The organism is Actinoplanes philippinensis (assembly GCF_900113015.1).
Taxonomy (GTDB): domain Bacteria; phylum Actinomycetota; class Actinomycetes; order Mycobacteriales; family Micromonosporaceae; genus Actinoplanes; species Actinoplanes philippinensis.
This window is the reverse complement of sequence record NZ_FONV01000012.1, coordinates 57,672-114,001: the sequence shown is the minus strand read 5'-3', so window position 1 is coordinate 114,001 and position 56,330 is coordinate 57,672. Positions and strand designations below refer to the sequence as shown.

General features: G+C 71.3%; 55 protein-coding genes (2 of these 55 cut by a window edge). 20 read left to right on the top strand and 35 right to left on the bottom strand.

Translation table 11 applies throughout. From position 1 onward, the window contains the following. Both BM290_RS30965 and BM290_RS30960 read right to left on the bottom strand, forming a co-directional pair. Positions 1–192, bottom strand: partial view of an acyl-CoA dehydrogenase family protein gene (locus BM290_RS30965; protein WP_093619677.1) — the 5' end (the start) only. Its footprint begins 963 nt before the window's first position; 192 of the gene's 1,155 nt are visible here — the first part of the coding sequence; the start codon lies at positions 190–192; the stop codon falls past the left edge of the window. Further along, on the bottom strand, positions 185–916 hold the full coding sequence (locus tag BM290_RS30960; RefSeq protein WP_093619455.1) for a methyltransferase domain-containing protein: 732 nt from the start codon (positions 914–916) through the stop codon (positions 185–187). Before BM290_RS30960 ends, BM290_RS30965 begins: the two co-directional genes overlap by 8 nt. Positions 917–964: 48 nt before the next feature. On the opposite strand from BM290_RS30960, the gene BM290_RS30955 reads away from it, so the two are divergent. The 4 genes from BM290_RS30955 (at position 965) to disA (ending at position 5,302) form a co-directional block, all read left to right on the top strand. Continuing rightward, positions 965–1,792 (top strand): UbiA family prenyltransferase, encoded by an 828-nt coding sequence (locus BM290_RS30955; protein WP_093619454.1) that lies wholly within the window; start codon positions 965–967, stop codon positions 1,790–1,792. Between the two features lie 79 nt (positions 1,793–1,871). Next, positions 1,872–2,561 carry a hypothetical protein gene (locus tag BM290_RS30950; RefSeq protein WP_143134010.1) on the top strand — a complete coding sequence of 230 codons (690 nt, stop codon included), beginning with the start codon at positions 1,872–1,874 and terminating at the stop codon, positions 2,559–2,561. Between the two features lie 54 nt (positions 2,562–2,615). Beyond that, positions 2,616–4,037: a DNA repair protein RadA gene (radA, locus tag BM290_RS30945; protein ID WP_093619452.1), complete on the top strand. Its 1,422-nt coding sequence runs from the start codon at positions 2,616–2,618 to the stop codon at positions 4,035–4,037. Between the two features lie 83 nt (positions 4,038–4,120). Then, a complete protein-coding gene (disA, locus tag BM290_RS30940) occupies positions 4,121–5,302 on the top strand; it encodes a DNA integrity scanning diadenylate cyclase DisA (protein ID WP_093619451.1) in 1,182 nt (393 codons plus the stop codon). Positions 5,303–5,610: 308 nt separating this feature from the next. Here disA and BM290_RS30935 read toward each other — a convergent pair whose 3' ends face one another. Both BM290_RS30935 and BM290_RS48680 read right to left on the bottom strand, forming a co-directional pair. After that, positions 5,611–6,120 carry a 2'-5' RNA ligase family protein gene (locus tag BM290_RS30935; protein ID WP_093619450.1) on the bottom strand — a complete coding sequence of 170 codons (510 nt, stop codon included), beginning with the start codon at positions 6,118–6,120 and terminating at the stop codon, positions 5,611–5,613. A 2-nt stretch (positions 6,121–6,122) separates the two neighbouring features. Continuing rightward, entirely contained in the window at positions 6,123–6,857 is a 735-nt protein-coding gene (locus BM290_RS48680; RefSeq protein ID WP_093619676.1) for a flagellar basal body-associated FliL family protein, read from the bottom strand. Positions 6,858–6,983: 126 nt separating this feature from the next. Here BM290_RS48680 and BM290_RS30925 point away from each other — a divergent pair, with 126 nt between their 5' ends. Then, positions 6,984–7,880: an HhH-GPD family protein gene (locus tag BM290_RS30925; protein WP_093619449.1), complete on the top strand. Its 897-nt coding sequence runs from the start codon at positions 6,984–6,986 to the stop codon at positions 7,878–7,880. Between the two features lie 105 nt (positions 7,881–7,985). Here the strand turns inward: BM290_RS30925 and BM290_RS30920 are convergent, their stop codons facing one another. The 11 genes from BM290_RS30920 to BM290_RS30870 all read right to left on the bottom strand — a co-directional run bounded on the left by BM290_RS30920 (position 7,986) and on the right by BM290_RS30870 (position 20,224). After that, positions 7,986–8,573, bottom strand: coding sequence for a DUF4291 domain-containing protein (locus BM290_RS30920; RefSeq protein WP_093619675.1), 588 nt, complete (start codon positions 8,571–8,573; stop codon positions 7,986–7,988). Between the two features lie 86 nt (positions 8,574–8,659). Continuing rightward, positions 8,660–11,185: an ATP-dependent Clp protease ATP-binding subunit gene (locus tag BM290_RS30915; RefSeq protein ID WP_093619448.1), complete on the bottom strand. Its 2,526-nt coding sequence runs from the start codon at positions 11,183–11,185 to the stop codon at positions 8,660–8,662. 349 nt (positions 11,186–11,534) lie between these two features. Continuing rightward, on the bottom strand, positions 11,535–11,891 hold the full coding sequence (locus tag BM290_RS30910) for a histone-like nucleoid-structuring protein Lsr2 (RefSeq protein WP_093619447.1): 357 nt from the start codon (positions 11,889–11,891) through the stop codon (positions 11,535–11,537). A gap of 95 nt (positions 11,892–11,986) precedes the next feature. Next, positions 11,987–13,495: a lysine--tRNA ligase gene (gene lysS, locus BM290_RS30905; RefSeq protein WP_093619446.1), complete on the bottom strand. Its 1,509-nt coding sequence runs from the start codon at positions 13,493–13,495 to the stop codon at positions 11,987–11,989. Positions 13,496–13,546: 51 nt separating this feature from the next. Then, complete coding sequence (locus BM290_RS30900) at positions 13,547–14,305, bottom strand: type III pantothenate kinase (RefSeq protein WP_093619445.1); 759 nt, start codon at positions 14,303–14,305, stop codon at positions 13,547–13,549. Between the two features lie 90 nt (positions 14,306–14,395). After that, a complete protein-coding gene (gene nadC / locus BM290_RS30895; protein ID WP_093619674.1) occupies positions 14,396–15,259 on the bottom strand; it encodes a carboxylating nicotinate-nucleotide diphosphorylase in 864 nt (287 codons plus the stop codon). A 136-nt stretch (positions 15,260–15,395) separates the two neighbouring features. Next, a complete protein-coding gene (locus tag BM290_RS30890) occupies positions 15,396–17,045 on the bottom strand; it encodes an L-aspartate oxidase (protein WP_093619444.1) in 1,650 nt (549 codons plus the stop codon). A 62-nt stretch (positions 17,046–17,107) separates the two neighbouring features. After that, the gene (locus tag BM290_RS30885; protein WP_093619443.1) at positions 17,108–18,013 is read right to left on the bottom strand and encodes a septum formation family protein; all 906 of its coding nucleotides are present in this window, start codon (positions 18,011–18,013) and stop codon (positions 17,108–17,110) included. 86 nt (positions 18,014–18,099) lie between these two features. Next, complete coding sequence (gene panD / locus BM290_RS30880; protein ID WP_093619442.1) at positions 18,100–18,531, bottom strand: aspartate 1-decarboxylase; 432 nt, start codon at positions 18,529–18,531, stop codon at positions 18,100–18,102. After that, a complete protein-coding gene (panC, locus tag BM290_RS30875; RefSeq protein ID WP_093619441.1) occupies positions 18,531–19,364 on the bottom strand; it encodes a pantoate--beta-alanine ligase in 834 nt (277 codons plus the stop codon). The genes panD and panC overlap by 1 nt, the downstream gene beginning before the upstream one ends. Then, complete coding sequence (locus tag BM290_RS30870; RefSeq protein WP_093619673.1) at positions 19,361–20,224, bottom strand: Rossmann-like and DUF2520 domain-containing protein; 864 nt, start codon at positions 20,222–20,224, stop codon at positions 19,361–19,363. Before BM290_RS30870 ends, panC begins: the two co-directional genes overlap by 4 nt. A gap of 283 nt (positions 20,225–20,507) precedes the next feature. Between BM290_RS30870 and BM290_RS30865 the strand changes: the two genes are divergently transcribed. Together BM290_RS30865 and BM290_RS30860 are read left to right on the top strand one after the other, a co-directional pair. Then, the gene (locus BM290_RS30865; RefSeq protein ID WP_093619440.1) at positions 20,508–21,488 is read left to right on the top strand and encodes an SAM-dependent methyltransferase; all 981 of its coding nucleotides are present in this window, start codon (positions 20,508–20,510) and stop codon (positions 21,486–21,488) included. Positions 21,489–21,520: 32 nt separating this feature from the next. Continuing rightward, complete coding sequence (locus BM290_RS30860) at positions 21,521–22,645, top strand: NADH-quinone oxidoreductase subunit D (protein WP_093619672.1); 1,125 nt, start codon at positions 21,521–21,523, stop codon at positions 22,643–22,645. Between the two features lie 4 nt (positions 22,646–22,649). On the opposite strand, the gene BM290_RS48675 is transcribed toward BM290_RS30860, so the two are convergent. From BM290_RS48675 to folP, 8 genes are all read right to left on the bottom strand, one after another. Continuing rightward, on the bottom strand, positions 22,650–24,311 hold the full coding sequence (locus tag BM290_RS48675) for a hypothetical protein (protein ID WP_177319975.1): 1,662 nt from the start codon (positions 24,309–24,311) through the stop codon (positions 22,650–22,652). Between the two features lie 383 nt (positions 24,312–24,694). Then, positions 24,695–25,186, bottom strand: a complete 492-nt coding sequence (locus BM290_RS30850; RefSeq protein ID WP_093619439.1) for a hypothetical protein — start codon at positions 25,184–25,186, stop codon at positions 24,695–24,697. Positions 25,187–25,233: 47 nt separating this feature from the next. Continuing rightward, the gene (locus BM290_RS30845) at positions 25,234–25,515 is read right to left on the bottom strand and encodes a hypothetical protein (protein WP_239143783.1); all 282 of its coding nucleotides are present in this window, start codon (positions 25,513–25,515) and stop codon (positions 25,234–25,236) included. Between the two features lie 16 nt (positions 25,516–25,531). Further along, positions 25,532–26,767, bottom strand: a complete 1,236-nt coding sequence (locus BM290_RS30840; RefSeq protein ID WP_093619437.1) for an ABC transporter permease — start codon at positions 26,765–26,767, stop codon at positions 25,532–25,534. Positions 26,768–26,943: 176 nt separating this feature from the next. Next, positions 26,944–27,474, bottom strand: a complete 531-nt coding sequence (locus BM290_RS30835) for a DUF3180 domain-containing protein (RefSeq protein ID WP_239143782.1) — start codon at positions 27,472–27,474, stop codon at positions 26,944–26,946. Next, positions 27,471–27,998 carry a 2-amino-4-hydroxy-6-hydroxymethyldihydropteridine diphosphokinase gene (gene folK / locus BM290_RS30830; protein WP_093619436.1) on the bottom strand — a complete coding sequence of 176 codons (528 nt, stop codon included), beginning with the start codon at positions 27,996–27,998 and terminating at the stop codon, positions 27,471–27,473. The genes BM290_RS30835 and folK overlap by 4 nt, the downstream gene beginning before the upstream one ends. Continuing rightward, positions 27,995–28,357: a dihydroneopterin aldolase gene (gene folB, locus BM290_RS30825; protein ID WP_093619435.1), complete on the bottom strand. Its 363-nt coding sequence runs from the start codon at positions 28,355–28,357 to the stop codon at positions 27,995–27,997. The genes folK and folB overlap by 4 nt, the downstream gene beginning before the upstream one ends. Positions 28,358–28,454: 97 nt before the next feature. Next, positions 28,455–29,267 carry a dihydropteroate synthase gene (folP, locus tag BM290_RS30820; RefSeq protein WP_093619670.1) on the bottom strand — a complete coding sequence of 271 codons (813 nt, stop codon included), beginning with the start codon at positions 29,265–29,267 and terminating at the stop codon, positions 28,455–28,457. Positions 29,268–29,629: 362 nt separating this feature from the next. Between folP and BM290_RS30815 the strand changes: the two genes are divergently transcribed. The 7 genes from BM290_RS30815 to BM290_RS30785 are packed head-to-tail and all read left to right on the top strand — an operon-like array spanning position 29,630 to position 37,691. Beyond that, the gene (locus tag BM290_RS30815) at positions 29,630–29,893 is read left to right on the top strand and encodes a hypothetical protein (protein ID WP_093619434.1); all 264 of its coding nucleotides are present in this window, start codon (positions 29,630–29,632) and stop codon (positions 29,891–29,893) included. A 1-nt stretch (position 29,894) separates the two neighbouring features. Beyond that, positions 29,895–30,257, top strand: a complete 363-nt coding sequence (locus BM290_RS30810) for a hypothetical protein (RefSeq protein ID WP_093619433.1) — start codon at positions 29,895–29,897, stop codon at positions 30,255–30,257. 37 nt (positions 30,258–30,294) lie between these two features. Then, on the top strand, positions 30,295–33,504 hold the full coding sequence (locus tag BM290_RS30805) for an ATP-binding protein (protein WP_093619432.1): 3,210 nt from the start codon (positions 30,295–30,297) through the stop codon (positions 33,502–33,504). Between the two features lies 1 nt (position 33,505). Continuing rightward, the gene (locus BM290_RS30800) at positions 33,506–35,389 is read left to right on the top strand and encodes an MFS transporter (protein ID WP_373871091.1); all 1,884 of its coding nucleotides are present in this window, start codon (positions 33,506–33,508) and stop codon (positions 35,387–35,389) included. Between the two features lie 45 nt (positions 35,390–35,434). Beyond that, positions 35,435–35,977 (top strand): hypothetical protein, encoded by a 543-nt coding sequence (locus tag BM290_RS30795; protein WP_093619431.1) that lies wholly within the window; start codon positions 35,435–35,437, stop codon positions 35,975–35,977. Next, positions 35,974–37,092 carry a M23 family metallopeptidase gene (locus BM290_RS30790; RefSeq protein WP_093619430.1) on the top strand — a complete coding sequence of 373 codons (1,119 nt, stop codon included), beginning with the start codon at positions 35,974–35,976 and terminating at the stop codon, positions 37,090–37,092. Before BM290_RS30795 ends, BM290_RS30790 begins: the two co-directional genes overlap by 4 nt. Then, positions 37,089–37,691 carry a hypothetical protein gene (locus BM290_RS30785; RefSeq protein ID WP_093619429.1) on the top strand — a complete coding sequence of 201 codons (603 nt, stop codon included), beginning with the start codon at positions 37,089–37,091 and terminating at the stop codon, positions 37,689–37,691. The genes BM290_RS30790 and BM290_RS30785 overlap by 4 nt, the downstream gene beginning before the upstream one ends. Before the next feature lie 3 nt (positions 37,692–37,694). Here the strand turns inward: BM290_RS30785 and BM290_RS30780 are convergent, their stop codons facing one another. The 5 genes from BM290_RS30780 to BM290_RS30760 all read right to left on the bottom strand — a co-directional run bounded on the left by BM290_RS30780 (position 37,695) and on the right by BM290_RS30760 (position 40,296). Continuing rightward, positions 37,695–38,129, bottom strand: a complete 435-nt coding sequence (locus BM290_RS30780; protein WP_239143781.1) for a hypothetical protein — start codon at positions 38,127–38,129, stop codon at positions 37,695–37,697. 174 nt (positions 38,130–38,303) lie between these two features. Continuing rightward, positions 38,304–38,585, bottom strand: coding sequence for a hypothetical protein (locus tag BM290_RS30775; RefSeq protein ID WP_143134007.1), 282 nt, complete (start codon positions 38,583–38,585; stop codon positions 38,304–38,306). Between the two features lie 19 nt (positions 38,586–38,604). After that, a complete protein-coding gene (locus BM290_RS30770) occupies positions 38,605–39,600 on the bottom strand; it encodes a WXG100-like domain-containing protein (protein WP_093619427.1) in 996 nt (331 codons plus the stop codon). A 37-nt stretch (positions 39,601–39,637) separates the two neighbouring features. Next, on the bottom strand, positions 39,638–39,955 hold the full coding sequence (locus tag BM290_RS30765; protein WP_093619426.1) for a hypothetical protein: 318 nt from the start codon (positions 39,953–39,955) through the stop codon (positions 39,638–39,640). A gap of 8 nt (positions 39,956–39,963) precedes the next feature. Further along, the gene (locus BM290_RS30760; RefSeq protein WP_093619425.1) at positions 39,964–40,296 is read right to left on the bottom strand and encodes a hypothetical protein; all 333 of its coding nucleotides are present in this window, start codon (positions 40,294–40,296) and stop codon (positions 39,964–39,966) included. Between the two features lie 191 nt (positions 40,297–40,487). Between BM290_RS30760 and BM290_RS30755 the strand changes: the two genes are divergently transcribed. The 3 genes from BM290_RS30755 (at position 40,488) to BM290_RS30745 (ending at position 44,158) form a co-directional block, all read left to right on the top strand. After that, positions 40,488–43,085 carry an FtsK/SpoIIIE domain-containing protein gene (locus tag BM290_RS30755; protein ID WP_093619424.1) on the top strand — a complete coding sequence of 866 codons (2,598 nt, stop codon included), beginning with the start codon at positions 40,488–40,490 and terminating at the stop codon, positions 43,083–43,085. Next, the gene (locus BM290_RS30750; protein WP_093619423.1) at positions 43,082–43,762 is read left to right on the top strand and encodes a hypothetical protein; all 681 of its coding nucleotides are present in this window, start codon (positions 43,082–43,084) and stop codon (positions 43,760–43,762) included. The genes BM290_RS30755 and BM290_RS30750 overlap by 4 nt, the downstream gene beginning before the upstream one ends. Before the next feature lie 135 nt (positions 43,763–43,897). Then, on the top strand, positions 43,898–44,158 hold the full coding sequence (locus BM290_RS30745; RefSeq protein WP_093619422.1) for a hypothetical protein: 261 nt from the start codon (positions 43,898–43,900) through the stop codon (positions 44,156–44,158). A gap of 6 nt (positions 44,159–44,164) precedes the next feature. Here BM290_RS30745 and folE read toward each other — a convergent pair whose 3' ends face one another. The 6 genes from folE to dacB all read right to left on the bottom strand — a co-directional run bounded on the left by folE (position 44,165) and on the right by dacB (position 51,212). Beyond that, positions 44,165–44,803, bottom strand: a complete 639-nt coding sequence (folE, locus tag BM290_RS30740; RefSeq protein WP_177319974.1) for a GTP cyclohydrolase I FolE — start codon at positions 44,801–44,803, stop codon at positions 44,165–44,167. A 5-nt stretch (positions 44,804–44,808) separates the two neighbouring features. Further along, complete coding sequence (gene ftsH / locus BM290_RS30735) at positions 44,809–46,824, bottom strand: ATP-dependent zinc metalloprotease FtsH (protein WP_093619420.1); 2,016 nt, start codon at positions 46,822–46,824, stop codon at positions 44,809–44,811. Between the two features lie 277 nt (positions 46,825–47,101). Next, positions 47,102–47,677 (bottom strand): hypoxanthine phosphoribosyltransferase, encoded by a 576-nt coding sequence (gene hpt / locus BM290_RS30730; RefSeq protein WP_093619419.1) that lies wholly within the window; start codon positions 47,675–47,677, stop codon positions 47,102–47,104. Between the two features lie 64 nt (positions 47,678–47,741). After that, entirely contained in the window at positions 47,742–48,716 is a 975-nt protein-coding gene (tilS, locus tag BM290_RS30725; RefSeq protein WP_093619418.1) for a tRNA lysidine(34) synthetase TilS, read from the bottom strand. A gap of 2 nt (positions 48,717–48,718) precedes the next feature. Beyond that, on the bottom strand, positions 48,719–49,759 hold the full coding sequence (locus BM290_RS30720) for a zinc-dependent metalloprotease (RefSeq protein ID WP_093619417.1): 1,041 nt from the start codon (positions 49,757–49,759) through the stop codon (positions 48,719–48,721). A 52-nt stretch (positions 49,760–49,811) separates the two neighbouring features. Continuing rightward, positions 49,812–51,212, bottom strand: coding sequence for a D-alanyl-D-alanine carboxypeptidase/D-alanyl-D-alanine endopeptidase (dacB, locus tag BM290_RS50145; RefSeq protein WP_093619416.1), 1,401 nt, complete (start codon positions 51,210–51,212; stop codon positions 49,812–49,814). 82 nt (positions 51,213–51,294) lie between these two features. Here dacB and BM290_RS50140 point away from each other — a divergent pair, with 82 nt between their 5' ends. Together BM290_RS50140 and BM290_RS30700 are read left to right on the top strand one after the other, a co-directional pair. Next, positions 51,295–51,852 (top strand): hypothetical protein, encoded by a 558-nt coding sequence (locus BM290_RS50140; RefSeq protein ID WP_093619415.1) that lies wholly within the window; start codon positions 51,295–51,297, stop codon positions 51,850–51,852. A gap of 2,202 nt (positions 51,853–54,054) precedes the next feature. Next, a complete protein-coding gene (locus BM290_RS30700) occupies positions 54,055–54,561 on the top strand; it encodes an inorganic diphosphatase (protein ID WP_093619413.1) in 507 nt (168 codons plus the stop codon). 95 nt (positions 54,562–54,656) lie between these two features. Here the strand turns inward: BM290_RS30700 and eccD are convergent, their stop codons facing one another. Next, positions 54,657–56,069, bottom strand: a complete 1,413-nt coding sequence (gene eccD, locus BM290_RS30695; RefSeq protein ID WP_093619412.1) for a type VII secretion integral membrane protein EccD — start codon at positions 56,067–56,069, stop codon at positions 54,657–54,659. Between the two features lie 154 nt (positions 56,070–56,223). Here eccD and eccCa point away from each other — a divergent pair, with 154 nt between their 5' ends. Beyond that, positions 56,224–56,330, top strand: partial view of a type VII secretion protein EccCa gene (gene eccCa, locus BM290_RS30690; RefSeq protein WP_093619411.1) — the beginning only. 3,841 nt of this gene lie beyond the right edge of the window; only the first 107 of its 3,948 coding nucleotides appear in the window; its start codon is at positions 56,224–56,226; the stop codon falls past the right edge of the window.

Sequence of the window (56,330 nt, the reverse complement as noted above, 5' to 3'; positions counted from 1 at the left end):
CAGCTCGTAGGCGACGTCCGCATACTCGGTGAAGCCCGCCCCGGCGCCGCCCAGCCGGGCCGGGACCATCAGGCCGAAGAACCCGGCGTCTCGCAGGTCGGCGAAGTCGTCCATCGGGAAGGCGCCGTCCCGGTCGGCGGCGGCCGCCCGGGCCGCGAACCTCGGTGCGAGCCGCCGCGCGTCATCAAGCATGGTCACGCCCCTCGATACCCCGGATTTTGGTGCCCACACCCTGGTACAGGACCGCGGTGGACGGGACCGGGACGATCCGTCGCCCGTGCGCCGGCCGCCGCAGCACCAGCCAGCGGAACAGGCCGGTCAGGCTGGGCCGCACCCCGCGGACCCGCAGCGTCACGCCGTGCCGGGCGAACTCGGCCACCAGCCGGCCCGGGCGCACGAACAGCGCCGGATCGTGCAGGCCCGGCGGGGCGAGGCCGAGCCGCTCGCCGAGGGTCACCGTGATCAGCCGGCTCAGCCCGGTGTCGTTGAGCGTGTCCAGCACCACGAGACCGCCCGGGCGCAGCACGCGGCACAGCTCGGCGACCGTGCCCGGCAGGTCGGGGACGTGCTCCAGGATCTCCCCGGCCACCACCACGTCGGCGCCGCCGGCCCGCAGCGGCAGCGCCGTCACGTCGCCGTTGATCGCGGTCACGCCGTGCGGGACGGCCTGCGCCAGGCCGGTCCGGCGCAGGTCGACGCCGATGTGCCGGTAACCCTTGCCGCGCAGGTGCGGGGCGAGGAGGCCACCGCCGCAGCCGGCGTCGACCAGGACCCGGCCGGGGGTGGCGGCGGGTGGGACGAGGGCGGCCCGGGCGGCGGCGAGCCAGTGCAGGAGGGCGAAGGTTCCGGCGGGGCGCCACCACTCGGCGGCAAGGTCGTCGTACTGACGTGGATCGTTGCGCGGCATCGATCGCATGTGATCGAGCCTGGCACGGGTTCGCAGCGGGGGCCACACTTGTCAGGCATGTCCCGTGTGCTCGCGCTGATCAGATCGGCCCATCCGGAACCGGGTGCCGCCGTCACCCTCGCCATCACCCTGCTCGCCGCCGGCGCCGGGCACCGCGGGTGGCGGCTCGCGTCGGTCGCGGCGGCGGTGGCGGCCTCCCAGCTCGCCGTCGGCTGGGTCAACGACCGGCTCGACCAGGAGCGCGACCGGCTGGCCGGGCGGCGTGACAAACCGCTGGTGGCAGGGGCGGTCTCCGGGCGTGCCGTCGCGGTCTCGGGTCTGCTCGCCGCCCTGGCGGTCCCGGTGCTGGCGCTGCCGCTCGGCGGTCCGGCCACGCTGGCGATCACGGTGGCCGCCGGGGTGGCGCTGCTCTACGACTGGCCGCTGAAGAGCACCGTGTTCTCGGTCCTGCCGTACCTGATCTCTTTCGGTCTCCTGCCCGCCTTCGTGGTCCTCGCGCTGCCCGGCGCCCCGGCGCCGCCGTGGTGGCTCGTCACGGCGGGCGCGCTGCTCGGCGGCGGGGCGCACTTCGCCAACGTGCTGCCGGACCTCGCCGACGACGCGGCCACCGGCGTGCGCGGCCTGCCGCACCGGATCGGCGCCGCCGGGTCGCAACTGGCCGCCGCGGCGCTCCTGCTGGGCGCGACGGCCGCCCTGGTCCTCGGACCACCCGGCCCGCCGTCGTGGTCCGGGCTGGCGGCGGGCGCGGCCGCCGTCGTGGTCCTGCCCCTCGGGTGGTACGCCGCCCGCCGCGCCGAAGGACGCCCGGTGGCCCTCTTCCGCGCGGTCATCGTGGTGGCTCTGATCGACGTCCTGCTGCTGGTTCTCAGTGGCCGCGTGACCTGATGGATGGGTCCCCGCACGCGCGCGAACGCCGCCCACTACGCTGATCTAACACCCTGGTGTCTCTATTTGGAGGATCGTGATGCGCTCCCTGGGAACCCGTCGCGCCGCTGTGGTCGCGGGTGCCGCCACGGTCGCCGCCCTGGCTCTGGGCGCGTGCTCGGCCGGCCAGGTCGCCGAGACCGCCATCCTGGACACGCCGATCGCAGGCGTCAACGCGGAGTCCGGTGACGGCAAGGTGCTGGTCCGCAACCTCCAGGTGGAATACAACGGCATCAAGGGCTACGAGGCCCACGAGAACGCGCCGCTCGAGGTGAGTCTCTTCAACGAGACCAACGAGACGGTCACCGTCACGATCAGCAGCCAGGCGGCAGCCAACCGGCCCGACGTCCTCAGCGCCACGCGGGTCGGGTTCGTCAGCACGGCGACCGTGACCACGCCCGGCGAGGTCGCGGGCGCGTCCGCCGGCGCCTCGGCTGAGCCCGGCGTCTCCGGGGCGCCGTCGCCGAGCACCGAGCCGGCCAGCACCGTCGCGCCGGCTCAGATCAAGATCGGCCCGCAGGGCTCGGCGGTCTTCAAGCCGGCCGACGCCGCTCAGTTGCAGGCCGTCGACCTGAGCGGCGAGCTGAAGCCGGGTATGACGCTCAACCTGGTCTTCGAGTTCAGCAACGACGCGACGCCGCTGATCCTGCAGGCGCCGGTCGCCTCGCCGCTGACCCCGGCCCCGCGCGGCTCCGCCGAGATCCACGAGGAGACCGAGGGCGGCCACTGAGCCGTGGCCGGCACCCGTCCGGGAAATGTCGGACCCCCGAGCTAGCGTGTCGGGGTGACGACCTCCCGTTCGGCAGCCAAGGCCCCCAAGGCCGCCTACGTCTGTGACGCGTGTGGCCACCAGCCGCCGAAATGGCTGGGGCGCTGCCCGGAGTGCGGCGAGTGGGGCTCGATCATCGAGTCCACGGTGACCGTTCCGGTCTCCGGGCGCGTGGTCAGCTCCCGCATGCCGTCCGAGCCGGCCCGGCCGATCGCGCAGATCAGCGCGGCCCCGGCCCGGGCGGTCGCCACCGGCGTGAGCGAGCTCGACCGGGTTCTCGGTGGTGGGCTGGTGCCCGGCGCGGTGGTGCTGCTCGCCGGTGAGCCGGGGGTCGGCAAATCCACCCTGCTGCTCGACGTCGCTCAGCAGTGGGCGGTCGGCGCGGGCACCCCGTCCCTGGTGGTCAGCGGCGAGGAGTCGGTCAGCCAGGTCCGGCTGCGGGCCGAGCGGCTCGGCGCCCTCCACGAGAAGCTCTATCTCGCTTCGGAAAACGACCTCGGCACCGTGATCGGTCACCTCGACGCGGTCCGGCCGGGCCTGCTGATCCTCGACTCGGTGCAGACCGTCGCGGCGCCCGGCACCGAGGGGGTGCCCGGCGGTGTCACCCAGGTCCGCGCGGTCACCGCCGCGCTCGTCGCGATCGCCAAGGAGCGGGGCATCGCCACCGTCCTGGTCGGTCACGTGACCAAGGACGGTCAGGTCGCCGGTCCCCGTGTCCTGGAGCACCTGGTCGACGTGGTGCTCCACTTCGAGGGCGACAAGCATTCGTCGCTGCGCCTGGTCCGCGGGGTGAAGAATCGGTTCGGCGCGGCCGACGAGGTGGGCTGCTTCGAGATGCACGAGGGCGGCATCACCAGCCTGCCCGATCCGTCCGGGCTGTTCTTGACGCGCTATGTCGAGCCGGTGCCCGGCACCTGCGTCACGGTGGCGATGGAGGGCCGGCGGGCGCTCGTCACCGAGGTGCAGGCGCTGATCGGGGCCGAGGTGCAGGGGTCGCCACGGCGCACCGTGTCCGGTCTCGATCATGCCCGGCTCGCCATGGTGCTGGCCGTGCTGGAGCGGCGCACCAAGCAGCTCAAGCTCTACAACCGTGAGGTGTTCGCGGCCACTGTGGGCGGCATCCGGCTGATCGAGCCGTCCGCCGACCTGGCGATGGCCCTGGCCGTCGCGTCCGGTGGGCTCGACCTGGCGATGGCGCCGACCCTGGTGGCGATCGGCGAGGTCGGCCTGACCGGGGAGATCCGCCGGGTCGGCGCGGTCGGCCGGCGGCTCGCCGAGGCGGCCCGGCTCGGCTTCACCGTCGCGCTGGTGCCACCCGGCTGCGGCCCCGACGCGACCTCCGGCGCGCCCAAGGGCATGCAGGTGATCGAGGTGAACAATCTGCAGTCGGCGTTGCAGAGCGCAGCGCGGGCCTCGGCCGAGCACAGCAGCCGATGACGCAGAGTCACGTTTCATCACGCTACGGAGCATTCATCAAACCACGGCTCGTTGGCCTGGATGACAGTCCGTAGAATGTCCGGGTGCCGCTCGACCGCGATGGTTCCAAGCCCGCTGCCAGTTCAACGCCGCGTCCCGGCGTCAACGGCGCGGGGCATCGCGCGATGACGCCGTCCGCAGGCGCCGGCCTGACCGGCGGCGCCAGCGATCCGCTCCGCGCCAACCTCGCCCTGATGGCCCCCGGCACCGCGCTGCGCGATGGTCTGGAGCGCATCCTCCGGGGCCGCACCGGCGCGCTCATCGTGCTCGGCTATGACGCCGTCGTCGAGACCATCTGCACCGGCGGGTTCCCGCTCGATGTGGAGTTCTCCGCGACCCGGCTGCGTGAGCTGTGCAAGATGGACGGCGCCGTCGTCCTGTCCAGTGACGGCACCCGGATCGTCCGGGCCGCCGTGCACCTGATGCCCGACCCGTCGATCCCGTCCGAGGAGTCCGGCACCCGCCACCGCACCGCCGAGCGGGTGGCCAAACAGTCCGGCTATCCGGTGATCTCGGTCAGCCAGTCGATGCACATCATCGGGCTGTATGTGAACGGGCAGCGCCACGTCCTCGACGACTCGGCCGCCATCCTGTCCCGTGCCAATCAGGCGCTGGCCACGCTGGAGCGCTACAAGCTGCGGCTCGACGAGGTGTCCGGCACACTGTCGGCGCTCGAGATCGAGGATCTGGTCACGGTCCGTGACGCGGTGGCCGTGGTGCAGCGCCTCGAGATGGTGCGCCGCATCGCCGACGAGATCTCGGGATATGTGGTCGAGCTCGGCACCGATGGCCGGCTCCTCGCCCTCCAGCTCGACGAGCTGATGGCCGGGGTCGACGCCGACCGCACCCTGGTGATCCGCGACTACCTGCCCACCGGCCGTAAGGCGCGCACCCTCGACGAGGCTCTCGTCGAGCTGGACCTGCTCACCGCCACCGAGATGATCGACCTGGTCGCCGTGGCCAAGGCGATCGGCTACGCGGGAGCGTCCGACGCTCTCGACGCGGCCGTCTCGCCGCGCGGGTTCCGGCTGCTCGCCAAGGTGCCGCGGCTGCCCGCCCAGATCGTCGACCGGCTCGTCGACCACTTCGGCAGCCTGCAGCGGCTCCTCGGCGCGACCGTCGAGGATCTGCAGGCCGTGGAGGGGGTGGGGGACGCCCGGGCTCGCGGGGTCCGGGAGGGGCTGTCCCGTCTCGCCGAGGCGTCCATCCTCGAGCGCTACGTCTGACCCGTCCCACAACCATCCTGAACCGAACGATCCAGCTGGACGCGGGAGCTGCCGACGGCACGGCCCGACAGCACTCACGACCAGCGGGACGCGGGAGCTGCCGAACGGCACGGCCCGACAGCACTCACGACCAGCGGGACGACGACCGAGCGGGCTGATGCCCGCAGCGCCCGCACGGTCGGCTGTGGAGGTCGGGGTAGCGGTGATGGGGGATCGCCGCCCGGCGGGCGCGGTGTCGGCCGGGACCCGGCAGCCACCTCGCGGTGTAGCCACGGTCGTCCTGGTCGGCCGTACCGAAAAGGGATTTTTTATAGCGGATGACTGATGTCGTTGGCGTGATCGGCTACCGCGGCCCCGACGATCGTGGCCTGTATCGGCAGGTATTCGAGGCAGCGCCGGACCGCCGGGGCCATCATCGGGTTGGGCACGCGCAGCGAGATGGTGCAGTGCGGCACCCAGCGGCCCGGCCGGTAGTGCTCCCAGATGTCGACGCCGCCGGCGGTGAGGCGTTCGTGGACGGCTCGATGGTGGGTGAGCAGTTCTTCGGTGACGGTGACGCCCAGCCAGAGGACCCGGCCCACGAACTGTCCGACGAAGTCGATGCCGACGGTGAGGCCGCGCCCGACCGGGAAACCGTCGAGAGCGTCGGCGACCGCGTGCGGGTCGATCCGGTGGGCGGCGGCGAGGGAGATGTGCGGACGGTGCTTCTGGTGCAGGGAGCCGAGGGACGGGATGCCGTCGTCCTCCAGGGCGCGCCACAGGGTACGCACCCGGCGTGTCGTGTCGACGTCCAGGTAGAGCTCGAGCGCAGCGACCAACGTCAGTTCACGACGGTCAGGACGACCGGGGTGCTGACGATCGTGTCGAGGCGGCCGAGCAGCTGGTAGGCGCCCGCGGCCGGGACCGGGCCGGACGCCGAGGCGCCGGTGCACTGGGTGGACTGCTTGCCGTTCCAGGTGACCTCGAAGGTCTTCTCGGCGCCGGCGGCGAGGGTCTGCACGTCGTTGCCCTTGACGGCGGCGCACTGGTCGGACGACCAGACACGCTGGGCGCCGAGCGCGATGTAGATCTCCTGAGCGCTGGCGCCGAGGTCACGGGTGCAGGTGCGGTTGCCGATGTTCTTGATCTTCAGCTGGATGTCGGTGGAGGCGCCCCGCTGGGGTGACGTGTCCGCCGGAACCGGGGTCAGCTGCATCTCGGCGTCGGTGCACGCGGCTCCCGCGGCCGGCGGGTTGTTGGCGGGCGCCGCCGAGTTCGCCGGGGCGGGCAGTGTCTCGCCGTCGTCGGGCTGCTGCGACAGGAGCTCGTTGGGGTCCGGGTAGGCCGGGCCGACGCCGGGGTCGGCGCTGTCCTCCAGGGACGGTGTCGGCGAGGCGCTCTTCGGGGCCGGCTCCGGATACTGCGAAGCCTCCGACGACGCCTTCTTCGGGTCCGAGTCGTCCCCACCGGAGCAGGACACGAACAGCACGATGACGCCGAGCAGCACCGCGCCCAGCACGACCAAACGCCGCCGCCAGTAGACCGCGGGTGGGAGGGGACCAACCGTCGCACGCATGATGCCGCCCACCGTAAACCCGGACGACCGTCACTATGTGCATGACGCGCCGGATGTACGACACCAACTCGCGGACGGTTCGTTAGAGATGGACCTTGCGCGTGTGCCGCCTACAGTTGACGGGCTATGACTCTCGCCGACGACGCCATCAGCTGGTATGCCGCCAATGCCCGTGACCTGCCCTGGCGGCAGCCCGACACCACACCCTGGGGAGTTCTGGTCAGCGAGGTGATGCTGCAGCAGACCCCGGTCGTCCGGGTGGAGCCCGCCTGGCGCTCCTGGATGACCCGCTGGCCCACTCCGGCCGCGCTCGCCGACGATCCGCCGTCGGAGGCGATCCGCATGTGGGGGCGGCTCGGATATCCGCGGCGGGCGATGCGGCTGCACGCCTGCGCGGTCGCGATCGTGGAGCGCCACGGCGGTCACGTGCCCAGTGACCTCGACGAGCTTCTCGCCCTGCCGGGGGTCGGGACCTACACCGGGCGGGCGGTGGCGACGTTCGCCTACGGCCGGCGGCATCCGGTCGTCGACACCAACGTGCGGCGGGTCGTCTGCCGCGCGGTGGAGGGCAAACCGGACGCGGGCCCGGCCACGACCGCCGCCGATCTGACCGCCATGGAGGCGTTGCTGCCGGCCGACGAGGCGACCGCTGCGAAGGCCAGCATCGCGTTCATGGAGCTCGGCGCGATCGTCTGCACGGCGCGGGCGCCGAAATGTGTCGACTGCCCGTTCCACGACGTCTGTGCCTGGCGGCTCACCGGGTTGCCGCTGCCGGAGGGGCCGAGCCGCAAACCGCAGCGTTACGCGGGCACCGACCGCCAGGTCCGCGGGCTGCTCCTGGAGGTGCTGCGGCACGCCACCGGGCCGGTTCCGCAGCAGCGCCTCGACGTGGTCTGGAACGACGAGGTGCAGCGGGCCCGGGCGCTCGCCGGCCTCGTCGAGGACGGGCTCGTCCAGGCGCTCGGCGCGGGCGATTTCGTCCTGGCAGGCGACGCACCGGCGGGCGACGTGCAAACCCTTTAGGGGGTACGGCCACCGCAGTCCCGTGGCCACCGCGCGACGTCTGGCGGTGGTCCGGGCCGAAACGCGGCCGCCGGGCCGAATGCGGTGGTCACCGGCCGGCCGGGTTCAGCCCGCGCCGAGGTGTGCGGCGATCGGGGCGGGCAGCGGGTAGGGCCGTTCCACCGGCAGCAGCGCCCCGGCCGCGTCGTCGTCACCCGCGTCGAGCCGGGCGCGGATCTCCCGGGCCAGCGGCGTCACGTCGGCGATCCCGGTGACCCACTCGTCGGCGTAGCGGGGCGCCGCGACCCCACCGAGCCCCACCTGCAACGACCGGTACGGCAACTCCCGCAGCCGCAGGTCACGTTCCGGATCCCACTGCACCCGGGTCGGCGCCCGCTTGAGTTCCCGCTGCCAGGTGGCCCGATCCGGATGGAGATCGCGCACGTAGTGGCTCAGTGACGCCTGCTCCAGCGCCCACTCGAAGCCGGCCCGGGTGATCGTGACGGCGAGGACGTGCTCCTGGCCGGGCTTGGTGGCCCAGCCGCAGCGGTACATCATCCACAGGAACGAGGGCTTGATCCACGTCATCCGCTCGCGCTTGAACGGCGGCACGAATCGCCCGGCGGCCACGGCCGGCACCGCGATGGCCGGCGAGTAGGCCTGGTAGACGGTGATGGTCCGTTCGTCGAACACGGCCCGGATCTGACGTTTCATGACCGCATGATCGCGCTCGTGACCCACGCGCGTAAAACGAAAAAACCCGGCCACGTCGCCGCGGCCGGGTTTCTCGTCAGAGCTGTTTACTCCTCGGTGGTGGTCGCCGTGCCGAGGTCGGCCGGGACCGCGTCGGGCACGGTCACGCCTTTCTCAGCGCCGCGGAAGACCAGCTTGGACTTCTCCACCTTGGCCGGGTCGCCCTCGCAGTCCACGACGACGATCTGGCCGGGGCGCAGCTCGTTGAAGAGGATCTGCTCGGACAGGGTGTCCTCCAGCTCGCGCTGGATGGTCCGGCGCAGCGGGCGGGCGCCCAGCACCGGGTCGAAGCCCTTGGCCGCCAGATACTTCTTGGCGTTGTCGGTCAGCTCGAGACCCATGTCCTTGTTCTTGAGCTGCGACTCGATACGCGCCGTGAAGATGTCGACGATCTGCAGGATCTCCTTCTCACGCAGCTGGTGGAAGACGATCGTGTCGTCGATACGGTTCAGGAACTCGGGGCGGAAGTGCTGCTTCAGCTCGTCGTTGACCTTGATCTTCATCCGCTCGTAGCTCGACTCCTCGGCCTCGGAGGCCTGGAAGCCCAGCGACACCGCCTTGGCCACGTCACGCGTGCCCAGGTTGGTGGTGAGGATGATGACCGTGTTCTTGAAGTCGACGATCCGGCCCTGGCCGTCGGTCAGGCGACCGTCCTCCAGGATCTGCAGGAGCGTGTTGAACACGTCCGGGTGGGCCTTCTCGATCTCGTCGAAGAGGACCACGGAGAACGGCTTGCGACGCACCTTCTCGGTCAGCTGGCCGCCCTCGTCGTAACCGACGTAACCGGGAGGGGCGCCGACGAGACGGGACACCGTGTAGCGGTCGTGGAACTCGGACATGTCGAGCTGGATCAGCGCGTCCTCGGAGCCGAAGAGGAACTCCGCGAGCGCCTTGGAGAGCTCGGTCTTACCGACACCGGACGGGCCGGCGAAGATGAACGAGCCGCTCGGGCGCTTCGGGTCCTTCAGACCGGCACGGGTCCGCCGGATCGCCTTGGAGACGGCCTGCACCGCGTCCTCCTGGCCGATGACGCGCTTGTGCAGCTCGTCCTCCATGCGCAGCAGGCGGGAGGTCTCCTCCTCGGTGAGCTTGTAGACCGGGATGCCGGTCCAGTTGCCCAGCACCTCGGCGATCTGCTCGTCGTCGACCTCGGACACCACGTCCAGGTCGCCGGCCTTCCACTCCTTCTCCCGCTGCGCCTTCTGACCGAGGAGGGTCTTCTCCTTGTCACGCAGCTGGGCGGCGCGCTCGAAGTCCTGCGCGTCGATCGCGGACTCCTTGTCGCGGCGCACCTGGGCGATGCGCTCGTCGAAGTCACGGAGGTCCGGCGGCGCGGTCATCCGGCGGATGCGCATCCGTGCGCCGGCCTCGTCGATCAGGTCGATCGCCTTGTCCGGCAGGAAGCGGTCCGAGATGTACCGGTCGGCCAGCGTCGCCGCGGCCACCAGGGCGGCGTCGGTGATGCTGATCCGGTGGTGCGCCTCGTAGCGGTCACGGAGACCCTTGAGGATCTCGATGGTGTGCGCCAGCGACGGCTCGCCGACCTGGATGGGCTGGAAGCGGCGCTCGAGCGCGGCGTCCTTCTCCAGGTGCTTGCGATACTCGTCGAGCGTGGTGGCGCCGATGGTCTGCAGCTCACCGCGGGCGAGCATCGGCTTGAGGATGCTGGCCGCGTCGATCGCGCCCTCGGCGGCGCCGGCGCCGACCAGGGTGTGGATCTCGTCGATGAACAGGATGATGTCGCCGCGGGTGCGGATCTCCTTGAGCACCTTCTTCAGGCGCTCCTCGAAGTCACCGCGGTAGCGGGAGCCGGCGACCAGGGCGCCCAGGTCGAGCGTGTAGAGCTGCTTGTCCTTCAGCGTCTCGGGGACCTCGCCCTTGACGATGGACTGCGACAGGCCCTCGACCACGGCGGTCTTGCCGACGCCGGGCTCGCCGATCAGCACCGGGTTGTTCTTGGTGCGCCGGGACAGCACCTGCATGACCCGCTCGATTTCCTTCTCCCGGCCGATGACCGGGTCGAGCTTGCCCTCGCGGGCGGCCTGCGTCAGGTTGCGGCCGAACTGGTCGAGCACGAGTGACGTGGACGGCGCGGCCTCGCCGGTGGCGGTGCCCGCGGCGGCCGGCTCCTTGCCCTGGTAGCCGGAGAGCAGCTGGATCACCTGCTGGCGGACCCGGTTGAGGTCGGCGCCGAGCTTGACCAGCACCTGGGCGGCGACGCCCTCGCCCTCACGGATCAGGCCGAGCAGGATGTGCTCGGTGCCGATGTAGTTGTGGCCCAGCTGAAGCGCCTCGCGCAGCGAGAGCTCCAGAACCTTCTTGGCGCGCGGCGTGAACGGGATGTGCCCGCTCGGCGCCTGCTGCCCCTGGCCGATGATCTCCTCGACCTGCTGGCGGACCCCCTCGAGGGAGATGCCGAGGCTCTCCAGAGCCTTGGCGGCGACGCCCTCGCCCTCGTGGATCAGGCCCAGCAGGATGTGTTCCGTGCCGATGTAGTTGTGGTTGAGCATCCGGGCCTCTTCTTGGGCCAGGACGACAACCCGTCGCGCTCGGTCGGTGAACCGCTCGAACATGCCCTCGTGCTCCTCACGTGCCGTGCGCCCATGAACTGGCGGGGCCAGCGCACGGGCATCGGTGATGCCCGTGCTGTAACTCTATCGCCGCTGACGGTCTCCGCTGGGCCTCCACAGCCCCTCGAAGCGATCCGCAACGTTGATTTAGCCAACTTCGCACGCTCAGCGGCTGTTCCCCCACCCGAACGTGTACGCGTACAGCGAAATCCTGCCGATCCACAGCCTGTGGACAACCCTGTCCACCCCTGTGGATAACCGTAGTGATCCCAGCGCGCGGCCGACGGGCAAACGCGGAGAGGGCGCCACCGACATGGTCGGGGCGCCCTCTCCGAGGAGCTGTGCCGGGGGATCAGGCCCGGCCCGGGCCCTTCGCGTGGAACTCGTCCACGATCTCCTGCGGGATGCGGCCGCGGTCGGAGATCTCCTTGCCCGACTTCTTGGCCCACTCCCGGATCGCCTTGTTCTGCTCCCGGTCGGCGGTCGCGCCGCCACGGCCACGAGCCGCCCGGCCGCCGACCACCACGCCGCCACGGGCGACCTTCGTGCCGTGCTTCAGGTAGGGCTCGAAGACCTCCCGCAATTTAGCGGCGTTCTTCTCCGAGAGGTCGATCTCGTACTGAATGCCGTCGAGCGCGAACTTCACGGTCTCGTCGGCGTCGACACCGTCGATGTCATCGACCAGCTTGTGAATGATCTGCTTGGCCACGCGCCGTTATCCTCCTGAACACAGGTTCTCTCCCCAGCAATGGGAAGACAATAACGCCAGGGGCGCATCGCCCGTCAATGGCGGGTGGGTAATTGTTACTCCGGGCGCACCAAGGGGAAGAGGATCGTTTCCCGAATGCCGAGGCCGGTGAGCGCCATCAACAGCCGGTCGATTCCCATTCCCATGCCACCGGACGGCGGCATTCCGTACTCCATGGCCCGCAGGAAATCCTCGTCCAGCTGCATGGCTTCGGGGTCGCCACCGGCCGCGAGCAGCGACTGCGCGTGGAACCGCTCGCGCTGGATGACCGGGTCCACCAACTCGGAATAGGCGGTGGCGAGTTCGAATCCGCTGACGTAGAGGTCCCACTTCTCGGTCAGGCCCGGAGTGGTGCGGTGCGGCGCCGTCAGCGGGGCGGTCTCCTCCGGGAAGTCCCGGACGAAGGTCGGCTGGACCAGGCTGTCGGTCACCAGATGCTCGAACAGCTCCTCGGCGAGCTTGCCGGCGCTCCACTTGGGGTCCACCGAGAGCTGCACCTTGTCCGCATACCGCTGCAGCTGGGCGACATCCGTGTCGATCGTCACCTCTTCGCCGAGCGCCTCGGAGATCGCGCCGAAGAGGGTGATCTGCGCCCACTCGCCGCCCAGATCGACCTCGGTGCCGTCGTGGTGGGTCACCACATGCGAACCGGCGACGGCGAACGCGGCCTCCTGAATCCAGTCCCGCACCTGCGCCTGCATCACGTTGTAGTCGGCATAGGCCTGATAGGCCTCGAGCATGGCGAACTCCGGCGAGTGCGTGGAGTCCATGCCCTCATTCCTGAAGTTGCGGTTGATCTCGAAGACCCGGTCGATGCCACCGACCACGGCACGCTTCAAAAACAGTTCCGGAGCGATCCGGAGATAAAGATCGGTGTCGAGTGCGTTGCTGTGCGTCACAAACGGTCGGGCCGCGGCGCCGCCGTGCAGCAACTGAAGCATCGGAGTTTCCACCTCGAGGAAATTCCGGCGGAACAGCGACTCACGCAGGCTGCGGACCACCGTCGCCCTGGTACGCACGACGTCACGGGCCTGCGGCCGGACGATCAGATCGACATAACGCTGCCGGACCCGGGTCTCCTCGGAAAGCGGCTTGTGGGCCACCGGAAGGGGACGCAGAGCCTTCGCGCTCATCGCCCAGGAATCGGCGAGAACGGAGAGCTCACCGCGCCGGCTGGTGATCACCTCGCCGGTGACCGCGACCAGGTCGCCGAGGTCGACCACGGCCTTCCAGTCGGCCAGCGACTTCTCCCCCACCTTGTCGAGCGAGAACATGGCCTGGATCTCGGTGCCGTCACCGGCGCGCAGCGTGGCGAAGCAGAGCTTGCCGCCGTTGCGCACGAAGATCACCCGGCCGGTGATCGACACCTTGTCGCCGGAGGCGGTGTCGGTGGGCAGCTCCGCGTAACGCTCGCGGATCTCGGCGATCTCGGCGGTCCGCGGGACCTCGACCGGGTAGGGCGGCACGCCCTCGGCGAGCAACCGGTCCCGCTTCGACCGGCGGACCCGCATCTGCTCGGGAAGGTCCTCGGCGGGGTCGATCGCTGGCGTGTTCTGCTCGGTCACGGCAAGACTTCCTTCTCGGTGCTGGGACCTCGAAAGCCTACTCAGGCGGGCTCAGACGTTCCGCTCATATACCATCCGCAGCCCGATCAGCGTGATCATCGGCTCGTGCGCGGTGATCGTGCGGCACTCGTCCTTCACCAGCCAGGCCAGGCCGCCGGTGGCGATCACCGCCTTGACCGGGCCGATCTCCTCGATCATCCGCTCGACGATCCGGTCGACCTGGCCGCCGAACCCGAAATACAGACCGGCCTGCAGGCACTCCACGGTGTTCTTGCCGATCACCGACCGCGGCTTGGTCGGCTCCACCTTGCGCAGCTGGGCGGCGCGGGCGGCGAGCGCGTCGAAGGAGATCTCGATGCCCGGCGCGAACGCCCCGCCGAGGAACTCGCCCTTCGCGCTGATCAGATCGAAGTTGGTGGTGGTGCCGAAGTCGACCACGATCGACGGTCCGCCGTAGAGGGTGTGCGCGGCCAGGGTGTTGACCACCCGGTCGGCGCCGACCTCCTTGGGGTTGTCGATGGCGAGCTGCACCCCGGTCTTCACACCCGGCTCGACGATCACGCTGGGCACGTCGTCGTAGTAGCGCTTCAGCATGGTGCGCAGGTTGCGCAGCGCCGCCGGGACGGTCGAGCACGCCGCCACGCCGGTGATCTCGACGGCGTCGCCGGCGAGCAGGCCCCGGAATTTCAGGCCCAGCTCGTCGGCGGTCGAGGCGGCATCGGTCTTGATCCGCCAGTTGTGCACCAGCTTGTCGCCGTCGAAGGTCGCCAGCACGGTGTTGGTGTTGCCGATGTCAATACAGAGCAGCACGAAGGCCCCTAAGAATCAAAATCAAGACCCTTATTTTGTACGGCCACGACTCCCCCGAACGCACCGGGACCGTCCCGCGGCTCCCCGTGGTCAGCGGGCGCGCAGGTCGAGCGCGATGTCCAGGATCGGCGACGAGTGGGTCAGCCCGCCCACGGACAGGTAGTCCACACCGGTCGCCGCGTAGGCGGCCGCCGTCTCCAGCGTGAGGTTGCCGGTCGCCTCCAGCTCGACCCGGTCACCGACCGCCGCCACCACCTCGGTGAGCAGCTCCGGCGTCATGTTGTCGCAGAGCAGGAAGTCCGCGCCGGCCGCGACCGCCTCCTCCGCCTCGGCGAGCGTGGTCACCTCGACCTGCACCGCCACGTCCGGGAAGGTGGCGCGGACCAGCTCGTACGCCGCGGTGATGCTGCCCGCCGCCAGCTTGTGGTTGTCCTTGATCATGGCGACGTCGTAGAGGCCCATGCGCTTGTTGGTGCCGCCGCCGGCCCGGACCGCGTACTTCTCCAGCACCCGCAGGCCGGGCGTGGTCTTCCGGGTGTCGAGCACGGTGGCGCCGGTGCCCTCCAGGATGTCGGCCCACCGGCGGGTGTGGGTGGCCACCCCGGACATCCGGCACAGCAGGTTGAGCGCGGTGCGCTCGGCGGTCAGCAGCGCCCGGGTCGGGCCGGTGATCACCGCCAGCACGTCGCCGCGGCGCACCCGGTCACCGTCGTCCACCCGGGCCTCGAAGGTGGCCGTGCCGCCGCTGGTGGCGGCGAACACCTCGGCCGCCACCAGCAGGCCGGCCACCACGCCGTCGGCGCGGGCCACCAGCTCGGCGGTGTCGGTCTGCGCGGCCGGGATGGTGGACTCGCTGGTCACGTCACGCGGCGGGTCACCGAGGTCCTCGGCCAGCGCGGTCAGCACGATCCGCTGCACCTCGGCCAGGTCGAGGCCGAGATCGGCGACCGGGATCTCGTCGTCGGGAAGGGGTTCGTCGGGGGAGAGAGTGCCGCCGTCGGTAATGGTCACGCTGGGCTCCCTTACGTCGCTCACGCGGTGCCTGCCTGGGCGTGCTCTCCCGGCCCTTGCTTCGCTGCGGTGCAGTCGATCACGCCATCTCCTGGAAATCCTGAGTCAGGTACCCATCCGCGCCGACGGCGTTGAGCAGGTGGCCGCGCCACTCGTCGGCCGCGTTCGGGTGGTCCTCGCGCCAGTGGCAGCCGCGGGTCTCCCGGCGGCTGCGGGCCGACGCCACCAGGGTGGCCGCCACCGTCAGCAGGTTGGTGACCTCCCACGCCGCCGTGTTGGGCGTGGAGCGCTGCTCGGCCAGCCGGGTCAGCTCCTTGGCCGCCGTGTCCAGCGAGTCGGCGGATCGCAGCACCCCGGCGCCGCGGGTCATGGCCCGCTGCAGCTCGGCACGGATCGCCGGGTCGGCGACCCAGGACGGGCCGGTCGCCGCGGCACGGGCCGGCTCGGCCTGCTCGGGCAGCTCGCGGGCGATGTCGTCGGCGATCCGGCGGGCGAAGACCAGGCCCTCCAGCAGTGAGTTGCTGGCCAGGCGGTTCGCACCGTGCACGCCGGTGCAGGCGACCTCGCCACACGCATACAGCCCGGGGATGCTGGTGCGGCCGTGCAGGTCGGTGCGGACGCCGCCGGAGGCGTAGTGGGCGGCCGGCGCGACCGGGATCAGGTCGGTGGCCGGGTCGACGCCGGCGGCCCGGGTGGACGCCATGATCGTCGGGAAGCGGCCCTCCAGGAACTCCTCACCGAGGTGCCGCGCGTCCAGGTAGACGTGGTCGGCGCCGGTGGCCCGCAGCACCCGGTAGATGCCCTTGGCGACCACGTCACGGGGCGCCAGCTCGGCCAGCTCGTGCTGCCCGAGCATGAACCGCTCGCCGGACTCGTCGACGAGATGGGCGCCCTCGCCACGCAGCGCTTCGGAGATGAGCGGACGCTGAACGGAGTCGGCCCTGGCGGTCACGAACGAGGTGGGGTGGAACTGGACGAACTCGACGTCGGTCACCTCGGCGCCGGCCCGCAGCGCGAGCGCCACCCCGTCGCCGGTGGAGACCGACGGGTTCGTGGTGGACGAGAAGATCTGCCCCATCCCGCCGGTGGCCAGCACCACGGCCCGGGCCAGGATCGCGCCCACACCGTCCTCCGAGCCCTCGCCGAGCACGTGCAGGGTGAGCCCGCAGGCCCGGCCGTCGGCGGCGCGCAGCAGGTCCAGCACGAGCGCGTGCTCGACCAGGCGGATCCACGGGTCGCGGCGGACCGCCTCGTGCAGGGCGCGCTGCACCTCGGCGCCGGTCGCGTCGCCGCCGGCGTGCACGATCCGGTCGGCGCGGTGGCCGCCCTCGCGGGTCAGCATCAGCGAGCCGTCCGGATTGCGGTCGAACTCGGCGCCCCGGCGGATCAGCTCCCGGATCCGGGCCGGGCCCTCCTCGACGAGCACCCGCACCGCGGCCGGGTCGCAGAGCCCGACGCCGGCGATCTCGGTGTCATACGCGTGCGCCTGCGGCGTGTCCAGCGGGTCGAGCACCGCCGCGATGCCGCCCTGCGCCCACCGGGTCGATCCGTCATCGATGTTGACCTTGGTGACGACGGTGACGTGCAGGCCCTGCTCCCGCAGGTAGAGGGCGGCGGTCAGACCCGCGATGCCGGAGCCGACCACCACGACGTCGGTGGTCTCGGTCCAGCCGGGCTCGGCTGCGGCGAGCCGGCGTGGCAGTGCCGGGAGATCCGCGAGAGGTGACATGAGGTTCAGTACACTCCGCGCCCGCCGCCACGTCACGCCGGGGCCGCCATCAGTGGCCACGATTACTTGTACTGGACCGGGAGGGCCTTCGTCCCCTTGCCCTTGAGCGTTCCGGTCAGTTCGGCCCCGTCGAGCCACAGGTAGCAGCGCACCCCGTGGTCGCCCTGTGCCCAGACGTCGGCGTTGCCGGGCAGGGACACGACACCGAGGCGGTACTGCAGGTCGCCGTCGTGCGGCACCCCGGCGTACCTGGCGGCCACGCCGCGGCAGCCGGCGTGCATCTCGTCCCAGGCGGCGTCGCCCTTCGGGTAGGCGGCCTTCTCCCCCGCGGTCCACACCCCGGCGAACTCGGCGTTGTGCTTGGTCGCGCACGCCACCGGCGGCATCCGGGTGATCGCCCCGGCGTCGTCCAGCCCGATGGCGTAACAGGTGAGGGCCAGCGGCGAGGCCGGGTCGGCGAGCGCCTTGCGCAGGCTGCCGGTCCGCTGGATCAGGGCGCCGTCGTTCTCGATCGAGTCAAGTTCCACCACCTCGCAGCGGAACCAGCGGCTGCCACCGTTCCACGCCTCGGCGGAGGGGTGGGTCACGCCGATCCACAACCGGGCGTTGCGCCACGGGCCGCCGGTGTACTCGGTGGTCTTCCGGTCGCAGATCCGGTAGGCGGCGCGGGCGCCGGCGGAGGCGCCGTCCGGTGGTTCGGCGGCGTCCGCGCCGGGAGCGGAGTACTCACCGACGAAGACGGTCTCGGTCCGGTGCAGACCCGCGCAGTCGGTCTCCTCGTAGGTGATTCGCGGCCCGGTACGGGAGAAGGTGGAGAGATGACAGGTGCCGGCGACCGGCACGAAACCGGTCGCCGGAGCCATCGCACCCCAGTCGTTGGTCAGGTCCCCGTCGACGTCGCCACCGCTACCGCAGCCGGCGACGGCGAGAAGAGCCGCGACAGCGACCGTCCCCCATCGGAATCGCATGTACCGTGCCTCCCGAGCCTCGGCAGCTGTATCCGATTCGCCCACTGTATGGGCATATCTGAGGTTCGGGAGGCGGAATGCCGGAACTACCGGGCGGAAGCCGACGTCAGGTCGCCGCGGACCAGGTCACCGGCCATCCCCTCGGCCGCGGCAGCCGGGTCGGCGCCCAGCTCGATGATCCGGTTGCCGGCGTCCACGTGCACGATCCGCGGCTGGTAGGCCCGCGCCTCGGCGTCCTCCATCTGCCCGTAGGAGATCAGGATCACCAGATCGCCCGGGTGCACCAGATGGGCCGCCGCGCCGTTGATGCCGATCACGCCGCTGCCCCGCTCACCCGGGATCACGTAGGTCTCCAGGCGCGCGCCGTTCGTCACGTCGACGATCGCCACCTGCTCGCCCGGGATCAGGTCGGCCGCCTCGAGCAGGTCCAGGTCGACGGTGACCGACCCGACGTAGTGCAGGTCCGCCTGGGTGACGGTGGCCCGGTGGATCTTCGACTTGAGCATGGTGCGGAGCATCAGGCGCCCTTCAGCAGAGTCAGCGGAACGTTGTCGATGAGACGGGTGGCGCCGACCCGGGCGGCCACCAGCAGGCGCGCCGGGCCCTCCGCCGGCGCCGGGCCGAGATCCGCCCCGGTCAGCGCGAGGTAGTCCGGGCGTACCCCCGGCTCCTCGGAAAGGATCTTCTGGGCGACGGCCAGGACCGCCTCGGGATCACCCTGCGCCGCGCCCTCGCGCAAGGCGCGGGACAGAGCGAGCGCGGCCCGGCGCTCCTCCGGCGACAGATACCGGTTGCGGCTGGACAGGGCAAGACCATCTTCTTCCCGTACGGTCGGAACGCCCACGATCTCGGCGGGCAACTCCAGGTCGCGCACCATCCGCCGGATCAGCGCCAGCTGCTGATAGTCCTTCTCGCCGAAATACGCCACGTCGGCCCGGGTCAGCATGAGCAGCTTCTCGACCACCGTGAGCATCCCGGCGAAGTGCCCCGGCCGGCTGGCGCCCTCGAGGATCTCGCCGAGCGGCCCCGGATGCATCGTGACCGACGGCGCCCCGTCCGGGTAGACGTCGTCGCGTCCCGGCGCGAACACCACCGACACGCCCTCGGCCCGGCAGGCCGCCAGATCGTCGTCGAGGGTCCGCGGATACCGCTCGTAGTCCTCACCCGGCCCGAACTGCAGCGGGTTCACGAAGATCGTCACCAGCACGAACGCGGACCGCTCCCGAGCCACCCGCATCAACCGCCGGTGGCCCTCGTGCAACGCGCCCATCGTCATCACGACGGCGATCTCCCCGGTCGCGGCGTCCAGCGCGGCGGCCAGGTCGGCGCGGGTGTGCACCAGAGTGGTCATGCGTGGCTCCTCACATCGGTCACGGCCCGGGCCAGGACGTCCAGCAGCGCCGTCGCGTCGTGCGGCCGCAGACGTCCGGAGGCGATCGCCCGGTCCGCGGTACGCCGGGCCATCGCCAGGTAGGCGGGCACCGCGTCGGCGGGCATCCGGTCCAGGTGCCTGGCCACCGTGCCGGCGTCCCCGCGGGACACCGGGCCGGTCAGTGCGGCGTCGCCCATCCGCAGCGCGTTGTCGAGCGCCGCGGCCAGCAGTGGGGACAGCACCCGGCCAGGCTCGCCGACACCCGCCGCCCGCAGCAGGTCGGCGGCCTCGTTGACCAGGGTGACCAGGTGGTTGGCGCCGTGTGCCAGGGCCGCGTGGTAGACCGGGCGCGACTCCTCGGCCACCCACTCCGGCACCCCGCCCAGGTCGGCGACGAGCCGGGTGGCGAACACCCGGTCCGGCGCGGTCACGCCCCAGGCGATCCCGGGCAGCCGGGCCAGATCGGTGTCCGCGCCGGTGAAGGTCATCGCGGGATGCAGGGCCATGCCGTTCACATCGCCCAGGACGGCCAGTCCATGAGCCCCCGAGGTGTGTGCCACCACCTGGCCGGTGCGCAGCGCGCCGGTCCGGTCGAGCCCGGCGACCACGGCAGCCAGGGTGTCGTCGGGAACGGCGAGCAGCAGCAGATCGGTGGCGGCGCGGGCCACCTCGTCGGCCGGCAGGATCGCCGCGTCCGGCAGGAGACGGGCGGCCCGCTCCCGGGAGGCGGCGGAGACGGCCGCGGCGGCGACCACCCGGTGCCCGGCCGCGTTCAGCGCCGCGCCCAGCACAGCACCGACCCGGCCGGCGCCGACGACGCCGACAGTCAAAGCGTTCATCTGGATCCAGTCCTCGTTGCAGGGGTACCGGTCGAGCGCCAGTATGCGCCGTTTTAACACGCCCGTGACAAGCACGTGTGAACAACCGCACCGGCATCGATGCCGCCCTCCCGATCGGCTGCCCGTCCGCCCGGCTGAGCCACCGAACCCCGGCCACCGCATACGCCCGGCGGGGCGCTGCCGGCCGGGACCCGTCGCCCGCGTCGCCGGGATGCCACGGGAGGGGTGGTGCGTGTGGGGACGGCGGACGGCGTACGCCGGAATGTGGTTCTAGGGTGACGGAATGGGTGTCGGGTGGCGGCCGGCCATGCAGGCGGCGCTGTATGGCGGTGCGGGGTTCTTCGTGCGGGAGCGCGAGGGACCGGCTGATCACTTTCGGACGAGCGTGCACGCGTCGCCGATGTTCGCCGGAGCGCTGGCCCGGCTGGTCGTGCGGGTCGACGCCGAGCTCGGCCACCCGCCGGCGTTCGATCTGGTCGACGTCGGGGCCGGGCGCGGGGAGCTGATCACCGCGTTGCTGGCGTCGCTGCCGGCGGACCTGACCGGGCGGATCCGGGCCACGGCGGTCGAGGTCGCGCCGCGGCCGGCCGGGCTGGATCCGGCGGTGCGCTGGCTGCGGACCGTGCCCGCGGAGATCACCGGGCTGCTGGTGGCGACCGAGTGGCTGGACAACGTCCCGCTGGACGTGGTCGAGACCGACGAGCACGGGCGGTTGCGGAAAGTGCTGGTGGACCCGGCCACCGGGACCGAGACGCCGGGCCCGGCGGCCGACCCGGCGGACCTGTTCTGGACCAGCCGCTGGTGGCCCGGCCCGGGACGGATCGAGATCGGCTGGCCCCGCGACGCGGCCTGGGCGGAAGCGGTCGGGTCGGTGCGGCGGGGAGTCGCGCTCTGCGTCGACTACGGCCACGTGAAAGCCGACCGTCCGGTGCTCGGAACGCTGACCGGATACCGGCAGGGGCGGCAGGTGCACCCCGTGCCGGACGGCTCCTGCGACGTCACCGCGCACGTCGCGATCGACTCGGCGGCGTGCGCGGCCGGCGTTCCCTATCGGATGGTCCGGCAGCGGGAGGCGCTCCGGGCGCTCGGTGTGGACGGTTCACGGCCGCCGCTGGAGCTGGCCCGCACCGATCCGGGCGGCTACCTGCGGGCGCTGAGCAACGCCGGGGCGGCCGCCGAGCTGACCGATCCGGACGGACTCGGCGGCCACTGGTGGCTCTGCCACACCATCGGTCTCGGCGACCGTGGCACGATGCTGTGGTGACCAACGCTGGGGTGAACGACGCGCTGCGGGAGATGACGGTCGGCACCGGGGCCGGGCTGGACACGGCCGACATGGTGCTCAACATCGGCCCCCAGCACCCGTCCACGCACGGGGTGCTCCGGCTCAAGCTCACCCTCGACGGCGAGCGGGTGGTCGCCTGCGAGCCGATCGTCGGCTACATGCACCGCGGCGCCGAGAAACTGTTCGAGGTGCGCGACTACCGGCAGATCATCATGCTGGCCAACCGGCACGACTGGCTGTCCGCGTTCTCCAACGAGCTCGGTGTGGTCCTCGCCGTCGAACGGCTGATGGGCATCGAGGTGCCGGAGCGAGCCACCTGGCTGCGCATGGCTCTCGCCGAGCTGAACCGGGTGCTCAACCACCTGATGTTCCTCGGCTCCTACCCCCTGGAGATCGGCGCGATCACGCCGATGTTCTACGCGTTCCGGGAGCGCGAGACGCTGCAGGCGGTGATGGAGGAGGTCTCCGGCGGCCGCATCCACTACATGTTCAACCGGGTCGGCGGCCTCAAGGAGGAGATTCCGGCCGGCTGGACGAAACGCGCCCGCCAGGCGGTCGCCGCGGTCCGGCGGCGGATGCCCGACATCGACAACGTGATCCGGCGCAACGACATCTTCATGGCCCGCACGGTCGGCGTCGGCGTGCTCAGCGCGGCCGACGCGGCGGCCTACGGCGCCTCCGGTCCGGTGGCCCGGGCGAGCGGTCTGGATTTCGATGTACGCCGGGACGAGCCCTATCTCTTCTACGACCAGATCGACGTGCCGGTGGTGACCCGGACGTCCGGCGACTGTCACGCCCGCTTCGAGGTGCTGCTGGAGCAGGTGCTGGTGTCGCTCGACCTGATCGACGAGTGCCTGGACCGGGTCGACCGCACCGGCGGCCCGGTGAACGTGCGGCTGCCCAAGGTGGTCAAGGCGCCGGAGGGCCACACCTACGCCTGGACCGAGAACCCGCTCGGCGTCAACGGCTACTACCTGGTGTCCCGGGGCGAGAAGACACCGTGGCGGCTCAAACTGCGGACCGCTTCCTACGCCAACGTGCAGGCGCTGGCGACCCTCATCCCCGGCTGCCTGGTGCCCGACCTGATCGCGATCCTCGGGTCGATGTTCTTCGTCGTCGGCGACATCGACAAGTAGGCGCTCACCAGTTCTCCTGGCTGCTGTAACCGGGGTAGTTGGCGAAGTCGGCGAGCGTGCCCACGTTGGTGTCGTTCGCGGACGGGCGGTGGCGGCGGGCCTTGTACTCGGCGCTCGTCTCGGGGTCACCGCCGGCGGCGTAGCCGTCCGTGGCCCCGAAATCGCCGTCGGGGGACTCGGGGCGGCCGTACTGGGTGCCGGCCGGGCGGACCGTGGCGGCGGCTCTCGCCTGCGGCGGGGCCACCATGCCGTTCGGGCCGGGCGCCGTCATGCCGTTGGGGCCGGGCGCCATCATGCCGTTCGGGCCGGGGCCGATCGGGCCCGTCCTGTTCGGGCCGGTCCTGTTCGGGCCTGATCCTCTGGGGCCGGTTCCGTTCGGGCCGGGACCGATGGGGCCGGTCCCGTTCGGGCCGGGACCGATTCCGTTCGGGCCGGATCCGATGGGGCCGGTACCGTTCGAGCCTGGGACCGATGCGGCGGCTCGGGGGCGGGGCACCGGCTGGCCGATCGAGGGTGGCGGGACCGCGGCCGCACGGGCAACGGGAGCCGCGGGCGGGACCGTGGCGCTACCGACCGGGACTGCGGCACTGGCCCGGCCCGCCGGCACACCCTGCGCCGCGAAACCCTGGGACGTGGCGCTCTGAGCTGCGAACCCCTGCGACATCGCGCTCTGCGCTGCGAACCCTTGTGACATCTCGCCCTGCGCCGCGAATCCTTGCGACATGTCGCCTTGCGCCGCGAATCCTTGCGACATGTCGCCTTGCGCCGCGAACCCCTGGGATGTGGCCGCCTGGGCTGCGAACGCCTGGGATGTGCTGCTTTGCGCCGCGAAACTCTGGGAGATCGTTCCCTGGACGGGGAATCCCTGGGACTGGGCCGGAGAGACGGGCTTGACGATGCCGGGCACCGAAGCCCTGCCGCCGGTCGCTCGGGCCACTACCGGGACCGGCTGCTGGTAGTCCTCCCGGTAGCCGTCGTCCTGGTATCCCTCCTGCTGATACTCGTCCTCGTACCCGCCTTGGTGGTACCCGTCCTGGTAACCCTCTTCGTGGTACCCGTCCTGGTACCCCTGGTCCTGATACCCCTCGGCCTGATACCCCTCCTGGTCATGCCCGTCCGCGTACCCCCCTTGCTGGTACCCGTCCTGGTAGCCCCCCTGCTGGTACCCGTTCGCCTGGTCGTCGTACCGGTAACCGGTCTCGTCGTAGGGGTACTCGGGCTCCGGCTCATGCTTGACCACCGGCTCCGGCTGGTGGATGAACGTCGGACGACCCGGCGGCGGCGTGAAGACCGGAGGCGGGGCGACCTGGGCCCGGCCACCGGTGTTGCGCACCGGCAGCGGCGGACGCGGTTCCTGTTGAGCGACGGCCGGAGCGGCCCCGGCGGTCGCGAACTCGGCCCGCAACTCGCGGCGCAGCCCGTCCACCTCTTCGGCGACCCGATCCTCGACGTCCATCCGCAGCAGCACCGGATCGGCGCGGATCAGCACCGACGCCCCGATCAGCACGACACTGACCGCGATCAGCAGCACCGCGAACCGAACCGTGTTGGAGTCACCGCCGATCAGCACGACGGCGGCCGCGATCGGGGCGAGGACGACGCCCGCCCAGACGAGGCCACGGAGCAGTCGCGCGCTGTGACCCGATGGGGTGTCCCGTTCCGGCATGGCCGCAGATGTTACCGAGACCACGTCTCCGACAAAACCGCCGAGCACGGGACGGCACGTTCGGTTCGTTCTCAGCGGAAACCCGCGGAAACTCCCGGCACCCGGTCGGTGGGCCATCGAGGAGGCAGGACATCCACGGTCCCCGCACTCACCATCGGGCCGATTGCGACCGATTTGCCCCTCGGACTCTCCGAGATCGCGACGGGTTCGTCGGCGGTCGACCCGACAGGCGCGGGCGAACCGGGGCACAGGCGAACCGGACACGAGCGAACCGCGCGCGAGCGTGGGTTCGAGATGGGTGGACGCGGAGGCGGAGACAGAGCGCCAGAGGCGGCCGCACCGGTCAGGCGCGGCCGCCGGGAGGGGCAGCGGATGCCGGGAGGTCAGCGGGTGCCGCGCCAGCCGCCGAGGGAGGCCAGGCCGACGATCCAGCCGACGAAGAAGCCGTATCCGGCGCCTGATCCGGCCGCGTTGAAGGCGCCCAGCAGGGACGGGTTGGTGAGGAACAGGGTGGCCAGGAGGGCGGCGAAGGCGCCCGCGAAGATGTACGCGGCCCAGCCGGCCAGGAACTGGCTGATGGTGCCTCGGGCCCGGGCCAGCTGGGAGCCGGGCAGCAGGTAGAGGAAGACGAAGGTCAGGACGACCAGCAGGATCGCCTTGAGGTCGCCGACGATCACGTCGCGCAGCGAGTCGTCGGTGTCGAAGCTCCAGGCGGGCCAGCCCAGCAGCCGCAGCCACCAGCCGCCCGCCGTGTCCGGGTTCGTGTTGTCCTGCGCCCAGTCCCGATACCAGGGGCTGCCGAAGACGAGGACGAGTATGAGTGCGGCGACAGTGCCCGCACCGGGTGCGGTCTTGTAACGGTTTCCGAGAGCCATTCCCAGCTTTTTCCCAGCCGGGCCCGGCTTTCAAACGACGGCCGTCACTACCTGCTCAGATAGTCGATGAAGGCGGCCCGGAGCAGGGGCTCACGGTCGCCGAGGTCGCGGCCCTCGAACTCTCGCCACAGTGCGACGGCCTCGTCGACGGTCGGTCCGATCGAGTTCGGAGCGCCGTCCAGAGAGGCGGCGTCACCGGCGTCCGGCAGGTTCTTGAACACCGACCAGAAGAAGCTGACGTCGTGTTTGGCGCGGGCCTTGGCAAAGGCCTGCTCCCGCAGCGTCTCGGTGGGCAGGGCGTCCAGTTCGGCGAAGCTGGGCGAGGTCATGTCCGAAAGCATACTTTCAGCGGGTGGCGCCCCACGGGCCGTCGTCCCATCGGTCGCTGCGGGGGGCGGGAGTGGCCGGAGTGTTCCAGGTCTCCGGCAGGGTGGGCGACCAGTTCGTGCCGCCGGAGGGCGCCGCGTTCCAGTCCTCGCCGACGCGCGAGGTGTACGGGCTCCCGTACGACTCGACGAAACGGGTCACCACCAGACCGGCGACGAAGACGCTCCCGGCGATCGCGAACAGCGCGATGTCGAGGTCGCGGATCTGCTCGTACCGCAGGAACAGGGTGAGCGCGGTGACCGCGAAGAGGGTGCCGAAGATGCCGCCGCGACGCCCGTACACGCTGGTGCCGGCGAGGAGCGCCAGGCCCATCGCGATCCCGGTCCACTCGAAGCCGGTGTCCGGGGCGATCGGGCCGTCGGCGGTGGCCGCGATCAGCACGCCGGCGACGGTCGCGAAGAGTGACGACACGACCAGCGTGAGCAGGGCGGGGACCGCGGCGGCGGCGCCCCGGCGCTGGGCCGGGTCGCCGGTCGGCCGCATCCGGCCGAGGAATCGGCGCACCGGGCCGACCGCGCCGAGCGCCGCACCCAGGACGGCGAGCGCCGCGAACGCTCCGAACAGCACGAACGCCTGGCCGGTCGGGTCCCAGTCGCCCTGCACGTCGACCGGCTCGGGGCGCAGCTGGATGTAGACGATGAGGCCGAAGGAGGCGGCCAGGGTGGCGGCCCAGCCGGGCACGTGCAGGACGGTGACGATCAGGCCGACCACCAGCCCACCGGCGGCGGCGAGGATCAGCGCCGGGACCACGGCCTGGGCCAGGCCCTTGTCACTGTTCTCCGCATACTGCATGGCGGCGGCCAGGGCGATCGGGCCGAGCGCCACGTTGGGCACGCCGGCCCGCAGGGTGAGGCCGGCGCCGAGGGTGAGCAGGCCGATCGCGGCGCCGGTGACGAGCAGGGCGTCCAGCGCGGGGCGCTGCAGGGCGGCCGAGTCCTCGCGCTGCAGGAGGAATCCGAGGACCGCGGCGACGACCAGGAGCATGACCTCCCAGCCGAGGTGGATGCCGAGCCGGTCGCGACCGTCGTCGTCGGCGGCCGGGATCGTCCCGGTCGTGGTCGCCGCGTTGCGCTGGGACTGGTCGAGGGTGGTGCCGGCGGTGTCGTCATATTGCACCCGCCGCCGATAGGCGGCCGGATCGGTGTCGGTCTTCTCGTCACCGGGCCGGCGGAAGGTGGTGTCGTCGTACGCCATGGTCCGCGCCTCCTTACGCCTCCACGAGCGGTCCGAGGCGCACGCTACTCCAGGCACATACCCGCCCGCCGCCAAGCATACGGAAACGGGACCGCCTCAGTTCAGCGCGGAAATGCGTTCGAAGATCGTCGACAGATGGTGAACGACCGGACCCCTTTCGAACGGCCGGCCGGACGTCATCGCCGAGGGGTCGGCCGGTCCGAGTCGTCGTCCTTCTTGTCGGGGCGGTCTGGGACCCGGCAGGCCCGCTCGAGCCAGAGTGCGGCGGCGATCAGGGCGATCGCGGTGACCAGTGTGGTGGCCGCGGTCGGCACGTTGGACCCGGCCTCCTTGGTCGGCTCCAGCAGCAGCCAGACGAGCAGCCCGGCGGAGAACCCGGCGGAGAGCGCGCCGACCAGCGAGGACGCCTTGGCCAGGGCGGCGAACCGGGCGACGGCCAGCGCCTGGACCGGCGGCGCGCCGGGTTTGCGCTGGATCCGGGCCGACGTGTTCTGCGCCAGGTAGGCCTCGGCGATCGCCAGCACGCCGAGCACCCCGGCGCCGGTCCACGGCAGCGGCGAGATCCGGTAGAACAGGTCGTTCGTGGAGATCAGCAGCCAGGCCACCGCCGCGGCCGCGAGCGCGGCCACCACCAGCGTCGACGCGCTCGTCGGCCGCAGCGAGGGATCGGTGTTGCGGGGGGAGCCGTGGTCCGGGTTGACGCTCACTCCATCGACTCTAACGACAGCTCGGGCCGGAGCGTGACACCGGCGATGTCGGCGGCCACGTCCGGGGTGGTCAGCAGGCCGGCGATCGGGCCGTGGCCGGGCAGTTCGGCGTCCGGCCGCACGGCGTGCCACGGCACCAGCACGAAGGCCCGCAGGTGGGCGCGCGGGTGCGGCAGGGTCAGCTCGGGGTCGTCGCCGACGACCGGTGTGCCGTCGTCGGCCCAGACGGCGATGACGTCCACGTCCAGGGTGCGCGGCCCGAAGCGGCGGTCCGGGTCGCGGACGCGGCCCTCGGCCGTCTCGCACGCCTGGGCGCGGGTCAGCCAATCCCGGGCGCTCGCGGTCCGATCCTCGACCAGGACCACGGCATTGAGGTACGGCGGTTGCGCGCTGTCTCCCCAGGGCGGCGTCTGATAGATCCCGGAGACTCGTACGACACTCGTGCCCAGCCGGTCGACGGCGGCCCGCAGGTGGGCGTGGGAGTCGCCGAGGTTGCTCCCGATCGACAGGACGGCCGTCGTCATCGCCGGCTCCGGCGCAGGGTGACCGCGACGTCGGCGAACTCGTGCGGGATCGGCGCCTGTGGTTTGTGCAAGGTGACCTCGGCCGCCGCGACCCGCTCGTCGGCCAGGCAGACGTCGAGCAGCCGGTCGGCGAGGCGTTCCAGCAGGTTGACCGGCTCGCCGGTGAGCACGTCGACGAGGGCGCCGGCCAGCTCGCCGTAGTGGACGGTGTCGGCGACGTCGTCGCTGCGGGCGGCCGGGCCCAGGTCGAGGTCGAGGGTCACGTCGACGACGAAGTCCTGGCCCTGCTCCCGCTCGAAGTCGTAGACGCCGTGGTTGCCCCGGGCCCGCAGGCCGGTCAGCGTGATCCGTCCGGTCATCTCGTCTTCCCGTGCGTGTGTGTCGTCCCGCCGAGGGTCGTGGCCGCGCGTGCGGGACCCGGCCGGGCGGGAGGGGTGGGTTGCGGGTGGGTGGGGCTCACGGCGTACCGCTGAATCGGGGTGAGCCTGTCGCCCGCCAGACGGCGAGGGCGTCGGCTGTCGCACCGACCTCGTGGACGCGGACGCCCCAGGCGCCGGAGGCGACCGCCAGTAGAGAGGTGGCGAGAGTGGCCGCCTCGCGGCCCTCGGGCGGACGCGGCGTGCCGTCCGGACCGGCCAGCAGACGTCCCAGATAGGTCTTGCGGCTCGCCGCGAAGAGGACCGGAAAGCCCAGGCCGGTCAGCACGTCGAGGCGGGCGCTGAGGGCCCAGTTGTGCTCGGGCAGTTTCGCGAAGCCGATGCCCGGGTCCAGGACGATCCTGCCGGGGTCGACGCCGGCCGCGATCGCCGCGTCGGCCCGGGCCCGCAGCTCGTCGCGGACCTCGGTGACCACGTCCCGGTAGACGGCGAGTTTCTGCATGTCACGCGAGTGGCCGCGCCAGTGCATCAGGATCCACGGGCAGCCGGCCGCGGCGACGACGGCGGCCATGCCGGGGTCGGCCAGGCCGCCGGAGACGTCGTTGACGATCGCGGCGCCGGCGGTGAGCGCCGCCTCGGCGACCGCCGCACGGGTGGTGTCGACACTGACCGGTACGCCCTGGGCGAACAACCGCTCGATCACCGGGACGACGCGTGCGATCTCGGTTTCCGCGTCGACCCGCTCGGCGCCCGGCCTGGTCGACTCACCACCCACGTCGATGACGTGCGCGCCCTCGCGAAAAAGACCGGCGCCGTGCTGAACCGCGGCGTCGACGTCGGTGTATCTACCACCGTCAGAGAAGGAGTCCGGCGTCACGTTGAGGACACCCATCACGACCGGGTGATCCACGCGTAGCAGCTCAGCCCCCGTGAGCTGCGGGTCTGTCGGCGAAAGGGACACAGGTGAAGGGTACGGGGCAGCGGTGATTCGAACAGGCGTACGATGCCATGTGACTGTGATTCACGCACTCCTTCACCTTGGGTAACGAAACGGGCGCTTGTTGCTCGCAAGTACGGGCCGTACTCTTCGGATCTGGGCATCATGAAGTGACCGAAGAGAGCAGAGACGAGCATGGCAGTGCCCGAACGGCTCACTCGACGCGGTGAGTCAGAGGTAGCACCATATGGGCGTTGCCGTACGGCTTCACAACTGCAGCGTGTCCGTACCCCCCACGGACACCGGGAGGTTTACCGATGATCGCCACCGAGTTCCTGATCCTGGCGGCCGAGCCAGCCGGCAAAATCAACACCGAAGGCATCGTCACCTTCTTCGCGAGCAACATCGCTCCGATCCTGCTCGCGGTGCTCGGCGTCATCTTCATCGGCCGGGCCAGCAAGGGCGAGATCTCGAAAGTCCTCACCAGCTCGGCGATCGCGATCGTGGGCCTGGCGTTCATCGCCGGCGCCGCGACGCTGTTCTTCGTCGGCGAGTCGATCATCGACCTGATCTTCAGCTGAGATGCGGCTCCGGACCGACGACGACATCTACCGGGCGCGCCTGGTCTACCTCGGCCCGCCCGGCTACACACTGCCCGTCCATCTACCCTATGCGCAGTACGGGATGTTCGTGGTCCTGGTGCCCGTCTTCATGGCCATCCACTATGCGTTCACGCTCGACTTCGACCCGTTCCCGGCCTGGGAGATCGCCCTCGCCATGGTCTCGACGTCGTATGTGTTCCGGCATGTCGACCCGGACCGTCCGGCCCGTGTCGTCATCCGCACCGCGCTCACCGACTGGCGCCGCACCCGCGAGCCGGCCGTGGAGCAGCGCGATCCCAGGCTTGTCGCCACTCGTGTCCGGGTTCGGGAGGAGTTGGTATGACCAGTTGCCAGGTCGTCCGCGCAGGTGAGGTCCACGCATGACCGAAACGTATCCGCACGGGCATCCCCGGGCGGACGCCTCGTCCCCGGGCAGGCAGAGTAACGGTGTGCGTTCAGACAACTACTCCTCGCCTCGATCGCTCGACGACGCGGAGGAACTCGTCGCCACGCCGGGCCACGGTGGAGTAGGCGTCTTCCAGGCCCCGCAACCGGTGCGGCCGCGCGCCGCCGCCGTCGATTCCAGTATGGACATCGACTCGCCGTTCCTGGACCTGTTCGGTGGAGCGGCGGTTCCCCGGAAGAGTGATCCGCAAACATCGGCCGCCGCACCGCCCGCTCCCGCGCGCCCGGCTCCGGCTCCCGCGCCGGCGCCCTCCCTCGTCCCCGCGCCGGACTTCTTCCAGGGCAACGGGCACACCACCGCGCCGGAGCGGGTCGATCCCGACCCGGTGCCCGACGACGACTGGACCGAGTTCGAGGAGTGGCCGCCGGCGCCCGTCGCGCAGCCGCCCGCCGGGTGGGAGCAGCCCGCGCCGATCCAGTCCCCGGTGCCGCTCCCGGTGCCGGCCGCCGCACCGCCGCCGCTGCCGGTCGCGCCTCCGGAGCGGGCCCCGGCCCGCCGTCCCGAGAAGGCGCCCGCCAAGCGCAAGGAGAAGAAGGAGCCGAAAGCGGCGCCGCTGCGGCCGCAGAAGCTCAAGTTCAAGGACCGGGACCCCTCGGTCGAGCTGGCGATCAGCGAGATCGCCGGGCACCTGACGTTCACCCAGAGCACCGTGACGGCGTGGTATTACCTGCCCGAGGTACGCTGGGCGTTCCGGCCCGACGCCGAGCGGGAGGCCCTGCTCAGCGCCATCTCCGAGCAGTATGCGGGCCTCGCCGGCTTCCGGCTGCACCTGCGGCGCACCACCCGCCCGTTCCCGGCCGACGAGTGGGCCCGCACGGTCGACTCGTTCACCGCCAAGCCGCTGCCCGACGTGCACGGCGCCACCTCCTGGTCCGATCATCTGGTCGCGGCGCAGCGGCACCTGCTGTCGGTCAACCACGCGGAGGGGCAGACGTTCCTCGGCGTGACGTTCGCCCGGCGCTCGCTCGGCGACACGTTCAGCGAGCGGATCCTGCGGGCGTTCGGCAAGGGCACCTCCGACGGCGAGCGGCGCAAGCTCGGCCGGACCGTCGAGCAGTTCGACGAGGTGCTCAACGCGTTCGGCATGCGCGGGCGGCGGGTCACCCCGCAGGAGCTGGAGTGGCTGCTCTACCGCTCGGTGGCGCTCGGCATGGCCCCGCCCGGGCTCCTCTCCCCGGTCACCAACGGGCACTGGGAGACCGGCGACCTGCTCGCGCTCACCGAGGCGGTCGAGCGCTACCGGACGCCGTACGGGTCGACGGTCAAGCTCATCAACCGGATGTCCGGCGAGGAGCGGCACGTCGCCGTCCTCTCCGTCGGCCGGATGGAGCCGCTGGAGATCCCGGAGAAACACGAGCCGTGGATGCACTTCCACGAGCGGCTCCCGTGGCCGATGGAGCTCTCCTCACGGATCGACATCCTCGGCGCCACCGGCTCCTTCAAGAACCTCGAACACCGGCTCCGGATGATCCGGTCCCAGCAACTCGACTACGCCGAGCACGGCATCGACGCCCCGCCCGAGCTGGAGCGGCTCGCCAAGCGGGCGCTCGTGATCGGCGACGAGATGACCACCGGGCTGCCGACCGACTCGGCCCGCGCGCACGGCTGGCACCGGATCGCGGTCAGCGGCGCCACCCGTGAGGAGTGCCTGGAGCGCGCCCGGCGGCTCATCCAGCTCTACTCCCGGGAGCTGCGGATCTCCCTGCAGCACCCGAAGAACCAGGACCAGCTGGCCCGTGAGTTCATCCCGGGCGAGCCGATCGCCAACACCGGCTACGTCCGGCGGATGCCGGTCAAACTGCTGGCCGCGGCCCTTCCCCAGGCGGCGTCCACGGTCGGCGACCGGCGTGGCGACCTGATCGGGCGTACGGCGGGGACCTGCCGGCGGCCGGTCTTCCTCGACCTGCACTTCCCGATGGAGGTGCGGGAGCGCTCCGGGCTCGGCGTGTTCGTGGCCGAGCCGGGTGGTGGCAAGTCGACCCTGATGGGCGCGCTCGGCTACCTCAACGCCCGCCGTGGCGTCCAGGTGACCCTGCTCGACCCGTCCGGGCCGCTCGCCCGGCTGTGCCAGATGCCCGAGCTGCGGCCGTACAGCCGGGTGCTCAACCTGACCGGCTCCGAGCAGGGGACACTCGCGCCCTACTCGCTGATCCCGACGCCGGTGCGGTCCGAGTTCCCGACCGGTCCGGCGGGCGACCGGGAGTACGAGATCGCGGTCTCCAACGCCCGTGCCGAGCGCCGGATGCTCGTGCAGGACATCTGCTCGATGCTGGTGCCGCCCCAGGTCGCCAAGGAGGCGTCCACCGCCACTCTGCTGCGGCACGCGGTGCGGCAGGTGCCGGCCGAGGAGACGTCGACGCTGGACGACGTCGTGCGTACCCTCCAGGCCCTCGACGACGACGAGGGCAAGGAGCTCGCCAACCTGCTCCTCGACACCGCCGAGATGCCGCTGGCGCTGCTCTTCTTCGGGCACCCGCCGCAGCACCTGCTCGGCGCCGACGCGGCGCTCACCGTCATCACCATGGCCGGCCTGCGGCTGCCCGACCTCAAGATCGAGCGGGAGTACTGGTCGGCCGAGGAGTCCCTGGCCCTGCCGATGCTGCACACCGCACACCGGCTCGCGGTCCGGCGCTGCTACGGCGGCTCGATGTCCTCCCGCAAGATGGTCGGGCTCGACGAGGCGCACTTCATGGAGGGCTGGCGCTCCGGCCGGTCGTTCCTGGTCCGTCTCGCCCGCGACTCCCGTAAATGGAACCTGGCCGCCCTCGTGGCGTCCCAGAACCCGCGCGACATCCTCGGCCTCGACGTGCAAAACCTGGTCTCCACCGTCTTCGTCGGCCGGATCGCCGAGGACCAGGAGATCGCCTCCGAGGCCCTGCGTCTGCTGCGGGTGCCCGTCCACGACGGGTACGAGGCGACGCTCGCGTCCCTCTCCCAGGTCGACTCCGCCTCCCAGCACCGGCTCGGCTTCCGAGAGTTCGTGATGCGGGACGTGGACGGCCGGGTCCAGAAGGTGCGCGTCGACGTCTCGTACGTCGACGGACTGCTCGAACACCTGGACACGACACCGGGCGTGGCGCCGTCGACGACGGCTGTGCCACTCCCGTCCGACCTGGAGGTTTGAGATGGTGCGGCGGGGGCTGGCGTTTCTCACGGCGTTGCTCGTGCTGGCGGTCGCGTCGATAGCCTGGGCGGTCGCCACACCCGGAGCGGCGTCGGCCGCCCCGCCGGCTCAGGTCCCCGGTGGCGCGTGCAGCGTCGAGGAGTGGCAGGCCAACTTCAAGACGTGCGTGGACCGGCTCGCCGAGGTCGTCGACACCCGCGCGAGCTGCCTCAACCCGCCGACACCGAGCACGCCGGACTCCGGGCTCGCCGGCTGGTTCGCCGAGCGGCCCGCGTCGTCCACGAAGGACAGCTTCCCCGGCCTGTACAGCGACTACGGCTACGCCGGCTACACCTTCGTCACCTATGACCTGGAGGGCGGCTGCGCGTCGACGATCGTCGACGCGGACCAGAAGTTCGAGACCACCATCGCCAACGGCGAGTTCATGATCGCCACGGCGGTGATCGGCGCCTCGAACGCCCTGCGCGAGCGCGCCTGGAACCCGGAGACACTCTGGGGCTGGGCCGACCCGCTCGTCGACCAGGCCACCAAGGCCGTCTACCAGAAGGTGTTCACCGTCTTCGGCGTGATCACGCTCGCCGTGGTGGGCCTCTACCTGCTGTGGCGGTCCCGTCAGGCGGAGATGGGCGCGGCGACGACCACGGCCGGATGGGCGATCTTCATCATGGTCGTCGTGACGGCCATCGCGGCGTGGCCGGTGCAGTCCGCCAAGATCGCCGACCAGACGCTGATCACCTCGCTCGGTGTGGTACACGACGCGGTGGGTCCGCAGCCGAAGGAGCCGGTCGGCGAGTGCGCCCTCGGTCCGGAGGCCTGCAAGGACAATCGACTGCCGGCCGTGCGTGCCAGTGACACCGCCACTGAGACCATGCTCTACCGCAACTGGCTGCGTGGGGTTCTCGGCTCCGCCGACAGCGAGACCGCCAAGAAGTACGGTCCTGCCCTGTACGACGCCCGTTCACTCCGCTGGGACGAAATCGAGAAGATCCGGTCCAACCCTGCAACCCGGGACGCCACACTGGATCGGAAGAAGACCCAGTGGATGAAGGTCGCTGAGCAGATCAGGACCGAAGACCTGGAAGCGTACGAGTATCTTCAGGGCGCCAAGGGCATGGAGCGGGTGGGCGCCGGATTCATCGCGATGTTGGCCGCCTTCATGTACGCAATGTTCGACATCACCGCCTCAATTCTGGTCCTCCTCGGCTTCCTGATCTTCCGGTGGGCGGTCATCGCGGCGCCGATCCTCGGCACGATCGGGCTTCTGCGCCCAGCCAGCGGTGGTGTCCGGCGGCTCGGCAACGCTGTGGTCGCCGCGGTCTTCAACATCGCCATCTTCGGTACGGGCGCCGCGATCTACCTGTTCGCCGTCGACCTGGTGATGAACACGGCCAGCCTGGCCGGCTGGCTCCAGGTGGTGCTGGTCTGGCTCTGCGGTGTGGTCGGCTGGCTGCTGCTCCGGCCGTACCGGCGGATCACCCAGCTCGGCGGCAAGGACAGCGCCGCCACCATCGCGTCCGGCGGCTCCTGGCATCGGCGGTTCTTCCGGGACATGCGCGAGGCCGCGAAGCTGGAGGTCGCCGAGGGCGGCGGGACACGCGAGCCGACCTTCGGGAAGGGCCTGCTCGAGCAGCGCAACCTCCGGCCGGAGGCCCGCCTCGAGGAGTCCTCGGCCACGCCGCGCCGTGAGGTGGAAGCCGCTCCCACGCCGGCGCAGACCCGCCCGGACGGCAACGAGAGCGTGCCCGACAACAACCCGGTGCCCGTCGCGTCCGGAAAGGATCGGCCCACGCCGGCCCGTGCCCGCGGCGGCGCCGACCGAACCGGACGTGTCCGAGCGGCCGACCTCCTACGCGATCTACCGACCCGAGACCGGGGCGACAAGTGAGGAGCCGGCCAGCCCGCGGATACGTTCCGAGGCACGGTGAGTGGGATGTCCGGGCTGATCACACGCACACTCAACGGAATCTTCCGCTCCCGCTGGGGAGTCGCCGTCGTCCTCGGCGGCATCATCCTGGCCGTGGTAGGGGTCGGGCGGCTCTTCTCCGACGGCACGGCCTCTCCGCCGCTGGGCAACAGCAGCCCCGCCACCGATATCAGCATCAACCCGTCGGACAACGACAGCGTCGCGACGTCCGATCCCCCACCCACCCCGAAGACCGCGCCGGGGCGGGCGCAACCCGAGGCCGTGGCGTACGCGTTCGCCTCCGCCTGGATCGACAACAGCGACGTCACCGCGAAGAAGTGGCTGAGCCGCCTCCAGCCGAACGCCACACCCCGCCTCACCGAGCAGCTGCGCGGGGTGGATCCGACCGCCGTGCCGGCCGACCGGGTGGTCGGTAAGCCGACCCTGGTCGCGGTCAGCGACTCCCTGGTGAACGCGACGGTGACCATGGACAACGGCAAGCTCGGCCTGCGGATGGTGGCGCCGGACGGCACGTGGCTGGTCGACGGCATCGACTGGACCCCGGCATGAGTCTCCGGCGCCCGCGCAAGGTCGTCCTGACGGTCGCCGTGGTCGTCACGCTCGCGCTGCTCTGCTGCGGCGGCAGTCTCACCGTCCTGGTGTGGGGCGCGCTGCGCGAGGACAGCGGCAACAACCTCATCAACGCCTCGCTGGCGTGCGGGAAGGGCGGGGCCCTCGATCCGGACTCACAACTGCCGGAGATCAGCCCCTACGGCGGGAGCCAGATCCGCAACGCCGCGATCATCATCAACGTCGGCGCGGACATGGGCCTGCCCCCGCGGGCCTGGGTGATCGCGGTGGCCACCGCGATGCAGGAGTCCGCGCTGAACAACCTCGGGGACCTCGGCGCCAGGAACGACCACGACTCGCTCGGGCTCTTCCAGCAGCGGCCGAGTTCCGGCTGGGGCACCCCGAAGCAGGTCCGCGACCCGGTCTACGCGAGCACCAAGTTCTACTCCAAGCTCAAGACGATCCAGGGCTGGCAGAAGATGGCCCTGACCCAGGCCGCTCAGGCGGTGCAGATCAGCGCCTACCCCGACGCGTATGCCAAGCACGAGCCGCTGGCGACGCAGATCGTCAACCAGCTCGCCAACGGGGCCGCGAACGCCGTGGGCGACTCGGTGACCCTGCAGTGCTCGGTGTCCGGTGCGATCGCCGCCTCGGGCTGGACCGTCCCGCTGAAGGGGCCGGTCGGCTCCGGGTTCCGTACCCGGGAGCGGCCCAACCACCAGGGCGTCGACATCAGCGTCGACAGGTACCGGCCGATCTACGCGGTGGCCAGCGGCACGGTGTCGGTGGTCAAGTGCGATGAGGACTTCCGCGGCCGTAAGTCCTGCAATGTGGACGGCTATCCCGGCAAGGGCGGCTGCGGGTGGATGGTCGAGATCGTCCATGCGGGTAACCTGATGACGCGCTACTGTCACATGGTGCAACAGCCCTTCGTGCGAAAGAATCAGCAGGTCGTGGCGGGCGAGCAGATCGGGCGAGTGGGCACCAGCGGCAACTCGTCGGGCCCGCACCTGCATTTCGAGGTGCACCTGGGCAACGACCGGTCGAGCGCGGGCGCGGTCGATCCGGTCCAGTTCATGCAGGGGCAGGGCGCCCCGCTGGGAAATGAGGGATGAGCAGCGGATCGATGCCGGACCCGTTCAGCGGCCGGCGTGACGGAGCGCTGGATTCGCCACGTCCGATAGTGCCCACCCCGGCGACCATGGCCGGCGACCTGCGCGGCCGGCGTGTCCTCGTCGGGCTGCCCGGCCACGGCTGGCGGGGTGATCTCCGGGCCGATGAGAAGGTGGTGCAGGGCAGCCGGACCTATGTGCCGGTGATGCCCGAGTCCGAGTGGTACCGCGCGGAGGCCGAACGCACCGAGGTCTTCGCCGCGCTGGTCCCGGTCGAGCGGGTCTGGGTGGAGGAGCTAGGTTTCCCCGGCACCACGACGCCCGGCGCGAAGGTGAACCAGCTGGTCTCGCTCGACGAGCCGCCTCGCCGCCCACCGGTCTCCGCCATCGACGCCGACACGCTCACCGGTCGCCGGGTGACGCAGATCCTCGACGACGGCGACGAACGCCGCGACCTCCGGGCGGTGACCGAGTCGCACGTGAGCGACGACGGCATCGTCAGCGTGCGGGTGGCGCAGGAGCTGGACTGGTATCGCTGGGGGTGGAGCGGCAAGCTGCCCCGCACCCTCGAAGTGCCGGCTCACCTGGTCTGGGTCGAGTAACGGTCAATCGATCTTCGTGGCCCCACAGACGCGCCACCCGTCCTGGTCCACCACCGTGAACTGCCAGGCACTGCTGTCTCGCCCACCCTGTCCGGCGATGGTTCGCTTCAGATCCGCACCCACGGTTCCGCTGGATCCAGTGACCTTGACATCGAGGCTCGACCAGCTGACCGCGATACCGACCGAAAAATCCTTTTCGCGCTTGAGCGTGTCATCCCGGAACTGCATGAGCTCCTGAAAATCGCCGCCCGATTTGCACTGGTACAGCGCGGCCTCGTCGTCGTTCCGACTGACCAGTGTGGCCGCCAGGTAGCTGTCGACCACGGCGTCCGGCTCGGTCCTCTTGATCTCCGTGGCCTCGTCGTAGAGAACGAAGAAGGTGCCAACACCGCCGACGCAGAGGAGCGCCATCAGGCCACCGGTCAGGGCCAGCGCCAACCGCGCCCGCCGACTCTGAAAACGCCCTCGCCGCACCCCCTGACGGCGCTCCGGTGGAGGGGGGAGCACAGCCTCACCGTCGGTCCGGGGCGGCGGCGGTGTGAAGCCGGCGCCGGTCTCAGGCTCTCGCGGTCCCATGTGTACGACCTTAGTTCGTCCGCGTTCCCCGGCGTCTCACACCGACAGGGTGTAGAACTCGGTGGCCGACCCCCAGTGCCGCAGGATCTCCACCACCCCGTCCTTGACGACGGCGAGGTCCTCGGCGCTGATCGGCTCGCCGTCCTCCCAGGCCGGCGTCTTCGGCAGGTAGACGACGTCGGTCCCGACCCCGCGCTCCACCCCGAGCAGGATCCGGCGCCCCTGATACTCGGCTCGCATGTTCTCCCTGTCCACACTGCGCAGGATCACTCCGGTGTCGGTACGCGCCGACTGGCTCTGGATCTCATGAACAGCCATCGCGGCCTCCATCCGGCATTCACGCCCCCGGGTCGATGACACTTATCTTCGTCACTGCGGGATTGCGTTCCAAGGCCGGCTTCTCCACCGTGTTCCAGATCCCGTCTGCCCGCGGCTTGTGCGACCAGGCCGTCACCTCGCCCTGAGCGCTTTCCGCGTACCTCTCGGAAAGCCGCTCCCAGACGCCTCCCGCCTGCTCTTTGCGAATCGGTGAGTGCTCCTCGAAGAGGAGCATGTCGTCGAACCGCCGGCCGCCCGGCGTCTGCTCCAGCGTGACCGACGTGATGCCGTCGGTGTTCTTCTCGGCGAAGCCCCGCATGCGGGTGCCGTCGTCGAGCGCCCCGGAGTAGAAGCCGGCGCCGTTGACCGGGCTCCGGACGTCGGCCCGTTCGACCTCGCGCATGAGCCGGTGGAACTCCGAGTTCTGCCCGAAGTGCCTGGCCAGTTGCCCGGCGTGCTGGGCGGCGCCCTTGGTTCCCGCGGTACGCAGGAGGGTGGCCGCCCGGGTGAACATGTCCGCGATCTCGCCTTCGACCACGTGCAGCGCCTTGTGGACGAGCTGGCGGCAGGCGACCCGGCTCGCGGCCACGAAGACGGGGATCTCGGCGAGGGTGGCGCCGGCCGAGATGGCGGAGGTGGCGATCGCCTGGCCGACCTGGAAGGCGAGGAGGGTGAGCTGGGCGAGGTAGGCGGTCTTGAGGGCTACGGTGACGCCGGCCATGGCGATGAGGCCGGCGCCGATGAGTTCGACGGCGGTGGCGGCGTCGTCGAGATGCCGGCCGGGTCCGTCCTCGCCGTTCCACCACTGTTCGAAGGCGTCGACCGAGGCGCCCTCGTTCTCCAGCCAGACCCGGCGGGCGGCGGTGTCGGCCTCGGCGGCGTGCCGGCGCAACCGGGTGGCGTGTTCGATCCAGGCGAGGCCGTCGGCGTGCAGCCGGTCCTCGTCGGCTTGCGGCCAGCTGAGCCCGAGCCAGGACAGCGGCTCGGTGAGCTCGGCGGGCAGCTCGATGGTCATGACGGCCTCCCGGGGCCGGGAGCGGGGTGCTCGGCGGTCATGACCGGCCCCCGGCGAGTTCGGCGGTGATTCCGGCAGCCGCTTCGGCGTCGGCGCCGGCGATGACCCGGGCCTGGGTGTGCAGGCCGAGGGCGGCCTCGCCGATCTGCTGGACGTGACTGCCGAGGGCCTGCAGCGCGTGACCGAGGACCGCCTGGTAGGCGAGGGCGAACACGCTGCCGTTCTCGTCGTCGCCCCAGGGGGAGGCCGGTCCGGCGACGGTGTTCTCCAGGGCGGCGATGTCGTCGGCCATCCGCTGGGCGATCCCGGCGAGGGCGCTGCCGGCGGCGGCCAGGGTCTGCGGATCGGTCCTCATGCGTACGCTCATCGCCGTGCCGCCCGCCGGGAGAGGTCGTGCAGGACCTCGGAGATCTCGGCGAAGCGGCGTTCGGCCGCGGTGGTGACGTCGGCGACGGAGGTCTCGAAGCCGGGTGCCGGCATCCCGGCCTGCGCGGCGGTGATCGCGTCGAAGAGGGCGGTCCGGAGCTCGTCGACGGTGAGCTCGGTGACCTGCGGGTCGAGGACCACGTCCCACAGCCGGCCCGCGCCGTCGAGCTCGATCCGGACGATGCCGTCGGCGCCCTCCCCGGTGGAGGCGATGTAGTCCGTCTCCCGGGTGGATCGGGCGTGCTCGTCGTACTCCTGGGTGACGTTCACCTCAACCTCCCTCGCACGGTTCCCGTACGTGCGAATACCGCTGTTGCACGCTCCGAGTTCAAACCGGCACGCAACGTTTCTCGACGAGTCGAGATTGGACGGATGCGGCCGGGTCCGGCACGAAAGTCGCACCGGGGACGCAACGCGGTGACCGGATGGGTCTGGGATAGGTTTTATTCCGCGGACAGGAGGTGACGGCAGTGGCGGATTCGACTCTGCGGGTCCGGCAGGCCGCTGCTCTGCACCGGCAGGCGGTGGCGACTGCGGATGCTGCCGCGGTCGCGCTGGAGGCGTTCGCCCCGGCCGCTGCCGACCCGCGTGAGCAGCATCGTCTCGCCGACAGGTTGCGGGCGGCGGCGGCGCGGCTGGCGCCGGGCTGGCTGGGTTCGACGCTCGACGCGTTGTCGTCGGTGTCGCCGCTCGGCGGTGAGGCGATTCCGCAGTTCGTGCGGGTGGGCCTGGCGCAGCCGCTGGATGACGTGCGGTTTCCCGCGGTCGTGCCGCTGCTGGGCACGGGCCATCTGACGGTCGACGCGACGGCCACCGACCCGCGGGTGTTCGGCCTGCTCCGGTCGCTGCTGCTGCGCCTGCTGGCGGCCGCTCCGGCGGGTTCGCTGCTGGTGCGCGCGGTGGACGGCGTGGGTGGCGGGGCGGTGTTCGCGCCGTTCGAGGAGCTGGCCGACGCCGGTCTGATGTCGCCGCCGGCCACCGATCGCCAGGGTCTGCGTGACGTGCTGGCCGAGGCGGAGAAGTGGCTGCGCCCGGCGCGGGCCGGGGCCGGCCGGCGGGCCCGGCGTGACCGGGTGCTGCTCGTGGTGATCGCCAGCCTGCCGGAGATGACCGAGGGCGAGGAGCTGCGGCGGATCGCGGCGCTGGCCCAGCAGGGCCCGGATTCGGGGCTGCATCTGATCGTGGCGGGCTGGCCGCCGCCCCCGCTGACCGCGGAGACGACACAGGCGCCGCTGCCGCGGACGACGGCGATCTCGGTGCGCAATCCCTATGCGATCGTCGGCGATCCGCCGGGCGCCCGGTTCGGGTCGGCGCCGGAGACGGCGTGGCTCAACGCGCCGGTCTTCCTCGACGAGGATCCGCCGCCGCATCTGATCGACGCGGTCTGCCGGGAGCTGGCGGCCGATTCGGCGGAGGCGTCCCGGGTGACGCTGGCCGATCTGCTGCCGGAGCCGGCCGAGGAGCTGTGGTCGCAGGACGCGGCGGCCGGTGTGGAGACCGTGGTGGGGCATCACGGTGACGTGCCGCTGGTGCTGCGTTTCAACGACCTGACCCCGCACTGGATGATCGGTGGCCGCTCGGGCGCCGGCAAGACCGCGTTCCTGATCAACGTGCTGTATGGGTTGGGCGCTCGGTACAGTCCCGACGAGCTGGCGCTCTACCTGCTGGACTTCAAGGAGGGTGTGTCCTTCTCGGAGTTCGTGCCGACCCAGCGTGACCGGACGTGGCTGCCGCACGCGCGGGCCGTCGGTGTCGAGTCCGACCGGGAGTACGGTCTGGCCGTGCTGCGCGAGCTGGACGCCGAGATGAGCCGCCGGTCGCTGGCGTACAAGAGGGCCGGGGTGTCGCGGTTCGCGGATCTGCGGGCGGTCGCCGCCGAGGAGGGCCGTGGTCGTCCGCTGCCCCGGGTGCTGTGTGTGATCGACGAGTTCCAGGTGCTGCTGTCCGGCAACGACCCGATGGCGGCCGAGGCGGTGGCGCTGCTGGAGTCGCTGGCACGCAAGGGCCGCTCGTATGGCATCCATCTGGTCCTGGCCAGCCAGACGGTGCTGGGTGTCGAAGCGCTGTATGCGAAGCGTGACTCGATCTTCGGCCAGTTCCCGGTGCGGATCGCGCTGCCCGGTGGCGGTGACGTGCTGGAGCCGACGAACGACTCGGCGGCCGGCCTGCCGATGGGCAGCGCGGTGGTGAACACGGCGGGCGGCCTGGGCGGGCCCCGGGGCGCGACCCGCGGCCACGAGCGGGTGGTCCGGTTCCCCGATCCGCACGCCGACCAGGCCCTGCTCAGCGACCTGCGGCACCGGCTGTGGGGTGGCCGCGACCCGGAGTCGCAGCCGCCGAAGATCTTCGCGGGCTATGCGCAGCAGCATCTGGCCGACGACCCGACCTACCGGGCGGCGCTGGCCGGGCGGGTGCCCCGGCCGGCCGCGATGGTGGGCCGGGTGATCGACGTGGCGCTGTCGACGGCGACGTTCCCGCTCGACTCGTCGCCCGGCCGGCATCTGGCGATCCTGGGCTCGCAGACGGCCGGCGCGGAGGCGCTGGATGCCGCGGCGCGCAGCCTGGCGGCGTGCCATTCACCGCGGACGGCACGGTTCGTGATCGCATCCCTGGTCGCCGAGGGTGACGCCCGGGCCGCCGCGCTGGCCGCCGAGGTCGGGCACCGGCAGGACGTCGAGGTCGTCGACGCCGCTGGGCTGGCCGCTGAGCTCGCGGCGGACCGTCCCGGCTACCGGGTGGTGTTCGGGATGGATGCGGCGCCTCCGGGCACGCTGGGCGGGCTGCGTCAGCTGTTGCGGGAGGGCCCGAGCCGCGGGGCGCACCTGCTGTCGTGGTGGCGTGGGGTGCGCCGGTTCAGTGAGGAGACCGGCGGCAGCATGGGCCGGGAGGACATGGCCGGGCTCCTCTTCCTGAACGTGCCGCAGGCCGACGTCTCGCTGCTGCTGGGCCGTCCGGTGGACTGGCAGCCGCGGGCGAACCGAGCGTTGCTGCACGATCGGCATGCCGACCGCACGGTGACCGTGGTCCCGTTCGTAGACCCGGAGAGTGACGAGCCGTGACCGAGCAGGCCGAGCAGCACGGAGTGATCCCGGTGCAGACGGGACCACCCACGCCGGGCCCCTGGGCGGACTATCTGGCCGCCGCACAGGAGCTGGACGCGGTGCGCCGTGCGGCGAGTTCGGTGGCGGGCGAGCATGCCGCGACGGTGGCTGCCGCTCGGCAGGAGCTGACGTCGGTCCGCGCGCGGCTGGCCCCGCAACGAGCGAGGCTGGCACGCGATTTCCGCGTACCGGAGAATGATCTGACGCCGCACCCGGCGGACCAGGCGGCGGCGATGGAGCGGGTGGCGGGTGGCCCGCCGGCCGTGCTGGCGGCGCTGCGCGAGGCCCGGGCCACCGCGGATGCCGCGGACAACGCTTTCGTCGGGCCCGGCCCGGCCGGTCCGGAGCGGCCGTGGGCGCGCAATCTGGTGGTGTACGGGCCGTTTGCCGCCGCGGTGCTGCTGGTGCAGGTGCTGCTGTTCGTGATCGCTCCGTCGGGAGCGCCGTCGACGCCGGCGCTGCTGTGCGGGCTGAGCATGCCGCTGCTGGCGTTCGGGCTGGGGTGGGCGACGATCGGGTTCGTCTACGGCGGTGACGGTGTGAAGGTCGACCGGACACCGGTGCTGGGCCTGATCACCTGCCTGACGCCGGTCCTGCTGACCTGCGCCGGCACCGGTCTCGAAGCGCTGTTCTAAAGGCCTGCGAGGCGCTGCCTGACGGTCGGCGAGGCGCTGTTCAGAAGGTCGGCGAGGCACTGGTCAGAAGGCCGGCGGCGCTGGTCAGAAGGGCCGCCGAGGCGACGGTCCGGAGATTTTCTGAGAGGGGACGCGGTGGCGAACGTCGAAGAGGTCAAGGTCAACGTGGCGGCCACGGTGGACGGCGCGCAGCGGGCAGTGGCCGGGATCCGGGCGGTGGCCGATCAGCTGGACGAGGCGCTGGCCCGGTTGCGGGTGACCGCGGTGGGCTCGTTCCATCCGGCGGCGGCGGCAGCGATCGCGCAACTGGAGCAGGCGCGGACCCGGCTGGACGAGGCGGTGCAGCTCACGCATGCGGCGGTCGACTCGGCCAACCAGTTCCGCAGCACGATCTAGAAGCCCTCAGCGGGCGTTTATCAACGCCATCACTTCGGCGCGGACCTTGCCGTCGGTCTGGAAGCCACCGCGGACGGCGCTCGTCACGGTACGGGCGCCGGCCTTACGGATGCCGCGCATCTCCATGCAGAGGTGCTCGCACTCCAGGACGACGATCGCGCCGCGGGCGCCGAGCCGCTCCATGAGCAGGTCGGCGATCTGTGAGGTGAGGCGCTCCTGGACCTGCGGGCGCCGGGCGAAGACATCGACGAGCCGGGCCAGTTTCGACAGGCCGGTGATGCGGCCGTCGGTGCCGGGGATGTAGCCGATGTGCGCCACGCCCTTGAACGGCAGCAGGTGGTGCTCGCACATGCTGTGCAGCTCGATGTCGCGGACGAGGACCAGCTCCTCGTGGTCCGCCTCGAACGTGGTGGTGAGCACGCTGGCCGGGTCGACCCGGAGGCCGGCGAAGAGTTCCGCGTAGGCCCGCGCGACCCGGGCCGGCGTGCGCTGGAGACCGTCACGGTCCGGGTCCTCACCGACGGCGATGAGGATCTCCCGGACCGCTTTCTCGATCCGCCCGAGGTCGACGGCCTGCTCGACCGGTGTCCCGGAGAGCTTGCCGTCGACCAGACGGGCGGCGAGGTAGTCGAGTTCGTCCGACAAGTTGATCAGTTGCTGCTTTCCGAACCGTTCGCGTTGGGGTTGTGCCCGACCGCGATCTGCCCGTCAGCCTCGGCCTGGGCCTTCAACTTGTCCCGCTCGGCGGGGGTCAGCACCGGCGGCGCCTCGGAGGGCAGGCGCTTGCCGAAGCCGTTGAACGGCGACATCGGCGGGCGCTTCGCCACCCGGGCACAGATCCGGTTCATGTCCTCCTGCGTGATGGTCTCCTTCTCCATCAGCTCGAGGACCATGGTGTCGAGCACGTCCCGATACTCGACGAGGATCTCCCACGCCTCGTCGTGGGCCAGCTCGATCAGGGCACGGACCTCGGCGTCGATGTCCGCGGCGACCGAGTCCGAGTACGCCTTGTCGTGCCCCATGCTGCGACCCATGAACGGCTCGTCACCGGTGGTGCCGTACTTCACGGCGCCCAGCTTGGAACTCATGCCGTACTGCGTGACCATGGCTTTGGCGAGGTTGGTCGCCTTCTCGATGTCGTTGCCGGCGCCGGTGGTGGGCTCGTGGAAGACGAGCTCCTCGGCGGCCCGGCCGCCCAGCGCATACGCCAGGGTGTCGATCATCTCGGCCCGGGTCTGCGTGTACTTGTCCTCGGTCGGCAGGACCAGCGTGTGACCCAGCGAGCGGCCACGCGGCAGGATCGTCACCTTGTGCACCGGGGCGGAGTGCGGCAGAGCGTAGGCGACCAGCGCGTGTCCACCCTCGTGGTACGCGGTGATCTTCTTTTCCTTGTCGCTCATCGCCCGGGTGCGGCGCTCGGGGCCGGCGATGACCCGGTCGATCGCCTCTTCGAGGTAGTCGTTGGAGATCGCCCGCTTCTCGTGCCGGGCGGTCAGCAGCGCGGCCTCGTTGATCACGTTGGCCAGGTCGGCGCCGGAGAATCCGGGGGTGCGACGGGCCACCGAGTCGAGGTCGACATCGGGCGTGAACGGCTTGCCCTTGGCGTGCACCCGGAGGATCGCCTTGCGGCCCTCCATGTCCGGGTTGTCCACCGGGATCTGCCGGTCGAACCGGCCGGGACGCAGCAGCGCCGGGTCGAGGATGTCGGGCCGGTTGGTGGCGGCGATGAGGATCACGCCGCCCTTGGTGTCGAAGCCGTCCATCTCGACGAGCAGCTGGTTGAGGGTCTGCTCACGCTCGTCGTGGCCACCGCCCATGCCGGCGCCACGGTGGCGGCCGACGGCGTCGATCTCGTCGACGAAGACGATCGCCGGAGCGTTCGACTTGGCCTGCTCGAAGAGGTCGCGGACCCGGCTCGCGCCGACACCCACGAACATCTCGACGAAGTCGGAGCCGGAGATCGAGTAGAACGGCACACCGGCCTCGCCGGCGACCGCGCGGGCCAGCAGCGTCTTACCGGTGCCCGGGGAGCCGAAGAGCAGCACACCCTTGGGGATCTTGGCGCCGAGCGCCTGGTACTTCGTCGGGTTCTGCAGGAAGTCCTTGATCTCCTGCAGCTCCTCGACCGCCTCGTCGGCGCCCGCCACGTCGGCGAACGTCGTCTTCGGCGTGTCCTTGGTGATCATCTTCGCCTTGCTCTTGCCGAAGTTGAGCACCCGCGACCCGCCGCCCTGCATCTGCGACATGAACAGCAGCAGCAGGACCACGAGGATGGCGATCGGCAGCAGGTTGATCAGGATGCTGAGCAGAATGTTGTCGCCGGAGACCGAGGTGTCGACCTTGCCGGAGACGAACTTCTGTGCCCTGGCCTGCTCGGCTTTGGCGAAGATCTCGTCGGTGAGCTCATAGGGGTACTGAGCTTCGATCTGTTTGGTGGACTTGCCGTCGAAAGTCTCGGCGGTGGCGAGATCGATCTGGAGCGTCTGCTCCTTGTCCTTCAGGACGACCTTCTCGATGCCACCACTGTTCAAACGGTCAAGCGCGACCGATGTCTCGACCTTCTGGTAGCTCGGACCACTGGTGAAGAGCATGCTCAGCCCGAGTACGCCGATGATCACCAGAATGATCCAGACCACCGGGCGGCGGAAGAAACGCGTACGTTCCATACTGTTGTCGGGCGCCAAGCGCCCGGACCCTCCTGATCGGCCGTCCTGGTCACCTCAACGTCGCCGCCCACCGGCGGCTGCCGAGGCCGTTTCCGGCCCCAGCCCCTCCAGCGCTCGTGACACCACGCCATCGGTCACTCGACCGTACACCGTAGGTGCCGATTACGAACCCGTGAGCCCGCAGGGCGAACTGCGCGTACGCCCGGTTAAATCAGGGCGGTTCAGGTGCAAAAACGCCCATAATGAACCAATACTGAGAACACGCTGAGAAAGCGGTTCAGCTACGGGCGTACACCTCGGGCTTGAGAACACCCACGTAAGGCAGCTCCCGATACCTCTCGGCGAAGTCCAGGCCGTAGCCGACCACGAACTCGTTCGGGATGTCGAAACCCACGTAACGAACCGGGACCTGCACCTTGACCGCGTCCGGCTTACGGAACAGCGCCACCACCTCGACGCTAGCCGGCTGCCGCGACTCCAGATACTTCATCAGCCAGGAGAGGGTCAGACCGGAGTCCACGATGTCCTCGACGACGAGCACGTGCCGACCGGCGATGTCCCTGTCCAGATCCTTCAGGATCCGCACCACGCCCGACGAGGTCGTCCCCTGCCCATACGACGAGACGGCCATGAACTCCATCTCGGTCGAGGGGCCGTGCTTGCCCAGCGCGCGGGCGAAGTCGGCCATGAACATGACCGCGCCCTTCAGCACACAGACGAGCAGGATGCCGTCGGCGGCGTCGGTGTGGTCCACGGACACCTGCTTGGCCAGTTCGTCGATCTTGTCCCGGATCTGTTGCTCCGAGATGATCACGTGGTCGATGTCGGTGTCGTACCAAGAGCCATCAGCCATGGGCCTAGCCTGCCGTATGCAAGTTACCGTTCGGCGAACGGGGCCGGTATCCGAACGGGATGCCTCAGCTGATATCGGTGGGAACCACCCGCACGAGGTCGTCCGAACGGCGCGCCACCCCGATTCCGGCGGGCAGGAACACCGGCCCCTGACCGTGCCAGTCGGTCACCAGAGCGTCCAGGGCGACCACATGCCCATACGCCAGGGCCCCACCCGGCGCCCCCAGCTCCCGCGCCCACCGGTGCAGCGCCCGCCCCCGGATCGCCGGAAGCATCGCGGCCAGCGCCGCCGCCGACAGGCCCGCCCCGGAGCGCGCCGACTCCAGCGCCTGCGCCGACAACTCGTCGAGAGCCGCGTTGTCCGCCGCCACCAGCGCCGCGGTCCGGGCCAGATTGGGCAGCACCGCCGGGCCGAGGGCGTCGACCAGGGAGGGCAGCGCGGAGGCACGGACGCGCGACCGTGCGTACGCCGGATCGGTGTTGTGCGGATCCTCCCAGGGCGCCAGGCCCAGGGCGGCACACGCCTTCCGGGTGTCCGCCCGCGCCACCTCGAGCAGCGGCCGGCGGAAAACCCCGCGCCGCGCCGGCATCCCGGAGAGCCCGCGCGGGCCGGCGCCCCGGGCCATCGCCAGCAGGACCGTCTCGGCCTGGTCGTCGCGGGTGTGGCCGAGCAGCACCGCGGCGGCGCCCACCTCGGCGGCGGCCGCGTCGAGCGCCGCATAACGCGCCGTGCGGGCGGCGGCCTCCGGGCCACCGGGCAGCCCGGCCACCGAGACCGTCTCGATCCGCACCGGGTCCAGCCCCGCGTCGCGCGCCCATGCGGCCACCGACCGGGCACGCCGGTCGGAGCCCTCCTGCAGACCGTGGTCGACAGTGACCAGGCCGACACGGCGGCCACAGAACTGGGCCGCCGAAGCGAGTGCCAGAGAATCGGCTCCACCCGAGCAGGCCACCAGGATCAGCGCCTCCGCGGGAAGGTCGGCCAGGCCCCGGCGCACCGCCATGCGCACTGCCGCCACCGGCGGCGGGATCCTGGCCATGGTCAGCCGTGCACCCTCGCCACCCAGGCATCCGGGTCGCCGAGCTCGTCCAGGCGGGGCAGCGTCAGCGGGGACTCGAAGATCTTGTTGAAGCCGGCCATGCCGACCCGCTCGTGCACGCCGTGGACGAACTTGCGGCCCTCCGCGTACTGCCGCATCTTGACCTCGATGCCCAGCACCCGGCGCAGCGCCTTCTCCAGGGGGTTGCCGCCCTCCCGGCGCCGGTTGAATTTCGCCCGGATCGACTCGACCGACGGGATCACCTCGGGGCCGACCCCGTCCATGACGAACTCGGCGTGCCCCTCCAGCAGCGTCATCAGGGCGGTCAGCCGGTCCAGCACGGCACGCTGCGCCGGGGTCTGCACGATGTCCAGCACGGAGACCCGGCTCTCCTCGTCACGCAGCGCCTCGGAGAGCGTGGCCACGCCGCGGCGCAGCCGCTCCAGCACGTGCTCGCCGCCCTGCGAGGCGTCGACGAAGGCCTGCACCTCACCGAGGAAGTAACCACGCATCCACGGGACTGCGGTGAACTGTGTGCGGTGGGTCACCTCGTGAAGGCAGACCCAGAGCCGGAAGTCACGGGGATCGGCGTCGATCTTGCGCTCGACCTCGACGATGTTCGGCGCGTTCAGCAGGAGCTGGCCCGGGTCGCCGGAGAACACCTCATACTGCCCCAGCACGCGGCCGGACAGATACGCCAGCACCGTCCCGGCCTGCACCCCGGTCACCCGGGAGCCGATCGCGTCGACGAGCGGACTCGGCTCCTTGTCACCGGACAGCCGGGTGACGAGCGGGCCGATCACCCGCTGCAGGCCGGCGATGTTCACCCTCGCCCAATCGCGCCGGTCCACCACACGGACCGGCGGCACCTCGGTCTGCGAGGTCAAGCCGGTGTACGCCGCGACGTGCACCGCCGCCTCGTCGGTCAGTGCCCGCAGCTCGGACACCACCTGAGTGGCCTCCTCGAAGGAGACCGCGGGCCCCGATTTGGACAGCGCGCCCGCGGTTGCGGCGGCCAGATCCCAGTCAACGAACTGCGCCATGCAGCCCACCGTACCCGCGCGGTTCCAGACCGCACTCAGGTGAAACCCCGGATCAGCAGCCGCAGGCCACCAACCTGGCCGCCACCTCGTCGATGGCCGCCCGTGCCTTCGTGGCGTCCGCGCCACCCTTCGCCATGATCGCGAACGCCAGCACCCGCCGGTCCCTGGTGACCAGCACTCCGGCCAGGGTGTTGACGCCGCTCAGGGTGCCGGTCTTGGCTCGTACCACCCCCTGTGCCGTGGCGTTGCCGCTGGGCGTGGCGAACCGCGTCTCCAGGGTTCCGGACCAGCCGGCGACCGGCAGGCCGTTGAAGATGTTGCCGAGCGCGGGCTCCGAGCCGCCGGCCGCCAGCGCCAGCGTCTTCACCAGCAGCGTCGGGGTGATGCCGTTGCGGCTGGAGAGGCCGCTCGCGTCGTACAGCGTCGCCTGATCTCCCGGAAGTCCCAGATCGCGCAACCGGTCCCGCATCGCCTCGGCCGCGCCGGCGAAGCTCGCCTCCTTGCCGTCCGCGAGCGCCACCTGCCGCCCCAGCACCTCGGCCAGCACGTTGTCGCTCTGCTGCAGCATCCAGTCGACCACCTGCACCAGCGGCGGCGACTGCACCTTGCCCAGCTCGGCGCCGGGCGTCCAGGTCCCGGCCGGATCCGCCGACGGCGACCCGCCGGCCGGCGCCGTGCCCTTCTTCACCGACGTCTGCGAGGAGCCGATCATCCTGGCGAACAGCTTGCCCGCGGACAGCGCCGGATCGGTGTAGCGCGGATCCCCGCCGAACTCGTTGTGCACCGGCTCGATCCGGCCCGCGTTGGTCATCAGCGACTGGATCCGCGCCACCTGACCACCCGGCGACACGTCCCAGGCCTCCCAGCCGGGCGCCGTCTCCGGCCCCTCGAAGAGCGAGACGTCCACCACGACCCGGGTCGGCTCGACGTCGCCGAGCGCCGCCTTCACCTGCTCGGCCAGGTCGTCCAGCCGCGCCGCCCCCGGGAACAGGTCCCTGTCGTCCTCCTCGACGGCCAGCGTGGCGTCACCCCCGCCGATGATCACCACCTCCCCCGGGGTGCTGCCGGCCACCACCCGCGTCTCCAGCCGGTAGGCGGCCCCCCGCGCGGCCAGCACGGTCGCCGCGGTCAGCACCTTCGTGGTCGAGGCCGGCGTGGTCGGGCGCTCCGCGTTGCGCTCGTAGAGGATTGTGTCGCTCGCCACATCGAGTACCTGGATGTGCACGGTCGGGCCGAGCGCCGCCGCGTTGACCAGCGGATCCAGCGCCGTCCTGACCGCGGCGGCGTCCGGCGCGGCGCCGTCCGTCTCCGCGGCCACCAGAACCGGTGTGGGCGTCGGCTCGGGCGTGGCCGGCGCCGGGGCGGGCGTGGTCCGGTCCGGCTCACCGGCCAGCGCATCCAGCCACCCGTCAACCGGTCCGGGCCGCACGATCCCGACGAGACCGGCCAACACCGCAAAGATCAACACCAAGACGGCCCATCTGGTACGGGACCCGCGCCCCGTTCCCACCTCGGCCGCGATCGCGTCCCCACCGGTGGCGGCCGTACCGCCGGCCCAGGTCCGGGGGTCCGTGCTGGGCAGCGGCACACCCGCCCGTGCGCTGTTCGGCGACACGACCGCCCGGCCGTACTGCCCGCCTGCCTGCCCGGCCCCGGCCGCCTTGGCCGCCCCGCCGACTTGCGCTGCCCCGGCCGTTCCAGCGACCTTCGCGGACCCACTCGCCGCCGTTCCGGCCTGCGCCGCGCCACTCGCCGCCCCGCCGACCTTCGCCGACCCGCTCGCCGCGGCACCACTCGCCGCGACGCCACCGACCTTCGCGGCACCGCTGACCGCCCTGCCGGCCTGCGCCGCGCCACTCGCCGCCCCGCCGACCTTCGCCGACCCGCTCGCCGCGGCACCACTCGCCGCGACGCCACCGACCTTCGCGGCACCGCTGACCGCCCTGCCGGCCTGCGCCGCGCCACTCGTGGCGCCGCCAACCTTCGCAGCACCACTCGCTGCCGGACCGCCCGGCTGCGCCGGACCAGCCACCTTCGCAGCACCACTCGCCGCCGGACCGCCGGGCCGCGTCGTGCCCGGGGCCGATGCCTGACCGCCCGCCGGTGTTGAGCCGCTCGTCGTTGTGCCGATGATCTGGGTCGCATCCGCGGCCGGCGTGGAGCCCTTCGTTGTCGGCTGTCCAGCGGAGGCGGCACCCGTGCTCAGCGAGGTCGGCCTCGTCGCCCATGGCCCAGCGCCCTGACCGGCCGGCCCGCGGCTGGCAGTACGGCCTGTGTCCACCGGGCCTTGCAGACTGACCGTGCGGTCGAGATCCGTAGGAGGTTGCGGCTTGGCCGGACGGTTCAGGTCCGCCGGACGCGGCAGGCTCGCGGTGCGGTCCGGATCCACCGGACGCTGAAGTTTGGCCGTGCGATCCGGATCCACCGGACGCTGCAGACTGGCCGTGCGATCCGGATCAACTGATCCGGGGTTCGCCGGCCGACCCGCAGACTCGGACCGGTCGATCGTCGCGGTCTGGTCCGGATCGATCGCCTTCGCCTGCCCAGCGACCGGCTCACGACGGACGCCCGATTCAGACTGCCCAGCAGGCTGACCTGCCGGACCACGACCGGCACCAGGTTGAGTCTGCTTCGCGACCTGGCCTTCCGAGCCGCCCTGAGCTGTCCGGCCTGCCGAGCCACCCTGGACCGTCTGACCTGCCGAGCCGCCCTGAGCCGTCTGACCGGTAGTAGCCCCGCTTCCGACCTTGGCCGGACCGGACGCCTGGCCCTGAACCACCGCACGGCCGGCCCCGGCACCCGCTGCCGCTGCCCGCCCCGGCGCCGATGCCGCGCCGCCCTGAACCGAACCGGCTCGGGTAACCCCATGGCCCGGCACCGCGCCCGGCGCAGACCCCTGCCCAGAGACAGTGCCCTTGGCAACCTGCCCCTCGGCGGCGGAAGAATCACTGCCCTGGGTGCCCTTCTGCGGGCCGTCAGCCGTAGCCCCGTGTTGATCGCTCGCCGTCGCGCCCTTGCCAGGGCCGGTGACACGGCCGCTCAGGTCCGTCGGCCGACCAGCACTCGCTCCAGAGCCTTGCCCTGAGCCGGACTCGGCTGCTTTGCTCGGCCCGTCGCCGGGGACCGCGGAGCCGCCCGCACCTTGAGCGCCGGGACCGGCAGGCTCGGGAGAAGCGGCGGGTTCCGGCCCGGCTGCGGAAGAAGCGGATTCAGGTCCGCCAGCGGAAGCGGCGAATTCAGGTCCGCCAGCGGAAGAAGCGGGTTCCGGTCCGCCGGCGGAAGCGGCAGATTGTGGTGCGGCGGCGGACGCACTGATCGTCACGGACGGACCGGCCGACCCGGTTTCACGTGCCGTCCCCTGACCCGGTTGTCCACCAAGCCAGTTCCCGACCGGCCCGGGACCGCTCGGTGGATAGTGCCCGGCCCCGGCCACCCCCGGCGAGGCGACGCCCGACCCCGGCCGGTGTCCCGGCATCGATGCGGGACCCGCTCCAGGCAGGCTTCCCAGCATCGAGGCGGCACCTGCTCCGGACTGAGCCGTCGCGCCGGTGCCGAGACGCTCGATCTGAGGAGCGGGAGCCTGTCCCGGCACGGAAGGCATTCCGGCGATTCCTGTGGCGGATCCGGACTTTTGTCCTGATATGTGATTTTGTGCGGTAGAGGCCCGCGACGGCGCCGTACCAGCGGAAGCCGATTTCTCGCTCTGGAGAAATGTCAGCGGAAGCCGCCCCTGCGCGGGCCGGTTTCCGGCAGCGGACTGCCCCGCGGCAGGCGCCTCCGAATCGGTGGAAGCCGAAGCGGGCAGACCCGCCCCGGCCGAGGTGCGAGCGCCTGACACGCCTGAGTCGGCCGGCGCCGGGGCGGCAGAGGCCGAACCGGGGGCCGGGGCCGGCGGGTTCACCGGGACGGAATCGTCCTGCTGCCACGGGAAGGGGCGACGGACGTCACCCGTCGACGGGGGGACGGTTACACCGTCGAGCGATGGTTCCGCATCCGGTCGCGACGCATCCACTATGCCTGAATTGTCGGACAATGTCGGATTCGAGGGTGACGAATCGGTCGTCTTCTTAGCCTCTACGAGGTCTGGTTGCGAACCCGACACGCCGTGTTCCTCTGGACCGTCATGTGAATCTTGCCTCGTCACACGCCCCTCCTCGCCCGTGGCGTCAGACTTAGGGGAGACTAGCGACATCCGGCACACCGTTGCGCGCGGATCCTGCGGGCCCTGCTTCCATGCCCCGCTTCCCCGCCCGGCGGACCGGTCTATTCAAGCGGGCAAGCAAAGGGAGCGAACAATGGATTTCGACGTCTTGGTTGAGATCCCCAAGGGGCAGCGCAACAAGTACGAGGTGGACCACAAGACCGGACGTATCCGGCTGGACCGGACCCTCTTCACCGCGACACAGTATCCCGCGGACTACGGCTACATCGAGGGCACCCTCGGTCAGGACGGCGACCCCCTGGACGCTCTGGTGCTGATCCAGGAGCCGACCTTCCCCGGCTGCCTGGTGCGTGCCCGTGCGATCGGGATGTACCGGATGACCGACGAGAAGGGCCGCGACGACAAGGTCATCTGCGTCCCGTTCGAGGACCCGCGTCAGGAGCACCTGCGCGACATCCACCACCTGGGCGAGTTCGACCGCCTGGAGATCCAGCACTTCTTCCAGGTCTACAAGGACCTGGAGCCGGGCAAGTCGGTCGAGGGCGCCACCTGGGTCGGCCGGATCGAGGCGGAGAACGAGATCCGCGCCTCCTTCAAGCGCGAGGAGGCCGCTCAGGCCGAGGGAGAACACGAACACTGATCGCACGCTCCCGCGAACCGCTGACGACCGCACCTGCGAGCCCCCGGGCCCGCAGGTGCGGTCGTATTGCCACCGGCCGGTCTACGCGATGAGGGTCACAGGCCGGAGACGGCGCTGTACAGGCCGGTCACCGCACACGCGACCGGGATGACCGAGACGACGATCAGCGCGTCGACGATGTCGGCGGCCCGGCCCAGGTAGGGCGAGGGCGGCCGGTCCGCGTACCGCGCTCCGGCGACGACGGTGACCAGCGCGATCAGGACCGCACCGGCGATCACCGCGGGCAGGGCGTCGCCGGCCGCGGTGAGGAGGTCGACGCCGAGGGCGGCGCCGCCGGCGAGGCCCGCGGCGAGGACCGGCACCCGGTGCCGCCGGGTGACGAAGAGGCGGGAGCGCAGCAGCAGCGCCAGCGAGCTGACCGCGATCAGGGCCCGGGACGCGAGCGTCCCGGCGGTGGCGAGCACGGCGAAGGCGCCGATGGCCAGCACGGCGTGGCCGAGGAGCATGCCGGCGAGAAGCTCATCGGTACGGGCGACCGACGCGAACACCGCACCCCGCTCGGGGAGCCTGCGCACCGGGTCGGCGGCGGCCCGTGGCGTCTCGCCGGTGACCGACTCGGTGCCGGGCGGCAGCGCGACAGGCGGCAGCGGGGTACGCCCGAACCGGACCGCCAGCAGCGGAAGTATCCCGATCCCGCAGACCAGCGCCGAGATCAGGATCGCCGCGCCACCGGCGGCCGTGGTGAACAGACCGGTGGCGGCGGTGATCGCGCCGAGCAGCCCGGCCACGACGCCCGCGGTGAAGAATCTCGCGCCGGCGGCCACCCCGGCGCCGGCGAGCGCCGCCACGAGCAGGACCGCGACCGAGCCGGCGAGCAGTTCCGGCCCGCCCAGCCACGGGACGGGGCCGAGGACGCCGCCCCGCCCGTACGAGGTGATCAGCAGGGCGCCGCCGGCGAAGGCGTAGGGCAGCGCGTATCCACCGAGGGCGACACCGGCACGGGCGTCGCCGTAGGCTCGGGAGGCGACGGTCCCGACGAGAGTGAGCAGGATCGCCACGCCGAGGCCGACCACACCCGGGACACCGCCGGAGCCGGCCGCGAGCAGGGCCGGGATGCCGAGACCGAGGGGCACCGCGGCGGCGGCCAGGGTGGCCGTGCGGCTGGCGGCCGGGTCCCACACGCCGCCCCGCCGGCGGGCGCCCTCGGCGATGGCCTCGACCACGTCGTCGTACTCGAGTTCCGGCCACTCCTCGCCGGCCGGCACGAGGTGGAGCACTTCTCCGTCCCGTACCCCCTGGGGGTGTAGGCCTTGAGCGGTCGCCAGGGCGACGCCGTCGCCGCGCCGCAGCACCCACCCGCCGTGCCGCTCGCCCTCGTCGGCAAGGCCCTCGCCGGCGTGCCGCAGCACCTCGGGCAACAGCTCGGCGAGGGGCACCTGCTCCGGGAGGGCCACGTCGACCCGCCGTTGCGGCGCGCTGATGGTCACGCGGGCCAGACCGACGCTCACCTGCTAATCCTTCCGTTCGTCCACAGCCAGTGACGGAGGTTATCCACATCGCCCGGGACGAGGCTGCGGGATCGACGCGACTTTACCTAGAGTGGGCCGGTCGTGAAGTCCCGAGAGCTGGCGGGGCTGCCGGAGCCGGAGTCAAGGGGGCGGGATGGGCACCGTGATGATCAAGCGGGCGGCCCGTCGACCGGCTCCGGAGATCCCGGAGGGGCAGCTGACCGTCGAGCCGCCACCGGAGATCCCTGAGGCGACGGGTTC

What these genes read in the sequence shown, in the direction of transcription:
- BM290_RS30885 (WP_093619443.1), bottom strand. Translation starts at nt 18,013, where the DNA reads ATGCGATTCCGATGGGGGACGGTCGCTGTCGCGGCTCTTCTCGCCGTC.
- BM290_RS48675 (WP_177319975.1), bottom strand. Translation starts at nt 24,311, where the DNA reads ATGCCGGAACGGGACACCCCATCGGGTCACAGCGCGCGACTGCTCCGT.
- panD (WP_093619442.1), bottom strand. Translation starts at nt 18,531, where the DNA reads ATGCTCCGCACCATGCTCAAGTCGAAGATCCACCGGGCCACCGTCACC.
- folK (WP_093619436.1), bottom strand. Translation starts at nt 27,998, where the DNA reads ATGACGACGGCCGTCCTGTCGATCGGGAGCAACCTCGGCGACTCCCAC.
- BM290_RS30785 (WP_093619429.1), top strand. Translation starts at nt 37,089, where the DNA reads ATGAGCAGCGGATCGATGCCGGACCCGTTCAGCGGCCGGCGTGACGGA.
- hpt (WP_093619419.1), bottom strand. Translation starts at nt 47,677, where the DNA reads ATGGCTGATGGCTCTTGGTACGACACCGACATCGACCACGTGATCATC.
- tilS (WP_093619418.1), bottom strand. Translation starts at nt 48,716, where the DNA reads ATGGCCAGGATCCCGCCGCCGGTGGCGGCAGTGCGCATGGCGGTGCGC.
- BM290_RS30845 (WP_239143783.1), bottom strand. Translation starts at nt 25,515, where the DNA reads ATGACCTCGCCCAGCTTCGCCGAACTGGACGCCCTGCCCACCGAGACG.
- BM290_RS30920 (WP_093619675.1), bottom strand. Translation starts at nt 8,573, where the DNA reads ATGAAACGTCAGATCCGGGCCGTGTTCGACGAACGGACCATCACCGTC.
- BM290_RS30925 (WP_093619449.1), top strand. Translation starts at nt 6,984, where the DNA reads ATGACTCTCGCCGACGACGCCATCAGCTGGTATGCCGCCAATGCCCGT.
- BM290_RS30810 (WP_093619433.1), top strand. Translation starts at nt 29,895, where the DNA reads ATGCGGCTCCGGACCGACGACGACATCTACCGGGCGCGCCTGGTCTAC.
- BM290_RS30840 (WP_093619437.1), bottom strand. Translation starts at nt 26,767, where the DNA reads ATGGCGTACGACGACACCACCTTCCGCCGGCCCGGTGACGAGAAGACC.
- BM290_RS30805 (WP_093619432.1), top strand. Translation starts at nt 30,295, where the DNA reads ATGACCGAAACGTATCCGCACGGGCATCCCCGGGCGGACGCCTCGTCC.
- BM290_RS30865 (WP_093619440.1), top strand. Translation starts at nt 20,508, where the DNA reads ATGGGTGTCGGGTGGCGGCCGGCCATGCAGGCGGCGCTGTATGGCGGT.
- BM290_RS30765 (WP_093619426.1), bottom strand. Translation starts at nt 39,955, where the DNA reads ATGAGGACCGATCCGCAGACCCTGGCCGCCGCCGGCAGCGCCCTCGCC.
- ftsH (WP_093619420.1), bottom strand. Translation starts at nt 46,824, where the DNA reads ATGGAACGTACGCGTTTCTTCCGCCGCCCGGTGGTCTGGATCATTCTG.
- BM290_RS30795 (WP_093619431.1), top strand. Translation starts at nt 35,435, where the DNA reads ATGTCCGGGCTGATCACACGCACACTCAACGGAATCTTCCGCTCCCGC.
- BM290_RS30950 (WP_143134010.1), top strand. Translation starts at nt 1,872, where the DNA reads ATGCGCTCCCTGGGAACCCGTCGCGCCGCTGTGGTCGCGGGTGCCGCC.
- BM290_RS30850 (WP_093619439.1), bottom strand. Translation starts at nt 25,186, where the DNA reads ATGGCTCTCGGAAACCGTTACAAGACCGCACCCGGTGCGGGCACTGTC.
- BM290_RS30800 (WP_373871091.1), top strand. Translation starts at nt 33,506, where the DNA reads ATGGTGCGGCGGGGGCTGGCGTTTCTCACGGCGTTGCTCGTGCTGGCG.
- BM290_RS48680 (WP_093619676.1), bottom strand. Translation starts at nt 6,857, where the DNA reads ATGCGTGCGACGGTTGGTCCCCTCCCACCCGCGGTCTACTGGCGGCGG.
- BM290_RS30720 (WP_093619417.1), bottom strand. Translation starts at nt 49,759, where the DNA reads ATGGCGCAGTTCGTTGACTGGGATCTGGCCGCCGCAACCGCGGGCGCG.
- BM290_RS30790 (WP_093619430.1), top strand. Translation starts at nt 35,974, where the DNA reads ATGAGTCTCCGGCGCCCGCGCAAGGTCGTCCTGACGGTCGCCGTGGTC.
- BM290_RS30775 (WP_143134007.1), bottom strand. Translation starts at nt 38,585, where the DNA reads ATGGCTGTTCATGAGATCCAGAGCCAGTCGGCGCGTACCGACACCGGA.
- panC (WP_093619441.1), bottom strand. Translation starts at nt 19,364, where the DNA reads ATGACCACTCTGGTGCACACCCGCGCCGACCTGGCCGCCGCGCTGGAC.
- BM290_RS30915 (WP_093619448.1), bottom strand. Translation starts at nt 11,185, where the DNA reads ATGTTCGAGCGGTTCACCGACCGAGCGCGACGGGTTGTCGTCCTGGCC.
- folP (WP_093619670.1), bottom strand. Translation starts at nt 29,267, where the DNA reads ATGGGTGTCCTCAACGTGACGCCGGACTCCTTCTCTGACGGTGGTAGA.
- folB (WP_093619435.1), bottom strand. Translation starts at nt 28,357, where the DNA reads ATGACCGGACGGATCACGCTGACCGGCCTGCGGGCCCGGGGCAACCAC.
- BM290_RS30700 (WP_093619413.1), top strand. Translation starts at nt 54,055, where the DNA reads ATGGATTTCGACGTCTTGGTTGAGATCCCCAAGGGGCAGCGCAACAAG.
- BM290_RS30860 (WP_093619672.1), top strand. Translation starts at nt 21,521, where the DNA reads ATGACGGTCGGCACCGGGGCCGGGCTGGACACGGCCGACATGGTGCTC.
- BM290_RS30770 (WP_093619427.1), bottom strand. Translation starts at nt 39,600, where the DNA reads ATGACCATCGAGCTGCCCGCCGAGCTCACCGAGCCGCTGTCCTGGCTC.
- BM290_RS30955 (WP_093619454.1), top strand. Translation starts at nt 965, where the DNA reads ATGTCCCGTGTGCTCGCGCTGATCAGATCGGCCCATCCGGAACCGGGT.
- BM290_RS30870 (WP_093619673.1), bottom strand. Translation starts at nt 20,224, where the DNA reads ATGAACGCTTTGACTGTCGGCGTCGTCGGCGCCGGCCGGGTCGGTGCT.
- BM290_RS30815 (WP_093619434.1), top strand. Translation starts at nt 29,630, where the DNA reads ATGATCGCCACCGAGTTCCTGATCCTGGCGGCCGAGCCAGCCGGCAAA.
- BM290_RS30890 (WP_093619444.1), bottom strand. Translation starts at nt 17,045, where the DNA reads ATGTCACCTCTCGCGGATCTCCCGGCACTGCCACGCCGGCTCGCCGCA.
- BM290_RS30960 (WP_093619455.1), bottom strand. Translation starts at nt 916, where the DNA reads ATGCGATCGATGCCGCGCAACGATCCACGTCAGTACGACGACCTTGCC.